General features: G+C 68.5%; 38 protein-coding genes and 2 pseudogenes. 31 read left to right on the forward strand and 9 right to left on the reverse strand.

Annotation, left to right across the window (positions count from 1 at the left end; all coding sequences use genetic code 11):
• The 12 genes from ACO1BR_RS37040 to ACO1BR_RS37095 all read left to right on the forward strand — a co-directional run.
• Positions 1-728 (forward strand): bile acid:sodium symporter family protein (locus ACO1BR_RS37040; RefSeq protein ID WP_426799505.1); only part of this gene is annotated, 728 nt, incomplete at its 5' end.
• 625 nt (positions 729-1,353) lie between these two features.
• Entirely contained in the window at positions 1,354-2,226 is an 873-nt protein-coding gene (locus ACO1BR_RS37045) for an isocitrate lyase/PEP mutase family protein (protein ID WP_426799506.1), read from the forward strand.
• A 310-nt stretch (positions 2,227-2,536) separates the two neighbouring features.
• Complete coding sequence (locus tag ACO1BR_RS37050; RefSeq protein ID WP_426799507.1) at positions 2,537-2,791, forward strand: hypothetical protein; 255 nt, start codon at positions 2,537-2,539, stop codon at positions 2,789-2,791.
• A 642-nt stretch (positions 2,792-3,433) separates the two neighbouring features.
• Positions 3,434-3,664, forward strand: coding sequence for a hypothetical protein (locus ACO1BR_RS37055; protein WP_426799508.1), 231 nt, complete (start codon positions 3,434-3,436; stop codon positions 3,662-3,664).
• A 95-nt stretch (positions 3,665-3,759) separates the two neighbouring features.
• Positions 3,760-4,419, forward strand: a complete 660-nt coding sequence (locus tag ACO1BR_RS37060; protein ID WP_426799509.1) for a response regulator — start codon at positions 3,760-3,762, stop codon at positions 4,417-4,419.
• A gap of 291 nt (positions 4,420-4,710) precedes the next feature.
• Positions 4,711-5,214, forward strand: a complete 504-nt coding sequence (locus ACO1BR_RS37065; protein WP_426799510.1) for a hypothetical protein — start codon at positions 4,711-4,713, stop codon at positions 5,212-5,214.
• Positions 5,211-8,702 (forward strand): M48 family metalloprotease, encoded by a 3,492-nt coding sequence (locus ACO1BR_RS37070; RefSeq protein ID WP_426799511.1) that lies wholly within the window; start codon positions 5,211-5,213, stop codon positions 8,700-8,702. The genes ACO1BR_RS37065 and ACO1BR_RS37070 overlap by 4 nt, the downstream gene beginning before the upstream one ends.
• Positions 8,703-9,678: 976 nt before the next feature.
• Complete coding sequence (locus ACO1BR_RS37075) at positions 9,679-10,332, forward strand: DUF6875 domain-containing protein (protein WP_426799512.1); 654 nt, start codon at positions 9,679-9,681, stop codon at positions 10,330-10,332.
• A gap of 58 nt (positions 10,333-10,390) precedes the next feature.
• Positions 10,391-11,497: a histidinol-phosphate transaminase gene (gene hisC, locus ACO1BR_RS37080; RefSeq protein WP_426799513.1), complete on the forward strand. Its 1,107-nt coding sequence runs from the start codon at positions 10,391-10,393 to the stop codon at positions 11,495-11,497.
• Between the two features lie 107 nt (positions 11,498-11,604).
• Positions 11,605-12,984: an aldehyde dehydrogenase family protein gene (locus ACO1BR_RS37085; RefSeq protein ID WP_426799539.1), complete on the forward strand. Its 1,380-nt coding sequence runs from the start codon at positions 11,605-11,607 to the stop codon at positions 12,982-12,984.
• 25 nt (positions 12,985-13,009) lie between these two features.
• On the forward strand, positions 13,010-14,614 hold the full coding sequence (locus ACO1BR_RS37090) for a thiamine pyrophosphate-dependent enzyme (protein WP_426799514.1): 1,605 nt from the start codon (positions 13,010-13,012) through the stop codon (positions 14,612-14,614).
• Between the two features lie 30 nt (positions 14,615-14,644).
• The gene (locus ACO1BR_RS37095; protein WP_426799515.1) at positions 14,645-15,535 is read left to right on the forward strand and encodes a hypothetical protein; all 891 of its coding nucleotides are present in this window, start codon (positions 14,645-14,647) and stop codon (positions 15,533-15,535) included.
• A 128-nt stretch (positions 15,536-15,663) separates the two neighbouring features.
• On the opposite strand, the gene ACO1BR_RS37100 is transcribed toward ACO1BR_RS37095, so the two are convergent.
• Positions 15,664-16,056: an ArsR/SmtB family transcription factor gene (locus ACO1BR_RS37100; RefSeq protein WP_426799516.1), complete on the reverse strand. Its 393-nt coding sequence runs from the start codon at positions 16,054-16,056 to the stop codon at positions 15,664-15,666.
• A gap of 93 nt (positions 16,057-16,149) precedes the next feature.
• Here ACO1BR_RS37100 and ACO1BR_RS37105 point away from each other — a divergent pair, with 93 nt between their 5' ends.
• From ACO1BR_RS37105 to ACO1BR_RS37125, 5 genes and pseudogenes are all read left to right on the forward strand, one after another.
• Positions 16,150-17,652, forward strand: a complete 1,503-nt coding sequence (locus tag ACO1BR_RS37105; RefSeq protein WP_426799517.1) for an MDR family MFS transporter — start codon at positions 16,150-16,152, stop codon at positions 17,650-17,652.
• A 100-nt stretch (positions 17,653-17,752) separates the two neighbouring features.
• Positions 17,753-18,817 carry an LLM class flavin-dependent oxidoreductase gene (locus tag ACO1BR_RS37110; RefSeq protein ID WP_426799518.1) on the forward strand — a complete coding sequence of 355 codons (1,065 nt, stop codon included), beginning with the start codon at positions 17,753-17,755 and terminating at the stop codon, positions 18,815-18,817.
• A 14-nt stretch (positions 18,818-18,831) separates the two neighbouring features.
• Positions 18,832-19,419, forward strand: coding sequence for a flavin reductase family protein (locus ACO1BR_RS37115; RefSeq protein WP_426799519.1), 588 nt, complete (start codon positions 18,832-18,834; stop codon positions 19,417-19,419).
• A gap of 629 nt (positions 19,420-20,048) precedes the next feature.
• A pseudogene (locus ACO1BR_RS37120) lies at positions 20,049-20,711 on the forward strand (MAB_1171c family putative transporter).
• Positions 20,712-20,759: 48 nt separating this feature from the next.
• Entirely contained in the window at positions 20,760-21,311 is a 552-nt protein-coding gene (locus ACO1BR_RS37125) for a phosphatase PAP2 family protein (protein WP_426799520.1), read from the forward strand.
• On the opposite strand, the gene ACO1BR_RS37130 is transcribed toward ACO1BR_RS37125, so the two are convergent.
• Positions 21,220-21,495 carry a transposase gene (locus ACO1BR_RS37130; protein WP_426799521.1) on the reverse strand — a complete coding sequence of 92 codons (276 nt, stop codon included), beginning with the start codon at positions 21,493-21,495 and terminating at the stop codon, positions 21,220-21,222. The genes ACO1BR_RS37125 and ACO1BR_RS37130 overlap by 92 nt on opposite strands.
• A gap of 649 nt (positions 21,496-22,144) precedes the next feature.
• Here ACO1BR_RS37130 and ACO1BR_RS37135 point away from each other — a divergent pair.
• Positions 22,145-23,275: an LAETG motif-containing sortase-dependent surface protein gene (locus ACO1BR_RS37135; protein WP_426799522.1), complete on the forward strand. Its 1,131-nt coding sequence runs from the start codon at positions 22,145-22,147 to the stop codon at positions 23,273-23,275.
• A 157-nt stretch (positions 23,276-23,432) separates the two neighbouring features.
• Here ACO1BR_RS37135 and ACO1BR_RS37140 read toward each other — a convergent pair whose 3' ends face one another.
• Positions 23,433-23,897 carry an SUKH-3 domain-containing protein gene (locus ACO1BR_RS37140; protein WP_426799523.1) on the reverse strand — a complete coding sequence of 155 codons (465 nt, stop codon included), beginning with the start codon at positions 23,895-23,897 and terminating at the stop codon, positions 23,433-23,435.
• Positions 23,894-24,097, reverse strand: coding sequence for a hypothetical protein (locus ACO1BR_RS37145; RefSeq protein WP_426799524.1), 204 nt, complete (start codon positions 24,095-24,097; stop codon positions 23,894-23,896). Before ACO1BR_RS37145 ends, ACO1BR_RS37140 begins: the two co-directional genes overlap by 4 nt.
• Before the next feature lie 364 nt (positions 24,098-24,461).
• On the opposite strand from ACO1BR_RS37145, the gene ACO1BR_RS37150 reads away from it, so the two are divergent.
• Both ACO1BR_RS37150 and ACO1BR_RS37155 read left to right on the forward strand, forming a co-directional pair.
• A complete protein-coding gene (locus ACO1BR_RS37150) occupies positions 24,462-25,733 on the forward strand; it encodes a hypothetical protein (protein WP_426799525.1) in 1,272 nt (423 codons plus the stop codon).
• A complete protein-coding gene (locus ACO1BR_RS37155; protein WP_426799526.1) occupies positions 25,730-26,368 on the forward strand; it encodes a hypothetical protein in 639 nt (212 codons plus the stop codon). Before ACO1BR_RS37150 ends, ACO1BR_RS37155 begins: the two co-directional genes overlap by 4 nt.
• Before the next feature lie 154 nt (positions 26,369-26,522).
• Here the strand turns inward: ACO1BR_RS37155 and ACO1BR_RS37160 are convergent, their stop codons facing one another.
• Positions 26,523-28,673 (reverse strand): tetratricopeptide repeat protein, encoded by a 2,151-nt coding sequence (locus ACO1BR_RS37160; RefSeq protein ID WP_426799527.1) that lies wholly within the window; start codon positions 28,671-28,673, stop codon positions 26,523-26,525.
• Positions 28,674-28,932: 259 nt separating this feature from the next.
• On the opposite strand from ACO1BR_RS37160, the gene ACO1BR_RS37165 reads away from it, so the two are divergent.
• Positions 28,933-32,211, forward strand: a complete 3,279-nt coding sequence (locus tag ACO1BR_RS37165; RefSeq protein ID WP_426799528.1) for an AfsR/SARP family transcriptional regulator — start codon at positions 28,933-28,935, stop codon at positions 32,209-32,211.
• Positions 32,212-32,761: 550 nt separating this feature from the next.
• Here ACO1BR_RS37165 and ACO1BR_RS37170 read toward each other — a convergent pair.
• Positions 32,762-33,894: pseudogene (locus tag ACO1BR_RS37170) on the reverse strand (IS630 family transposase).
• A gap of 1,641 nt (positions 33,895-35,535) precedes the next feature.
• Between ACO1BR_RS37170 and ACO1BR_RS37175 the strand changes: the two are divergent.
• The 5 genes from ACO1BR_RS37175 (at position 35,536) to lysA (ending at position 39,086) form a co-directional block, all read left to right on the forward strand.
• Entirely contained in the window at positions 35,536-36,204 is a 669-nt protein-coding gene (locus ACO1BR_RS37175) for a metalloprotease (protein ID WP_426799529.1), read from the forward strand.
• A 176-nt stretch (positions 36,205-36,380) separates the two neighbouring features.
• Positions 36,381-36,524 (forward strand): hypothetical protein, encoded by a 144-nt coding sequence (locus ACO1BR_RS37180; RefSeq protein WP_426799530.1) that lies wholly within the window; start codon positions 36,381-36,383, stop codon positions 36,522-36,524.
• Positions 36,525-36,813: 289 nt separating this feature from the next.
• Positions 36,814-37,392 carry an ATP-grasp domain-containing protein gene (locus tag ACO1BR_RS37185; RefSeq protein WP_426799531.1) on the forward strand — a complete coding sequence of 193 codons (579 nt, stop codon included), beginning with the start codon at positions 36,814-36,816 and terminating at the stop codon, positions 37,390-37,392.
• 3 nt (positions 37,393-37,395) lie between these two features.
• Positions 37,396-37,785: a hypothetical protein gene (locus ACO1BR_RS37190; protein ID WP_426799532.1), complete on the forward strand. Its 390-nt coding sequence runs from the start codon at positions 37,396-37,398 to the stop codon at positions 37,783-37,785.
• Positions 37,786-37,787: 2 nt separating this feature from the next.
• A complete protein-coding gene (gene lysA / locus ACO1BR_RS37195; protein WP_426799533.1) occupies positions 37,788-39,086 on the forward strand; it encodes a diaminopimelate decarboxylase in 1,299 nt (432 codons plus the stop codon).
• Between the two features lie 399 nt (positions 39,087-39,485).
• Here lysA and ACO1BR_RS37200 read toward each other — a convergent pair whose 3' ends face one another.
• Positions 39,486-39,878, reverse strand: coding sequence for a nuclear transport factor 2 family protein (locus ACO1BR_RS37200; protein ID WP_159507173.1), 393 nt, complete (start codon positions 39,876-39,878; stop codon positions 39,486-39,488).
• 232 nt (positions 39,879-40,110) lie between these two features.
• On the opposite strand from ACO1BR_RS37200, the gene ACO1BR_RS37205 reads away from it, so the two are divergent.
• The 3 genes from ACO1BR_RS37205 (at position 40,111) to ACO1BR_RS37215 (ending at position 42,032) form a co-directional block, all read left to right on the forward strand.
• Positions 40,111-40,554 (forward strand): MarR family winged helix-turn-helix transcriptional regulator, encoded by a 444-nt coding sequence (locus tag ACO1BR_RS37205; RefSeq protein ID WP_426799540.1) that lies wholly within the window; start codon positions 40,111-40,113, stop codon positions 40,552-40,554.
• Between the two features lie 857 nt (positions 40,555-41,411).
• Positions 41,412-41,696: a hypothetical protein gene (locus ACO1BR_RS37210; RefSeq protein ID WP_426799534.1), complete on the forward strand. Its 285-nt coding sequence runs from the start codon at positions 41,412-41,414 to the stop codon at positions 41,694-41,696.
• Positions 41,697-41,714: 18 nt separating this feature from the next.
• The gene (locus ACO1BR_RS37215; RefSeq protein WP_426799535.1) at positions 41,715-42,032 is read left to right on the forward strand and encodes a hypothetical protein; all 318 of its coding nucleotides are present in this window, start codon (positions 41,715-41,717) and stop codon (positions 42,030-42,032) included.
• On the opposite strand, the gene ACO1BR_RS37220 is transcribed toward ACO1BR_RS37215, so the two are convergent.
• On the reverse strand, positions 42,004-43,476 hold the full coding sequence (locus ACO1BR_RS37220) for an FAD-dependent monooxygenase (protein ID WP_426799536.1): 1,473 nt from the start codon (positions 43,474-43,476) through the stop codon (positions 42,004-42,006). The two genes, ACO1BR_RS37215 and ACO1BR_RS37220, sit on opposite strands and share 29 nt — an antisense overlap.
• Positions 43,477-43,594: 118 nt before the next feature.
• On the opposite strand from ACO1BR_RS37220, the gene ACO1BR_RS37225 reads away from it, so the two are divergent.
• Positions 43,595-44,191 (forward strand): TetR/AcrR family transcriptional regulator C-terminal domain-containing protein, encoded by a 597-nt coding sequence (locus ACO1BR_RS37225; RefSeq protein ID WP_426799537.1) that lies wholly within the window; start codon positions 43,595-43,597, stop codon positions 44,189-44,191.
• 183 nt (positions 44,192-44,374) lie between these two features.
• Here ACO1BR_RS37225 and ACO1BR_RS37230 read toward each other — a convergent pair whose 3' ends face one another.
• Positions 44,375-44,617, reverse strand: coding sequence for an SDR family oxidoreductase (locus ACO1BR_RS37230; protein ID WP_426799538.1), 243 nt, complete (start codon positions 44,615-44,617; stop codon positions 44,375-44,377).
• Between ACO1BR_RS37230 and ACO1BR_RS37235 the strand changes: the two genes are divergently transcribed.
• Positions 44,508-44,773, forward strand: a 266-nt coding sequence (locus ACO1BR_RS37235) for a hypothetical protein (RefSeq protein WP_426799541.1), incomplete at its 3' end; no start/stop codon positions are given. The two genes, ACO1BR_RS37230 and ACO1BR_RS37235, sit on opposite strands and share 110 nt — an antisense overlap.

The raw sequence follows: 44,773 nt of genomic DNA on the forward strand, positions 1-44,773 counted from the left end.
GCTCGTTCTCCAGCCTCGTGGGCATCGTCCTCACACCGCTGCTGGCCGGACTGGTGCTGCACGGCGCCGGCGCCGGTTTTTCGGCGCACTCCCTGGTCTCGGTCGCCTGCCAGCTCCTTCTCCCGTTCGTGGCCGGGCAGTTGCTGCGGCGATGGATAACGGGGTTCCTCGCGCGACACCGGAAGGTCCTCGGCCGTGTGGACCGCGGCTCGATCCTGCTGGTCGTCTACGCCGCGTTCAGCGCCGGGATGGTCCAGGGCATCTGGCACCAGGTCTCCCCGCTGCGGCTGCTGTGCCTCCTGGGCGTGGAGGCGGTGCTGCTGACGGCGATGCTGACCGTCACCTCGTACGGTTCGAGGCTGCTGGGCTTCCCGCGGGCGGACCGGATCGCGATCACCTTCGCCGGTTCGAAGAAGAGCCTGGCCGCCGGGCTCCCGATGGCCGGCGTCCTCTTCGGCGCCCAGGCCGGGCTGGCGGTGCTGCCGCTGATGCTGTTCCACCAGATGCAGTTGATGGTGTGCGCGGTCCTCGCGAAGCGGTACGCGGCACAGGCGAACGCGGAGGAGCACGTGAAGGACGCCAAGGACGCACAGGACGTGACGGCCAACAGGACCGCGAACGGGACGCAGACCGAGCCGGGGAACGGCGTAGAAGGAGAAAGCGAGGAGAGGAACGGCACGACCGACGAGACGGCGAACGAGGCGGACGCCGTCCCCCACTTCCGGTAAGCGCGCTCAGCCCGGTTCGCCACTGCCCCCAGCTCCCACGCCGTGCAGTCGTTGCGGTCGCCAGGCTCCACGGCCGGCCCTGGCGAACCGGGTCCGCACCCTCCCTTCGCAGCGCAGTGGTCGACTTACTGAACCGACGCGAGCCCGGCCGGTGAACAGGACCACCCAGGACGGCTGCGATGCCGTGGTCCCGCCGGATACAACGAAATCGGCTCACCCGCGACCGGCGGTTACGGGACAGTCTTAGTTCCACGAATACGACCAGCTGGTCCCCGGCGGGCCTGCGCAGCAACTCGCCAACAAGCACACCGGCCTCAAGCACCGCGTTCAGCAGCTGACGATCCTTTCGGCAATCGACAAAGTCGACGACCGTCGTGCATCGCGGCCTCGGCGCCAGGACACTGGCAGCGCTCAATCTCCGGTACGGTCGACCCCGTTCAGGCTATATGGCCTTCACGCGATTCTCTCCAGTTCTCCCGGAATTAACATGGGATTCATGAATTCCGATGCGATGGCACATCAGTTGCGTTAAGTCTGTCCTAAAGTCGACCCGAGAAATACTCATGGACGACGATTCCAGACGTGTGCGTGTGCCATGGTGGGGATTCCTCAACAAGGAGGTTTCATGAAGTACGGACATCGACTCCGCGAGGAAATCACGCAGGACGGCACTACTCCGTTGATCGGCGTCTTCGACATGTTCTCCGCCTCAGTCGCGGCCCAGCACTACGACGGCATGTTCGTCTCCGGCTTCGGCTTCGCCGCCTCACACTACGGCCTGCCGGACATCGGATTCATCGCCTGGCCGGACATCGTCGCCTTCGTACAGCGGCTCCGGCTGGCTTTCCCCGAGCAGCATCTGCTCGTCGACATCGACGACGGTTACGTCGACCCTGAGACGGCCTGCCATGTCGTCCAGCAGCTGGAGGCGATCGGCGCATCGGGGGTCATCCTCGAAGACCAGCAAAGACCCCGACGCTGCGGCCATGTCGACGGCAAACAGGTGCTGCCGCTGGACACCTATCTGGAAAAGCTCGACATGGTCCTCGCCGCCCGCCGCGACCTGGTCGTCGTCGCGCGGACCGACGCCACAGAGGAGGCCGAGATCCTGCGCCGCGCCGAGGCGCTGGCGGCCTCGGACGCTGACGTCATTCTCGTCGACGGGGTCCGCAGCGTGGACTGGATACGCAAGGTCCGTAACGTCATCGGGGACAAACCACTCCTGTTCAACCAGATAGCGGGCGGCAAGTCGCCGCGACTGTCGCTGCCGGAGCTCGGCGAACTCGGTGTGAATGTGGCGATCTACAGCACTCCGTGCCTGTTCGCCGCCCAGACCGCGATTGACCGGGCGCTGGTGGACCTGAGGAAGGCAGACGGCCGACTCCCCGAATTCACCGCGGAGAGCGTGGGGGTGGCCGAGTCCCTGGCCCTGCTGGAGAAGAACATCAGCAGACACCACAAACCGGCGGACACCACTGCCGAATTGGCCGTCGGCTGACGGCAGAGGCATCGGCGCAGGGGCTCCGGGCGTGCCCGGGGCCCCTGTGTCATCACCACGACGAGCGGCCCGGTCGACAGCACCTGCCAGGAACCACGGCCTGGGAAGTCTTCGCGGGGACCACCGCCGGGCGCCGCGCACTCCGAGGGCCGCCTGAGCAGACCGAACGAGTCCGGCACTCGCGGTCCGGCCTGCTCGCACGCCCGATCTGCTGACAACTTCGCCCGCTGCCAGTCCGCTTGGAGGAGTTCGTCAGGAACACCTCTCGCCGTCACAGCATCCGGTGCGCATGCTCCAGCACGCACAACGCTTGCGCCAGCGAGTCAACCGTGCCGAGATCGCCGCCAGCTCCTCCGTGGCCACCAGCTGCTCGATCCCCGCCCCCATCGCGGCGAGCGTCTCCACCCTCGGCAGCGTCTTCAACTTCCCCTTCGCACCCTCCCCTTCCCGCTCCCCGCGGGCCGGCAGCTCCGTCGCCACCAGGACCTCCAGCAGGCCCGTCGCGTCCTCCACCGCCCGCGTCGTCGGCTACGCCACGGTGGCCGGCACCGTCGGCAGCCGCTAGGGGTGGCCGTGCCGGCGAATCAGCGCTTCGCCCGCCGCTGGCAGTGTCCGGCACATCTCCGCCCTTCTAGGTGGGATTGGTTCGGTGTACGGTGAAAGCGAAGCCATCATGACCGAATCGCGTGAATCCCCCGAGACTCACTCGGCCGTGCTGGCCTTCCCGTGAGCTGCCCCACAGGGGGCGATTCAGCGAGCCAGGAACCCTGGAGCGATGTTGCACACGATCGTTACGTGCGCGTTCGAGCTTGAGGTCCGGCGTGCGCGGCAGAGCGCCCTACTCCAGCGCAGCATGCGCCACGCAGCAGCTCTGCGGCCAGCGCGAGCGGTTGGTCCGGGAGACATCACGATGGCGATGGTTATCGGGTCCCGGTGATGATGCTCCGGACAAGTTCCCTCACCCTCAGCAGAGACGCCGCCGAGCCGATCAATCAGCGGTGCCGAATTACGCTGTCGAGAACACGGGGCCGGTGCTTTCCGATTCAACAGCACCGCCGGCAGCGATGTACCGCGGTGCGGGCGTCAAGGTCGGGTGGGATCTCCCACTCGCGCCCTCCCGCCCGGACCGGTCCGTACAGCGGCTCGCCTCCAAGGTAATTGCACAGAGGTCATATCCCACGCGACGGGCCACGCTCCCGGTGCGGCTGTGACCATCAAGATCACGCAGCCCGACGGCGACTTGAGCGTTACGGTGCGCAACGCCCCGCCGACCGAACCAGGCATATCTCAGTCCGACAGCGGCCACGGGCTCGGGTGGCTGCGGCGGAAAAACCGGGAAAGTGAGGAAGGCGGGAGGGATATCCATGCCGGTTCGGACACCCAGGGTGACTTCACTCTCACAGTCACTTTTCCGGACGGAAACCGCGAGGACAAATGAGGCAGATATGTGCGGTGTGAGCATCTGTGGTGACGACCAACGAGGACAGGACACCGTTTCTTCAACGACAGGCGCAGCGAGCACGAGGGGGGCAGATGATCGAAGTAGTGATTGCCGACGACGAAGACCTGATACTCAGCGGGATTCGCGCCATCCTGGAAGCATCCGATGGGATCAAGGTAGTCGGGGAGGCCCGAGACGGCAGGGAAGCCGTGTCACTGTGCGAGCAATTGCGTCCGCACGTCGCGCTCCTGGACGCACACATGCCCGGCTGCGACGGCTTCGCCGCGACCCGACGCCTCATGGCGGAGCAGGACCCGCCGCGCATCATCATCCTGACAGCATTCGGCAAGGACGAGAACTTTTTTCAGGCCATGGAAGCCGGAGCCTCCGGTTTTCTCTTGAAGGATCTGAATCCGGCGCAACTGGTGCAAGCGGTCTTCACCACCGCGGTCGGTGACACGGTCCTGTCCTCGGGCATCGCGAAGAAGGTCTTCTCCAGGTCGATCGTGGGCCGAGGGATGCCTTCCGAGGATTCGCGGAACGCCCTGTCGAAGTTCGGTCGTCGCGAGCGGGAAGTGCTGGCGCTGCTGGGGCAGGGAATGAGCAACCTCAGAATTTCCAGAGAACTCCACATGAGTGAATCCAGCGTCAAGACGTACGTCTCCCGCATACTGACCAAACTCCAACTGGAAAACCGGACCCAGGCCGCGCTTCTGGCAGTTGAGCTCAGACTCTCCAACGGCATGAGGTGAGCCCTGTCCCGTCCTCCAGCCGTCGAGAGGTGGCCTCATGCCCCCACACCCGTGACGACCACACGACGTCAGCCTCCCATCGAAGCCTCTGCGCCGGCAGCCGACGCGGGAATCATCCTCGCCCTCTCCGCCCGCTCTTCCCGAAGCCGCGCCACGGCCAAGGGACCCACCACATGACGCAAAGCAGCCCTTGCGTCATCCTCCCCACGCCCACCGGCCACTACCATCGGATCGTTGCCCGGTATCGGGCAACGGACCGGGAACGGCCGGCAGTTCGGAGGGGGCGATGCCGTGCCGACGGCATTACGCGACGTTGTCAGGTACGCCGTTGAGCACGCGGCGCCCGAGGAACTGCCGCTGCTCGACGGTCTGGCCGAACTCGACGACGTCCACGCGGAGCGCGCGCTGACGACCCGCAGTCGGGCTCGTGAACGGCTCGGGTTCGGCCTCACCGAAGCGGTCGCGCTGGTCACTCCCGTGCTGTGGACGGTGCTGTCGGAGGCCGGTCGCCACGCCGTGGGACTGGCCGTCGACGGTGCCGTGGACCGGCTGCGGAACCGGCTGCGTCGGCGGCGCGCCGACCCGGCGGGCGCCGCTCGGTTGACGCTCCCGCCGATGCCGCCGGAGCGCATCGAGGAAATCCGGCACACGGTCCGCGAACGGTGCCTGGCCGCGGGGGTGAACCGGGCCCGGGCGGTGGCGGTCGCCGATGCCGTCGCGGTGCGCCTGGCGATGGACGAACTGCGCGGCAGCCGGGAAGACGGGGGTCCGGAGCAACCGGGTCCGGCGCGATGAGCGGCGCCGCCGACGCCAGTGCCGTGGTCGGCGGCCACGCCGTCGCCGGCCCCGATCGCCGGGTGCTCGTATCGGGCACCACACTCCGCTTCGGCCTGCTCGCCCTGCTGGTGGCCACCAGCAGCATCCAACTCCTCTGGCTGGCGGCGCCCCAGCCCCCCGTGCACGGCGCGGCCAACGCCACGTACACCTGCCTGTACGCCGTCGGCGAGAATCCGCCCCCGGGCCACTTCACCTCCATCCGCATCGTGGCGAACGAGGCCCGCTGGCAGGCGTACAGCGCCTGTGTCCAGCGGTTCTCCGCCTCGCCGTGGCCGTGGGTGGTCGGCGGCACCGTCCTGGTGTTCGCCGCGGCCTTGCTCGTCCACTGGTGGACCCCGGCCTGGAAGATCCGGCGCGGCCGCCTCGTCCCGATTCGGGACGGCAGCGAACTGGCCGGTGACGTGGCCTCGTTGGCACGGCGCGCGGGGCTGGCCGGACGGGTCACCTTCGTGATCCGGCCCGCGGCCGTCACGGCGAGCGGCGTCGCCTTCGGACGCTGGGGCCGGTCGACCGTCTGTCTGAACGCCGGGCTCATCGCCCTCCGCCGGCAGGATCCGGCCGTCTTCCGCACCGTGGTGCTCCACGAATTGGCACACGTCCGCAACCGCGACGTCGACATCGCCTACGCCACCGAGGCACTGTGGCGCGCCTTCGCAGTGCTGATACTGGTGCCGTACACCGTGCTGTGCCTGGTTCCGGCCCCACTGCTGGGCAGGCCGGCCAGCGCGGTGACGCTCTGGCAGCAGCAGTGGGACGTGGGGCTGCGCGGCTTGGTGCGGCCGGCCGTCCTCCTGGCGCTGGTCCTGCTCGCGCGGGCCGATGTGCTACGGACCCGTGAGCTGTACGCCGACCTCGACGCGGCCCGTTGGGGAGGGGAGCTGCCACAACCCGGAGCGGGGAGCCGGCCGGCGCGGGGCCCGCGTGCCGTACTGCGGAGCGCGGCGTCGCTGTGGCGCTCCCACCCGACGTGGGCGCAGCGGGCGAGCGCTCTGCACGACCCCGCCCCGTTGTTCGGCGCCCAGCCCGTCATGCTGTTCCTCAACGCGCTGGCCGCGATGGAAGTCGTGACGGCGCTGTACCCGCTGAGCAACGGCACGACGGGGCCGGGCTCTTGGCGCTCCGCCCCCGCCTGGCTCGTCGCGGCCGTGATCACCGGCATCACCGGCGTCGCCCTGTGGCGGTCGGTGACGCACGCGGTGCTGACCGGGCGGCACGGCCCCTCGGGGCTGGGCGCCGGTTGTTGGCTGGGCGCCGGGCTGGTGGCGGGCGAGTTGCTGACCTTCCGTTCGTCGGCGGACGGCTGGCTGCCGGCCCGGCCCTGGCTGCTGTTGCTGCTGGTCGCGGCGGGCGCCGTACTGTGCTGGTGGGCGAGCCTGTGCGCCGAGTTGTGGCTGGTCCGCTGCCGGGGCCGAACACCGCGCTGGACGCTGCTGGGCGGACTTGCCGCGTTCCTGCTGGTCTTCGGTGCCTGGTTCACGTTGTGGAACCAGATCGGTTCGCTGTATCTGCTCGGCCTGTCCACGCTCGGCGACGCCGCCGCACGCCTGGAGCACTCACTGGGCACCACCCCGGACAGTCTCGGCATCGGTCAACTCCATGCGATCTTCCCGGTCTTCGACGTCGCCCTCCAACTCGTCGCCAGCGCGCCCCTGGCGGCGCTCGGCGGTGCCGTGCTGTGGCTGTACCCCCTGCTTGCCTGGGCGCGCCGCCCTGTCACCGGCGTCCCGGCCTGGGTGAGTTCGGCCCTGGGTGGGGCGGCGGCGGTGGACGCCTGGCCGCCCGCCCCCGAACTCCCCCCTCTGCGAGGGGTGTTGGCCCGCGGCGTGGCGGGCGGGGCGCTCACCGTGTGCGCACTGGCGGTCCTGGCCTGGTGGCTGCACCCGGACCATCCGCGGTCGGGCGGGGCGACGTGGGTCGTGGTCGTCTCCCTGTTGATCGCCTTCACCATCAGCGCCGCGGCCGCGTTGCATGCCGCCCTGGTGTACGGGGGTGCGCCCGCGCACCGTCTGCCCGTCGCACTGGTGGCCGCGGGGATCAGCACCCTGGTCGGACTGTGCGGCGCGTTCGTGCTGCTCAGCACCGATGGGTGCGTACGGCAGCGGTCGCTGTTCGTCGAGAACTGCGGTTGGGCGACGGCCCCGGCGTGGGGGCTGACCCACTCGATCACCGCCCCGCTCGTCCTGGGCATCGGCTTCTATCCCACGCTGTTCGCGGCGTTGGCCGGTGCGGGACCATGGCATCGATGGCTGGAGCCGTGGCGGGCCCGCAGGAAGGCGTCGGGAAGGCCGCCCGCCACCACTCCCCACCTCCCCAACCCGCTTGCCGCGGCTCCCCACTTCCCCACTCCCCCGCCCGCCCCTCCCCCACCGACGCGAACACGGGGCCGCGCCGCCGCTCACCTCCTCGGAAGTGGCGTGCTGTGCCTGTTGGGTGTGCTGGTGGCACGCGGCATACTGCATGCCACTCGCCCCGACCACCCGCCGTTCTCCTGGATCCAGCACACCCAGGAAGTCGTCGCGCTCGGGCTGCTGGTGCCCTTCCTGCTGGCGTGGTGGACGGCAACCCGCCGATACCGCCCGGCAGCCGCCGTGGCCGTTGCCGCCGGTGGGCTGCTGCTCGGCCTCGCCGCGGCCTTCGTTCTCCAGGCAGCGGACGGCTGCGCCGGCAATCCCCACACCCTCACCCGCACCTGCCGATGGTCGCCCGGCACCAGCTGGTTCCTCACCAGCGCGGTCCTGCTCCCCACCCTCGTAGCGCTGATCACCTGGGCACTGGCGCTCGTCGGCCTGCTGCGCACCTGCCTGGTCCGGTGGCGACGGCGGCGTACGGGAAGGCCGGCTCCCTCCCCGTCCCCTGGCCCGTTGTGGCGGCACCGCACGGCGATCGCGGCGCTCTGCGCGGTCTCGATGACGGCGCTCAGCGGAATGTACCCGGTCGCCGATTCACCTACGTACCAGAGCACCACGGCCCCAGCGCCCCTCCCCCCTGCGCTCTCCGCCGCCGGCCCCCGCCCCGACGACGTGGACGTCGCTGTGTGGTGGGTGACCGTCGGCAGCCCGCTGACCCATTCCCTCGACGTCGACCGCGTGGGCGTGGTCGCCGCCCTGCGGGAGTTCGGCCGGCGGGTCGATCCGGCCTCGCTGAAGGCATTGGGCAGCGCCTGTGACCGGTGGGCCGCGGACGCCCGCCACGCGCTCTCGGCCCGTCCCGCTCCGAATCCCCCGATGGCGAACGCCTGGCAACAGGCAGCCCGGTCGGCCCGGGACGGCGGAACCCTCTGCCGCCGAAGCGTCGACCGTCTCGACACGAACGCCCTCCGCACGGCCCTGGCTGACATGGTCCAGCAGGTCGGCCACACCGACACCTTCTACCGCCTGCTGGCGCCCTTCCTCCGACGCATGACCTGGACGTCCCCGCCCGGAGACGAGCACCGGGGAAGCCGTTAGGCGTGGTGGAGAACCGCGCTCGCCGCAGGATGCGCGTGCCGACAGCAGAACTCTGCCGCTGCCGCACGGCAGTTCGGCTCACGCACACGGTCGTACAGCCCGCTTGCCCGTTGTAGACGACCTCCGGGTGCGAGAAGGCGCCAGGGGAGGAGGCGGAGTTCGGCTGCGGACGCTGCCGGCTATGCCGGGCCACGGGCGCCGTCCGAGCCACCAGGGAATCACAGCCCCGAGGAGGGCACGCTCCGACTCCCTGGGGATCTACGGTCGCAGGTTCACTTCGGCTCCCTTGACGAGATCGCGCCGCACCTGCCACTCGGCAGCGTCGTGGCCAGCCCACCTTCGCTCGCGAGGAGAGCCCCAGCGAGCCGGAGGCGGCAACTGGATGACGGCGTATCACCTCCGCCTGCGCGGAGAAGGGGTTCTTGCCCAGGCTGACGCTGCCCCTGTCACCGCGCACACCCAAGGATTCACCAAGAACGCCCGGCGAGTGGCCAAGTCTGCGGGAGCCTCGGCGCGGGAATCAGTCACGGTGCGGGAAAGGCGTAGTGGCTGGATCTATCGGTGGCCGGTTCGGTGGTGTGGCGTGGAGCGGACGCCCGGCGGGGCTGGCGGGGGACGAAGGCGGGTGTACTCCCGCCGGGCCAACCGGCCGCCCGCGCCTTTACTGCGATTTTCCGGTCGAGCGAGTCGGTTTTATTGCGGCCATCGACGGACTCATTACAAGCCATTTCGCGATGGCGCAGGGCGAGGCGGTCCACGGTCGATATCGCGCCGCATCCGGGTAAAATCACGAGATGGATACGGGCTCGCGGCTGTGTCGTAGATCACCATTGACCCCTCGAAGTGGCGTGTGCGACCGTCTCCATTGCCGAGTGCCATCACACGCCATTTCTCGGCACCCGCAAGCGGGTTCATGGTTTGGTAATCGTTGAACTGTCTGCATCTTGCTGGATCTTTCAGAATTCACGGGGGAGTCATGATCACGCGCTCTGGCCTTTCTCTCTACTCTCTTTCGGACATCGTTGCCGAACAAAGCGATGTGCCCAGCGAAATTCGGGATTCCCTGACGTTGGTCGCGAACTGGAGTTGCGAATTCCTGATACCGGGCCACCAGGAGTTAGGTCGTACGGGTCCCGTCTGCCCGTACACCAAACCGTCGATGAACAAGGGACACTTCTGGTACGCCTGCCCGGACGTCGGCGCGGAACCGTCCGCCGTCGCGGATACCGTGCTCAAGTACCTGGAATGGCATCAGAAGATGGCGTCCGGGATCGATGAGCACGAACGGCAGTTCCTCACCTTTCTCATTGTGCTGCCAGCCGTCGACACGGATTCCCCCGACGCCCTGGACGACATTCAGCTCCGCCTCAAAGGGGAATTCGTCAAACAGGGCATCATGGTGGGCCAGTTCCATCCGAAGTGCGACCAACCCGGTCTGTGGAACGAGGATTTCCGACCGCTCCGCTCACCGGTTCCGCTACTGGCGATCCGGTACATGGTCCCCTTCGACCTGCCGTTCCTCGTGGGACAGCAGCAGCACCTGGAAGCGTACCTGAGCAACTTCGCGCCGGAGATTCCGGCGCGCGTACGTGCCTATCTCGCGGAATTGGCTGCTGCGACGCCGGCGTGAATCGAGTTCGGGACGCCTCTGTGGGGGATCGGACAGCTCTGTGAGAGATGAGGCCGGTATGGGTGTGAATTTTCGGGCGGCTCTGGGGGACGTTTCCCCCTATCAGGCCGGAAGCAATGGTGAAGGAGAGGCCCGCCGGGGGCGGGTGGAAAAGGTCCTGCTCGCACAGAACGAAGACGCCTACGGGCCGGTGCCAGCGGCGCAGCGTGCCATCCAGGAAGAGGCCGCGCGTGGTCACCGGTATCCGGAAGCGGGGTTCGCGGTCCTGAAGCGGCAGATCGCCGCTCACCATCGGATATCGGAGGACAACATCTTCCCGGCGGCCGGGAGTTGCGCGGTGTTCCACTACCTGTCGCTGTGTCTGCTGGACCCCGGCGACGAGGTTGTCTTCTGCTCTCCCACGTTCAGTGCCTACCGGCTGGAAGCGCTGAAAATGGGCGCGGTCCCGGTATCCGTTCCGCTGGACGCCGAGGGCGCCTACGACCCGGCGGGCCTCCTTGCGGCCATCACGGACCGCACGAAGATCGTCTACGTGGCGAATCCCAACAATCCCACCGGTGGTCTCGTCACCCGTGCCTCCCTTTCCGCTTTCCTGGACGCCGTACCCGGACATGTCCTCACGGTCATCGACGAGGCGTACTTCGACTACGTGGACGATCCCGCATACCCCGACTCCATCGTCGAGTTCTTCTCCGAGGAACGGCCGGTCGTGGTGACCCGCACCTTCTCGAAGATCTTCGGGCTGGCCGGTCTCCGGGTCGGCTACGGCGTGCTGCCGGCGGATATCGCGCGGAAGCTGTCGAAGGTCCAAATGCCCTTTGAGATCAACAGGTTCGCGGTGGCGGCTGCCACCGCCACCCTCCAGGCGGATCCGGCAGAAATCCGGCGCCGGCGTGAGGCTACGGCGGAAGGCCGGCTGCGGCTGGTCGGGGAACTCACCGCCGCGGGGTATCCGCCCCTCCCCGCCAGCGCCAACTTCCTCCAGGTTCCGGTCGGGGACGCGGCCGCGGTGGCGCATGATCTGGCGGAGCTGGGAGTCCTGGTCCGTCCCCTGGGATCGTGGGGGCAGCCGGACGCCATACGGGTCACCGTCGGAACGGCCGAGGAGACAACCCGTTTCCTCGATGCCTTCCGGTCGGTCATGGCGACCGGCCGTACGTCGTGACGGCGGCCACCACACCCCCGGAGGGGACGCAAGGCACCGGACCGGCTCGGCTGACTTACCCCAAAGCGCATTACATCGGCGGGAGTTGGTGCCCACCAGACGACAGCCTGCAGACCCTGACGCTGGTGAATCCGGCGGACGGAACGGCCCTGGGCGGCATTCCCGCATGCTCGGTGGTCGAGGTCGACCGTGCCGTGGACGCCGCCGCTGAGGCGCTGCGATCCTGGTCGGACACGGCCTGGGACGAGCGCGCCCGGTTGCTGCTACGGATGGCCGACGAACTCGATGCCCGCGCCGACCGGATGGCACGGGACATCACACACGAGATGGGGGCGCCCCTCACGGAGAGCCGCCGCATCCAGGTCCCGCTGGGTATCCGGACCTTCCGGCGCACCGCGGAGATCCTGAGCGGGATCTCCCCGCGGGAGGAGTTGGACTCCACCGTGGTGCATCGCACCGGGGTCGGCGTGGTCGGCTGCCTCACCCCATGGAACTACCCCCTCTACCTCGTGGCGACCAAGGTCGCCCCCGCACTCGCCGCCGGCTGCACCGTAGTGATCAAACCCAGCGAGCTGGCGCCGGGCAGCGCCCTCCACCTGGCCGAGGTGGCTCACCGGGCCGGTCTCCCCCCGGGCGTGGTCAACGTCGTCCTGGGCGACGGCCCGACCACCGGCCGGGCGCTGGCGGAACACCGCCGCCTGGACGCCCTGTCGTTCACGGGCTCCGCCGCCGTCGGCCGGCAGGTCGCGGCCTGGGCCGGCGCCGCCCTGACACGCGTCACCCTGGAACTGGGCGGCAAGTCCCCCAGCGTGCTGCTGCCCGACGCCGACCTGGAGCCCGCGGTGACCGCCACCGTACAAAAGGCATTCCAGAACGCCGGGCAGACCTGTGCTGCGCTGACCCGCCTCCTGGTGCCGCGCGTACGGCTCGGGGACGTGGCGGACCTCGCGAGCGGCTGCGCCCGGCGCTACGTACCCGGCCTGCCGGCCGATCCCGGCACGGTACTGGGGCCACTCGCCTCGGAAACCCAACGCGCCAGGGTCGTCGGCTACATCCGCAGCGGCACGGAACAGGGCGCCCGGCTGGTCACGGGCGGGCCGGACAGGGTCGACGGCCTGGAAGCGGGGGCTTACGTCCGCCCCACGGTGTTCACCGACGTCCCCCCGGACGCGGCCATAGCGACTGAGGAGATCTTCGGTCCCGTGCTGTCCCTGATCCCGTACGACACCGAGGACGAGGCCGCACGGATCGCCGATGGTGTCGGATCCGGCCTCTCGGCCGCCGTCTGGTCCCGCGACGAGGAACGCGCGCAGCGGCTGGCCCGGGGGCTGCGGGTCGGCAGCGTCTCGCTCAACGGGGCGCCCACCCACCCCGACGCGCCGTTCGGCGGCTTCAAGGAGTCGGGGTTCGGGCGGGAGCGGGGCCGGGCAGGAATCGAGGAATTCTGGACCACGCAGGCAGTGCACCGAACGACCCAGCGTGACTAGGACGAGCGAAAGGAAGCACAGCCTCGTGCCCAGGATCACCGGCGGCCAGGCCGTCGTGGACGCCCTGCTGACCCATGGTTTCGACACGCTCTTCGGCCTGCCCGGAGTGCAGAACGACTGGCTGTACAACGCCCTTTATGACGCGGACGGCGCGATCCGCGTCATTCACACCCGCCATGAGCAGGGGGCGATGTACATGGCCCTGGGGCAGGCACTGGCCACCGGGAAACCGGCTGTGGCCAATGTGGTGCCCGGCCCCGGTGTGCTGAACGCCGGGGCGGGCCTGGCGACGGCCTACGCCCTCAACGCTCCTGTGCTGCTGCTCGCCGGCCAGATACCACTGCCGGCCATCGGCCGCTCGCTGGGCGTACTGCACGAGTTGCCCGACCAGTTGGGGCTGCTGCGCTCGCTGACCAAATGGGCGGCACGGATCGATGATCCCGCCCAGGCGCCGTGGCAAGTGGCGCTCGGCGTACAGCAGTTGCTGTCCGGCAGACCGGGGCCGATCGCCCTGGAGATGCCGATGGACGTCCTGGAGCGCCGCACCGAGGTGCCGCTGCCGAGTCCGTCGCTGCCGCTGGCGCCCACGCCCGTCGACACCGAGGCCGTGGAACGAGCGGCCGAACTCCTGGGCAGGGCCGAGCGGCCCATGGTCATCGTAGGCGGCGGGGCCCAGAGCAGCGCGCCCGACGTGCGCCGGCTGGCGGCCCTGCTGGAAGCCCCGGTCGTCGGCTACCGCAACGGCCGGGGCATCGTGGACAGCCGCGACTATCACAGCCTCACCCAGCCGGCGGCGCGCGGCCTGTGGGACGCAGCGGATGTCGTCCTGCTGCTCGGCACGCATGCCAGGGTGCCGGTCCAGAAGTGGCCGCAGAGCCGGGATCGCACCATCGTCAGGGTCGATGTGGACGCCGCCGCTCTCGCCCGGAACCACCGCCCCGACCTCGGGATCACCGGTCGACTCCAAGACGTGTTGCCGCTGTTGCTGGATCGCCTTGAACGCCACAACCGCCATCGCGCCTCACGCGAGGAAGAACTGCGCACCGCGCGCGCCGAGTGGGAGCGCAAAAGCGCCGTTCTCGAACCGCAGATTTCCTATCTCCGGGTGATCCGCGAGGCACTCGGCGAGGACGGAATTCTCGTCGACGAGCTGACCCAGGTGGGTTTTGCCAGCCGTATCACATATCCGGTGTACCATCCGCGCACTTTCATCTCCACCGGCTACATGGGAACTCTGGGATACGGTTTTCCAACCGCTCTGGGCGTGAAGGTGGCACGTCCGGATGTGCCGGTCATATCGATCACGGGCGACGGCGGATTCATGTTCGCCTTCGCCGAACTCTCCACCGCCGTGCAGCAGAACATCGGCCTGGTGACGCTGGTGTTCAACAACAACAAGTACGGCAACGTGGAACAGATGCAGCGCTCCCGGTATGGTGGCCGGGTCATCGCCACCGAACTCGTGAACCCCGACTTCGTGGTGATGGCCGAATCTTTCGGCGCCGAGGCGTACAGGGTCTCCTCGCCTGCCGAGTTGGCTGCCTGTCTGCCCAAGGCCATCGACAGCGGCAGGCCCGTCGTCATCGAGATATCCGTGGCGGACATGCCGAGCGTCGACCAGTTCCGGTAGCAGAGGCAGCAGAAAGGCGAGGGACCGACCGTGTCGCAATTACTTCTCGATCCGGAATCTCCGGCCATGGCGGCTTTCCAGGAAGCCGCCCGTCATCGGAAATGCGTCTTCTTCTCGGGTCTCCCCGGTATGGGTAAGACGCTGATGATGCAGCAGTTCATCCTCATCGCGGCAGCGGAAGGCCGGTCCATTCAGCTGCTCCAATGGGACGTGGTACGCGAGAAATTCGAAGTAGGCCGGGCCGCCGCCCGCTATCCGGAAGTGGACGGTGTCACACACCCCGGAATCCGTAAAGCGGTTGGCCATTGGGCGCGAGGCCGCATCGCCCGCTGGCACCGGGATTTCCCGGGCGTCGCCGACCTTCTGGTGGGCGAGGCGCCACTGATCGGGAACCGCTTGGCCGATCTGGCGAAGGAGGCCGCCGACGAGGCGGAGGCGCTGCTCGGCAGTGAGCGCGCCACATTCTTCGTCCCGGCCCCGTCAGCGGAGGTCCGCCGTGAGATCGCGCGGAGCCGTGAGCGGGAGACCCGGCAGCCAAGGCACGAGCGCGAGCGGGCTAACGCCGCCCCCGCGCTGCTCGACGGGCTGTGGACGGAGATCGAGGAACTGGCCGAGCATTTCGAGCTCTCCCACGACCGGGAGCCGGGCTCCCGGGGATATCAGCAGTCGCTGTACGGAGCGGTGTACGAGCGGGTGCTGAGGCATCGGAATTCCGTGGTACTGCCGGTGGACGACATTCTCCCGGTCGTCGTTTCCCCACATGAGCTCCATCCCCACGCCCAAGAGATCGTCCCGACGCCGGCGGAGATCAAAGAGGCTTTCGCCATGGTGGACTCGCTTTCCCTTGACGAACTGCACCAGGAGACCGCGGACTGGTATCGCTTTCGTACCGCGGAACCGCACTCTACGGCCGAAAAATGATCCACCGTCCGGAACCACTCTCTGGTGACGCCACCCCGAACTCAGCCAGGCGCTCAGTCAGCAGCGCCACCCGTCACCCAGCCCACCACATAACCCATCACGGCACCGATCGCATCATTCATGCGGCGTTACTCGGCGACAATGTCCTCTTGCTTTTCTGCAGTGAACGCCTTCTTATCGGCCAGGATGTCGCGCTTATCGGCATGCAGCAGCGCCCCGAGCAGGCCGGGAAACCGCGTGTTGAGATCCCGTACCCGCAGCGAGATGTAGCGCTCCCGTCCCATTACCCGGGTCCGTGTCCAGCCGGCCTGCCGCAGGATGCGGTAGTGGTGGGAACCGGTGGCCCGGGTGACCGGGAGTTCGATATCGCCGCAGGCCGACTCTCCGGCGTCCGCGAGATGCCGCACGATCCTCCGGCGCAGCGGATCGGCGAAAGCATGGATCACGTCGTCGAGGCGGATATCGCCAGTAAGGGGTTCATCCGGAAGCGATGCAGAAGCGGGCGACATCTTCGGGGACATCAGTTCGTTACACCTCTGACTGTTAGACGATCATCTAAGTGTCTGATATGGTCCTGCCTGGCAATCGGAAATACTTCTCCAGGCGGTGACTCCATGCAGGATACCCAGCCGACATCCCCTGAGGGGCCGGTCTTACGTCGAGCGATCGGGCAGCGGGCCGCCGTTTCGGTCGTGTTCGTCACGTCGATGTTCGTCACCATTCTCGACACCACGATCGTCAATGTCGCCCTCGCCTCGATGACCCGGAGCTTCGACACCTCGGCCGCGGCCATGAGCAGCGTGTCCGTCGCGTATCTGGTGGCATTGGCCGTGGTCATTCCGACGTCGGGCTGGCTGGGCGACCGATTCGGCACCAAGCAGACCCTCCTGGTCGCCCTGGCCCTGTTCACCCTCGCCTCGGTACTGTGCGGGCTGGCGCAGAACCTCCCCGAACTCGTCGCCTTCCGCGTGCTCCAGGGGGTGGGCGGCGGCATCCTCACCCCGATCGGGATGACGATGCTGTTCCATGTCTACCCGCCCAAGGACCGCATCCTGGCGGCCAGAGTCCTGACCGTGCCGACCACCCTCGCGCCCGCGCTCGGCCCGGTGCTGGGTGGACTGCTGGTCGACGGGCCGGGCTGGCGCTGGGTGTTCTTCGTCAACATCCCCGTCGGTGTTTTCGCAATCGTCTTCGGCCTGCTGTTCGTCGCGAAGATCGACGGCCCGGACGCGGCCGGGCGCCTCGACGTGCCGGGCGTGCTGTTGTCGGCGGGCGGCTTCGCCGGCGTCATGTACGCGGTCAGCGCGGGTGGCACCCTGGGGTGGTCGTCGCCGCCCATCCTGGCCGCCGCGGCGGCCGGTGTGGTGCTGGTCGCGGGCCTGGTGGTCTGGCAACTGCGCGCCCCGAGGCCCCTGTTGGACCTCCGACTGTTCGGAAATCGACTGTTCCGCACGGTCAACGTCGCCTCCCTGCTGTACTCGGTCTCCTTCCTCGGTGCTCTGTTCGTCTTCCCGCTGATGCTCCAGGAGGTGTTCGGCCGTTCCGCGATCGCCGCCGGACTGAACACCTTCCCGGAGGCCGTGGGCGTCGTGTCCGGGGCCTGGCTGGTCGGCCGGCTCTACCCGCTCATCGGGCCCAGGCGGCTGATGACGTCGGGGATGCTGGGGGTGGCACTGGCCGCCGGACTCCTTGCCGTGGTCGAGGCGGACACCGCGCCATGGCTGGTGTGGTCGGTCATGTTCGTGCTCGGGGTGGCGATGGCCCATCTGTTCGTCCCGGCGCAGACCGCCGCGTTCGCCACCGTCCCCCCGAGCCGTACGGGATCGGCGTCCGCGCTCTACAACGCGCAGCGCCAGTTCGGCATGGCACTCGGCGTCGCCGTCATGGGCACGGTGCTCGCCGCCGTCGGCAGCATCCGGCACACGCCCGACGGTCCGCGCGCCAACCTGGCCGCCTATCACACGGCTTTCCTGGTGGCCGCCTGCATCGCACTGGCCGGTGCCATCGCCGCCACGCTCGTGCCGGACAAGGAGGCCGCCGTCACCATGACCCGGAAGCCGACGGCGGACCAGCAGGACGAGGAGCAGCAGGATCCCCTCCCCGACGGCAGTCGTTGACGGGCCGTCACACCGCGGCGCCGCTCGGATCCCACCCCCCTACCCCCATGAATCCCTCTACCCCTACCCCGGAAGCACACTCAACGGAGGAAACGAAACAATGGAATACGGAATCAGCTTCTTCCCGTCCGTAGGGCCCGACGACAAGCCCGCACCGCAGTATTATGACGAGGCATTCCAGCTCGCCGAAAAGGCCGACGAACTGGGTTTCGCGTATGCCCGTGCCATCGAGCACTACTTCTGCGCCTACGGCGGCTACAGCCCGGATCCGATCACATTCCTGACGGCGATCGCGGCACGGACGAAGAACATCCGACTGATCACCGCGGCGACCATCCCGGCGTTCACGCACCCGATCAAACTCGCGGGCAAGCTCGCCATGCTGGACAACATATCGCACGGCCGACTGGACGTCGGATTCGGTCGGGCCTTCCTGCCGCAAGAGTTCGAGGCATTCGAAATTCCCCTGGAGGAGAGCCGCCGGCGCTTCGACGAGGGAGTCCGGGCGTGCCGGCTGCTTCTTTCGCAGGATGAGGTGGAATTCTCCGGAGAGTTCCATAGGTTCGGGCCGGTGCGGCTGCTCCCCAAGCCGGTGCAGCAGCCTTGTCCGCCTTTCTATGTCGCGGCCGCGAGCAGCGCCGAATCCTATGAGAAGGCCGGCCGGGACGGCTACTTTCTGCAGACTGCACTGGCCGTTTCCAGCCTGGAGAAGACGCAGGAGATGCTGCGCGTCTACCGCCAGGCATGGGCCGATGGGGGCCACCGCCCTGGTGCAGAACGCATCCAGATCAGCATGCCGTTCTTCCTCGCCGACGACGATGAAACGGCACGCAAGGCAGGCGAGTACGACCACCACAAGACCAGCAGCAACATGCTGGAGGCGGTCTCCGAGTGGCAGCGTGTAAGCAGTACGCAGTACGTCGGATACGACAAGATCGCGGAAAGCGTCAGGCGGACCAGCTTTGACGATCTGGTGGCGCAGAACAAGATTCTTGCGGGCGGACCGGACACCGTGCGCAAGCAGCTGGAGATTCTCGCGGAAACCCTTGGCGACGATCTCTCGATTGCTCTGGTGCCGCACTCCGGAAATCTCGACCCCGCGGTTCCGACCCGGGCCCTGGAGCTGTTCTCGGAAAGCGTGCTGCCCAAGCTGAGCCATTCGTGAACGGAAGCCGGATCGTGAACGGAAGCCCGACGGTAAATGACCACACGGTGGTAAATGAAATGCCGTCGGTAGACAGAACCGTGACGGTGAACGGAACCCGGACCGCAGTCGCGGAGTCCGCGATTCGCCCGGAGCATTTCCGCGATGTGCTGGGCCGCTTCGCCACGGGCATCGTGGTGGTCACCGGCGTATCGACGGCCGGCGGGCTGCCGGTCGGCCTCGCGGTTAATTCGTTCACCTCCGTTTCGCTCACGCCGCCACTCGTACTGTTCTGCATCGGCCACGACAGTACGAGTTGGCCCGAGATGCGCGGCACCGGCCGTTTCAACGTCAATATCCTCGCCGAGGGCCAGCGGCACATCAGCGCACGGTTCGCTTCCAGAAGTGACAACAAGTTCCGGGGAATCGACTGGTCAAGTGCCGCGAACGGCATGCCGGTCATCGACGGCGTGCTGGGCCTGCTGGAATGCACCGTCGAGGCCGTGCATGCGGCGGGCGACCACGATGTGGTGGTCGCTCGCGTGCACCGCATGGAAGTTCGCGACGGCGGCCTTCCGTTGCTCTTCTATCGCGGTGGCTACGGGCGCTACACCGACCTCTGAGCGCGCGGCCCGAGCAGCCGGAGTTCCCTGAGCCGCCCACATCCACGCCCACACCGCGATGACCGCCGACGCACCGACCATGTCCTCCTCGACCCCGCCGACACCACCCTGGGCACCCGCGACATCGCACGCTGGAACAGGCCAGACGACTGGGCCGTCTCCGCCACCGCCGCCCACCCCGCGTTGATCAGCGAAGACGCCTTCATCGCCACGCAGAACATCCGGGCACTCCGGGAAACGGCACCAGGACGCACCTATCTGCTGGCAGGGCTGCTGCGCTGTGGTCTGTGTGGGCGTCGGGTGGACTCCTGCTGGGCCCGCCGCCCGGCACCTCGCTGCCGGCACAGCCACTCCAGCGCCACCCCACCCGACCCCCACCGGCCACCCCACGCATACGTACGCGAGCACCACATCCCGCCCCACCTGCCCGCCTTGATCATCCGGCTCACCATCACCCACTCCGGCGGGAAGCCCCCAGAGCCGGGCCATGAAGGGCCACCGACCGAAGCCGACGCCCTCAAGCACCTCCGCGCCAACGGCACCCCCCTGACCCGCCAACCAGTGGCCAAAACCCTGAGCTCTTCATTGGCTACAGCCGCCACGCCGGAGCCGCCTGGCTACGCGTCGGGCTGCGCCTCCTCGGTGTCGGCACCGCCGCCGGCGCGCTCTACACCGCCTTTCGCATGGCTCACATGCTCACCCGGCTCGTACACGATCGCTTCCTCACCGACGATCAAACGACCCAGGTCGTTGCCGACATCATCGAGTACACCGCCATCGCCTTCATCATCATCGGCAACTCGATCCCCGCCCTCGGAGTGCTGTTGCGCACCCTCAACGACTGGCACGCCCTGCGCAGACTCCGGCCCCTGTGGAGCTCTCTCACCAGCGCGGTGCCCGACATCATCCTGGACACCCCCATCCACCGCGGCCCGCGGATCCGACTCCACCGCCAGGTCATAGAGATCCGCGACGCCACACTGGTCCTCGCCTCCTAGGCGCCCCCACACCTTCGCGAACAGGCCAACCACCGTGCCGCGCAGGACATGCAGGCCCAGGAGCATCGCACCACGCTGGCCGAGGCCCTCTGGCTACGGGCCGCGTGCGAGGCCAAACGTGCCGGCGCCCGGCCGCTGACCGACTCCGCCGACGAGCCCACAGCACCACCGGAGCATCCCGACTTCGACTTCGATTTCGACATCGAGGTCGCACGTATCCAACAGCTGAGCGAGGCATTTCACTCCCCCGCTGCCGAAGCCTTTGCCATGGAACACCGGCTGGAGCACGCATGACCGGCACACACCCACACCAGCGCGGTCAGAGAATCCCGAATAGCGCGCTTGATCACCGACAGCCTTGAACCAAAGACGTGGATCATCGCCGTCACGGTGCTGATGGGCTGGCACGCCGACCGGCTCCCCGGGATCGGCTGGGGCCTGGTCGCCGCTCTGTTCGCTGCAGTGATCCCGGTCCTGTTCATCAAATGGGGCGAGAAGCACGGCCATTGGGGCGACCGTCACGTCAGGCGCCGCCAGGACCGCCTCGTCGTCATCCCCGGCGTCATGGCCTCCGTCACCGCCGGCATTGTTCTCATGGTGTTGCTCGGCGCACCGAGCGAGATGACGGCGCTGATCATCGCGATGCTCGTCGCCCTCATCGCGATACTCGTCATCACCCTCGCCTGGAAGGTATCGGTGCACACCGCCGTCTCCTCCGGAGCCATCACGATGCTCGCGCTCGCTTACGGCCCCTGGGCCCTCTTCGTCTACCCCTTGGTCGCGCTGGTCGGCTGGTCACGCGTCAGGCTGCAGGACCACACCCTCGCCCAGGTAGTCGTCGGCACGCTTCTCGGCTCGGCAGTCGCCGGCACCGTTTTCTCCCTCCTGCGATAGTGCGCCGCGTTGTGGCGAGTTCATCGGTGGCGGAGTCGGTGACCCTGCTGATCAGACCGGGCGAGACCTCGACACCGTACGTGTCGGCCAGGTAGGAGCAGATGTCACGCATGCTCATGCCGCAGGCGTACAGCGACGGGATCTGCTCGTTGAACCCAGCTGGGTGTCTGACGCGCTGGGACACCAACTTCGGCTCGAACTGCGCCCTCCCAGTCCGGTGGCACGGCCGGTGTCACCGCCCCGGCGTCGGTCAGCGCGGTCATGACCGAGGTGCCGTCGCAGCTGTTGCCCAACTCACTGCCTCCCGGTTCGCGCTTCTCACAGCCAAGATGCTCGGTCACCTCCACGTCGGCACCCTCCATCAACCGCCGGGCGGCTCTATCGTCGTGCACGCCGATCACGCCAGATAGCAAGGGCGGACCTCGGCTCGCGATCCCTGAAGCACCCATATGAACCCCCACGGCGTACGCCGACAACACCGCAGGTCGGGTCCTTGCCACCGCAGAGAAGCAATCCCCGAGCAGGCAATCTTCACGTGGGAGGACTTGGACCTTACGCACCTGCCGGTAATGCGGGGTGAGTTGCTGCTGCCGTAGCCGCCGGTTCAGGCCCCAGCGGGAGCCGCAGACAAGGGCTGGTCGTGCCGCACCCCCTGTGACCGCGGAGATTCGCTCGTCATGGCCCTGTCGATAAATCTACCGAAGACGCGTGTTGGCTGACGAGGCACGTACCCGCCGGTGGCTATCAGGGCCGCCCCGTGCCAGGGGTCCCTGACCAGGAAATTCCATATCCTCTATCCTTTACAGGACATTTACTACTTCTTTCCTGGGAAAGTGGGGGTACACGTGAAGCTGTCCCGTATTTCGTCCGTTGTCGCCGCTGCGGCGATCGCGCCTGCCGTCCTGTTCGCCTCTCCGGCTGTCGCCGCCGACGCCGCCACGGCGCCGGCCAACTCGGCCCCTGACACCGCACCGGATGCGAAGCCGGACACCCACGGCAACGCGAAGGCCGACGACGACAACCGCGTCGCCATCCTCAGGATCATCCACAAGTCCAAGCCCGGCAGCAGCGTCTACGAGGCCGCACAGGCGGCCATGAACGGCTCCCCCGAGGACCGCGTGCGCTACCTGAAGGAAGGCTACGAACTGGCCCAGTTCGCGGACGACAGGCTGCGCACCGTCCAGATTTCGAGCACCGCCGGCAAGGGGCTGCGGAGGGCGGCCCTGGAAGCGCTGAGGAAGGGCACCCACGAAGCTCTTCGCCAGTTCCTGGAGGTCGGCCAGTACGCAGCGCGCGACGAGGACAACTGCGTTGAAATCTCCCGCATCCTCCACACGGCCAAGCGCGGAAGCGTGCTCTACGAGTCCATACAAAAGGCCCTGGACGGCAGCCCCGAGGACCGCACCCGCTTCCTCGAAGTGGGCCAGTACGAAGCCCGCGAGACCGACGACCGCATCCTCGTCACCCGCATCTCCGGGAGCGGCGGCCGCCACCTCAAGGAAGCCGCCAGGAAGGCGCTGCTGGGCGACAAGGCCGAGGACATCCGCCACTTCCTCGACGTCGGCCAGTACGAGGCCCGCAAGCTGGACGACGCCGAGGCCGCCAAGGCCAAGGGCGGCAAGGACCGGGAGAACGCCAAGGAGGGCCAGGAGTCCAAGGACGTCAGGGCCACCAGCGGCGAGAAGCAGAAGCAGGGCGGCACCAAGGACGTCAAGGACGTCAAGGACGTCAAGGACGTCAAGGACGTCAAGGACGTCAAAGACATCAAGGGTGCCACGGAGTCCAACGGCACCACCGGCACCAACCCCGCCGTAGCCACCTCCGGCACCAGTTCCTCGGGCGCCCAGCTGGCCGCGACCGGCGCCGGCTCGGCCACCCCCTGGGCCGTCGGCGGCACCGCCGTCACCCTCACCGCCGGCGCCGGTCTGATCGTGGCCTCCCGCCGCCGCACCTCCCAGAGTTGACACCGCCCGCCGGCACCCATGCATGAAGCGGCCGGGGCAGCCGCCCGCACGCGGACAGCCGCCGGGGCCGCCCCTCGCCCGGCTGGTCGCCAGTGGCTTACCTACGCGGAGCCCGTGCCCGATGGCTCTGACGAGACCGCCGGGGACGGCTCCGGTCTCAGAAGAACGTCTTGTCCCAGTCCCCGGCGACCAGGGCCCGCACCGCGTCCTCAAAGCCGTTGGCCACCCGTTGGATTCCGGCGTCGCCGCCGAGCAGAATGTCGCCGTTGTCCGCCAACAGGATGCAGTCCTCGGTGCAGGAGGAGGCGGCGCCTACGGGGATGACGGAACGGCCGATGCGCTGGGTGAAGATGCGGGTGGTTCTGGGGGTGGCGTGCGGGGCCTCCAGGGTACGTTCGATCGATGTGGAGAGGTCCGTCTCTCCTGCTTTGAAGGTCCAGGTGACGGTGAGTTCGCCGTAGGCTTCCAGGAACACGCGGAGCCGGGGGGTAATGTCGAAGCCCTCCTCCGTGTATTGCCGGCAAGCGTCGGCGACATCGAGAGGGCCGGCTTCCAAGCGGGCCGAGCCGGCGAGGGCGGGCCGCAGTCCTTCGACGGCGGGACGCTCAGAGGTGTCGTTCATCCGGTCAGTGCCTCTCCTCCGAAGCCGGGTACCGATGTCTTGCAGTTGTCGCACATCTTGCATTTCCTGCCCTTGGGGTTGACGGTCACCAGGTCGATGTTCTTGGGATCCGCGCCGTCCTGGATCACCTTGGTGAACATCCGCGGTTCGCCGCGCACTCCGGGCGGGCGGCCGGGTGGATGCTGCGATTCGACGGGCATCGCGTCGGTCGCGGCCTTCTCGTGGCCGGGTGCGCCACGTGCTGGCCCTCGGCCCCGTGTGCCGCGAGGTGGGCCTGGCTGCGATAAGTGTCCGAGGAGGCTGCGGTGACTGCGGAGTGCTGAGGCCAGAAGGGAAGCAGCGGCTTCGCCAAGGGCTGGCCACCTTCGACAACAACACGCCCTGACCGGTGCAAACGCTCCAGGACCTGTCACTGTCGCCCGCGCCGCAAGCTTTCTGCAACCGCCCGGCAAGCCTTTCGCACACCCACCCGGGCACCTCCTCCATACCCCCGCGGATCGGCAGGGGGCAACGGGAGGCGGCCGTCACGACGACGGCGGCAGACAGCAGACATTGGGGGATGTCATGTCGGCAATCACCACGTCCTACGGACTGGGACGGGAGAGCCAGAAACCGGAGCACAAGCGCGAGTGGCTGACGCTGGTCGGCCGCAAACGCGTCCTGGTCATCGTGCACACCGTGCCCTACGGGAAGCGGCTGCAGGAGGTGTTCTCGCTGCTGGAGTCGGACTTCCGCGTCCAGGTGATGTTCACCGCGCCACCGCATGAGTTCAGCGACGGGGTAGCGCAGTTGCTCCGCCGGCTGGGCAGTGTGCAGCTCACCTGGCAGGAAGCGGTGCGGATGGAGTTCGATCTCGTACTGGCCGCCGGTCCGCGCGGCGTGGAGGAGATCCGGGGCCCGCTGATCACACTGCCTCATGGCGCCAACTACCTTAAGCGGGTGGGACCTTCTGACGGGCAGTGGGTGGCGGGACTGTCCCGGCGGGACATCGTCCCGGACGGCAGGCCGCTGCCGGCAGCCGTCGTACTGCCCCACGAAGACGATGCGGACGAACTGGCACGTCACTGCCCAGCGGCCCTTCCCGTGGCGGTCGTGGCCGGTGACCCGGCGCACGACCGGATGGCGATCAGCCTGCCGCAGCGCGATGCCTACCGTGGGGCGCTCGGCATCGGCTCCCGGGAGCGGCTGATCGGCGTGGTCTCCACCTGGGGTCCGCATTCGTCCTTCGGCTCGTTCGAGACGTTGTTGCCCCGGCTCCTGAGCGAGCTGAACGACGACTCAGTGCGGGTGGCGGTCCTCGTCCACCCCAATGTGTGGTCCGGGCACGGGGCCTGGCAGGTACGCGCCTGGTTGGCGCAATGCCGGACGCGGGGCATCGCGGTGGTGCCGCCCGAGGCGGACTGGCGTACGGTCCTGATAGCGGCCGACGGCATCATCGGGGACCACGGCTCGGTCACCCTCTACGGCACGCTCACCCACGCACCGATCCTGCTGGCGGCGTCACCGGAACGGGAGATCAACCCTGCCTCGCCGGCCGCCGCGCTCGCCCTGACCGCGCCGACGCTGTCGCCCGCCCATGGGCTGCTGGAGCAACTGGACTACGCGGCGGCCGAATACCGACGGCAGGACTACGCCGCCATTGCTGCGCGTATCACCTCCGAACCCGGGCGGTTCAGCCGGAATATGCGGCGACTGATGTACCGCGTCCTGGGCCTCGGCCAACCCGCGTTCCCAGCCCTCACCCGGCGCCTGCCACTTCCGCCGGCGCTGGAGACCTGGGTGGCGAGGGATGACGGGGACGCCTGGCACGCGGGAGAGTCGGAGGTCCCGGCATGACGGCGTTCACATCCGATGCGCCCCGATGGGTGCGGCGCGGCGGCCGGCTGGCGAGCGTCGAACCGGCCATGGCAGCGGGCGGCCGGTGGGCCCTGCCCAGCACCGGGGCGCCGACGCTGCGGATGGTCCTCGGCACGCCGGGGGGCGCGTATGTGGTGGAGGCCGTGACGGAAGGCGTGTACCTCGTCAATGCACAGAGCGACGGGACGGGCAAGGTCGCCGATGAACCCGTCGACGCAGGCCGGCTGCCCTGCCTGCACGACCACTTCGCGGTCGATATCGACCTCTGTGCCGAGGAACGCTGGCTCGGGTGCGCCGACCTGCTGCACGGCAGCGTCCCCCGCCCACGTGACCACGCCCTGCGCTGGGTGGCGGACGTACTCGCCGACCGGGTCGGCTGCCGGCTCGCCACGCTGCCCCTGGATGACGGGGGCTGGGCGGTGGCGGAACGCCCGGGCGGCCGGGGGCAGGTGCGACCGTGGATGGTGCCCGCGCCGTCCTGGTGCGGAAGTCCGCCCACGGCCGCGGACCGAGCGTTGCTCCCCTCTTGCCTGTACGGCTGGGCGGCAGCGGGGCAACCATTGGGCAAGCTGGCGTCGATGGTCGTACTGACGCGCGCTACGTACACAGCTTGAGAGCCTGGTACGTACCGAGGCACTATCGAGTCGATCACGCGCCGCGCAACCGGAAAACCGCCGCTGCCCGCCGCGTTGTGGGCCCGTAGGGGGTGCTCGCACCCCCTACGGGTTTTGTTCCAGCAGCCCTGGGGAACGTCCGCCCCCAGCAGGTTCACCCGCCCAGCTCGCCCAATCGCCCCGCCAGCCGCTCCGCCTCATCAGGGCTGTGCGGCAGGTGAGCCGCCCGGGAACGCTCGTAGAACTCCAGGGCGGCATCCGTATCGCCATTGTGCTGGGCACTCCGGCCGAGCAGTTCCAAGGCCCTGGCCCGCCAGTGAGCCGCTCCCGACGCCTCGAACACGGCCAGCGCCTCCCGGAGTTCACCGATGCCTCGCTCGTAGGCGTCGGCCCCGGCGTCTGCGGCCCGCTTCCCCGGGCTTGCGGCCAGTGCGTGCGCGTATCCGAGGAAGGCCAGCGCCCGCGCCGCGTCGTACGGGTCCCGTATCTCGGTCAGCAAGGTGTGCGCCTGGGAGAAGCAGCCGACGGCGCGTTCGATGTCATCGTCCTCCAGGGCGATCTCACCGACGATGATCCGGGACAGCGCGGCACCGCGCTGATAGCCGCAGCTCTCCCACACCGTGATGGCCTGGGAGAGGTACGAGACGGCCTGCCCGGTGCGGCCCGCCTCGCGATGGCACGTGCCCAGGCCGTGCAGCGCCTGTCCTTCGTCTCGCACGTCGCCGGCCTCGCGCGCGGCGATCAGGGACCGGTGGTACCAGTCGATGGCGTCGTCGATGCGATGCGCGCTGGTGAAGCCGATGGCGCCGGAGTTGAGCATCTGGCGCTCTGCGGCCCGGTCACCGGCGCGTTCCGCGGCGACAAGTCCCAGTTCATGGGCCTCGATCCACAGGCCGTAGTGTCTCAGCCGCAGAAACAGCGGCCACATCGCGTCGACGATCTGCCAGCCCGTGTCGTACCAGCCCTGACCGGTCGCGGTGCGGACGGCTTCCAGCAGGTCCAGCCGGCGCGCGGCCAACCACTCCAGCGCCCCGGTCTCATCGTCGAACGGGAGCGGGAGACCGTCGGGCCAGAAGGCGAAGTCCCGCCGTAGGGTGAGCTGAATGGGCGTCAGCAGCCGCTGGGCCTCAGTGGCGGTCGCCAGGTACCAGTCGCACGCACGGCGCAGGGTCTCCCTGCGGCCGCCGTCCGTCTCGTCCAGGAAACCGCGCTCGCGCGCATGGAGCCGCACCAGATCATGGAAGCGATAGGCGTCGAGCCCGGACTCCTCGATCAGATTGGCCTCAAGCAGCGCGTCGATCAGCCGCTCGGCCACCCGCATGGGCACCCCGCAGACCGCCGCCGCGCTGCGTACTTCGAATACCCGCACCGGCAGCAGGCCCCAGCGCCGGTACAGCCGCGCGGCGCCCTCCGACAGGACCGCATACGAGCCGTCCAGTCCGCTGCGTACCGCCTTTTCCCCTTCCACTGTCAGCTCCTCCAGGCGATCGCGGTCCTCGGCGAGCGCCTCGACCAGGGCGCGCAGCGGCTGCTTGGGCCGCGCTGCGAGACGCGCGGCGGCCAGGCATACGGCCAGGGGGAGGCCGGCGCACAGCAGAACCACCTCGCGAGCCGCCGCGGCCTCGTTCTGCACCCGTTCCCGACCCACCCCACGCGACAGGAGTTCCTCGGCCGCTGCCGGGTCCAAGACGCCCAGGTGGTACACCCGAGCGCCGTCCACGCCCAGTCCAGTCAGCCGGTTTCTGCTGGTCACGACGGTGAGGCCGCGTCTCCCGCCGGGCAGGATGGGCCGGACCTGGGCCGCGGACAGAACGTTGTCGATCACTATGCCGATCCGGAGGTCCGCGGTGACCGAGCGCCAGAGAGCGGCTTGTTCGGCCAGCTCGGCCGGGACCGGACCCACTCCGAGGGCCCGTAAGAACTGGCCGAGGACCTCTCCGGGCTCAGCGGGCCCCTCGGGGGAGTGCCCGCGCAGGTCGGCGTAGAGATGGCCGTCCGGATACGCCTCGTCGGTCTCGCGCAGCCACCGTGTCACCAACGCCGTCTTCCCGACGCCGGCAGGACCGCTGACCACTATCAGCGGCGGTGAGTGTCCATCGTGCCGGGAGCGCAGATCGTCCAGGGCCGCCAGGTCGTCGGAGCGTCCCATGAAATGGGCAGTGAGGGGCGGGAGTTGACGTGGGACCGGAAGGGGCGGCCGTTGCTCGGCGCCATGGAGATGGATGCCGCCGGTGACCTCTCTCGCCTGGATGACGGGGCCGTTGAGCTGTGCCTCGCCGCCGACCACGTTCCCGTCCCGACGCATCCGCCCCCCTGTTCCACCAACCCCCACTACCGATCACCTCTGCATCAAAAAGTGGATCGACTCGCTCACAGATCGCTCATGACTGGGTGATCGGTCGCACATTGACCGGAGGGGAACTACCCATCAAGTACGGCACAGAGACCGTGACATAGAGCGATGGCATAGGATTCGGCCATTGCGCCAGGCCCTCTGGCCCCTCTTTTGTGACCCCTGTCATAGTCGTCAACGGCGGGGTGTGCGCTGTCAGGGGGAGGCGCTGGTGGAAATCCAAGTGCTCGGCCCGGTCGGGCTCGTGGCACAAAGTCGCTGTTGCGGCCTCGGTTCGGACAAAGAACGTCTGATCCTGGCCTCACTCGCTCTGGAAGCCGGCCGTCCGGTCTCGCTGGATGCGCTCGTCGGCCGCCTCTGGGAGGGCGATCCGCCGGCCAACGACCGTAAGAACGTGCACGTTTACGTATCGCGGATCCGCAAGGCGCTGCGCGAGTACGGCGCCGGACCCGACGTACCGCATATCTCACATCACGCGCACACCTACGCGCTGCGCGTGGACGCGGGCTCGATCGACTGGCACCGCTTCCAGCACCTGACCTCCGAGGCTCACTCCACAGCGGACGGCGGGGACACCAAGGCCGCCATCGACCTCCTGCACCAGGCCGACGATCTCTGGCGTGGCGACGCGCTCGCCGGACTGCCCGGGCTGTGGCCCGAGCGCACACGAAGGAAGCTCGCCCAGCGGCGCCTTGGCGTCACGTCCTCTCGGATCGCCCTCGAACTGCGGCTGCACCGTTTCGCCGACGTCGTCGGGGACCTGGCCGACCTGGTGGACCAACACCCCGACGATGAAACGCTGATCGGCCACCTCATGGTCGCCTACTACGGATGTGGACGGCATGCCGACGCCCTCCGCGTCTACCAGGTCGCCTTACGCAGACTGCGCGCCGAATTAGGCACGGAGCCGGGTGAGGAACTGGCGCGGATCCATCAGCGCATCCTCCGGCGCGCGCCGGTGCAGGACCTGCTTCCCGGGAGCGCGCAGTCCACCGGGTCCACGGGGCCCGCAGGGCCCGCAGGGCCCGCCATGTCCCTCGCATCCGTCGCATCCGCCGGCGCCATCGCGGCCACCGGGTCCGTCGCGGCCACCTCCGGCGCCGTACCGCCCGTAGCGATGCCCGCACCGCACAATCTGCCCAGGCAATCCGCTCTCGTCGGACGGCAGGCGGAGCTACGGCGGCTGAGCAAGGCCGTCGAAGCGGTTGCCGACCACGGGTCGGTGGTCACCCTGGAATCAATCTCTGGGATGGCCGGGATCGGCAAGACGGCGCTAGCGATCAATGCCGCGCGACACATGGGCGACCGGTTCCCCGACGGGCAGCTCTATCTCGATCTCCGCGCCCACGCGCGCGTACAGGAACCGCTGGAAACCGGCCAGGCGCTCGCCATGCTGCTGCGCCTGCTGGGCGTTCCGGTCGACGCCATCCCTGCCGACATCGAGGAACGCACCGCACTGTGGCGCACCATCCTGGCCCGCCGGCGCGTGATCCTCGTCCTGGACGATGCCGCCTCGCCCTCCCAGGTCATCCCCCTCCTCCCCAGTGACTCCCCCAGCCTGGCGATCGTCACGAGCCGACGACACCTGGCCGGCCTGCCCGGCGCCCACTCGCTGGCTCTGGACGTACTGCCGTCACAGGACGCGATTGCGCTCTTCCTGCAGTTCGCCGGGGAACATCGCAGCCAGGACATCAGGGAAGTCGCGCAAATCGTCCATCTTTGCGGGCATTTGCCGCTGGCGATCGAGTTGGTCGCCAACCGCTTCAGCGCCCACCCATCATGGACGCTGGCCACCCTCCGCGAGCGCCTCACACGTGGTTCGGGACGGCTGGCAGAAATCCGGGACGGCTACCACGAAATAGGCCGCGCATTCGAAATCTCGTACCAAACGCTGACGCCCGGCCAGCGGTCCGCATTCCGCCTTCTCGGACTGCATTTGGGATCGGAGTTCGGACCATACGCGGCTGCCGCCCTGCTGAACCGGTCACTGGAGGCAACCGAGCGGCTTCTTGAAGCATTACTACAGTGCCATCTGCTGCAGGAACCCGCCCCTCACCGGTACCGGTTTCATGATCTTCTGGGTGAGTACGCGCGTGCCCTGGCCAACTCCAAGGACGGCGACGCTGAGCGGTGTAATGCCCTCAACCAATTGACCGATTTCTATCTGTGCACCGCGTCACGGGCCGATGCCCTGATCTACCCTCAGCGTCTGCGCTTGGTCCATGAACTCGCCCCAGGACCTTGGCCTTTGCCTCCCTTCAGGGATGTTGATGACGCCCGGTCATGGCTGAGCCTCGAACGCGCCAACCTCCTCACCACGGAGCACTACAACCGCGTTCACAGCTCCCCCGGGCACGCCGCCCAGCTCTGTCACGTACTGGCCGGCTTCCTCGACTCCGAATGCCACTGGACGCACGCCGACCGACTGCACGAACACGCCGTCAGCCACTGGCAGCGCACCGATGACCAGCGCGCACTCTGCCTCGCCCTGCTGGATCTAGGCGGCGCGCACGCACAGACCGGCCACTACCCGCAGGCCGAGGAAGCCTGTCACCGCGCACTGGAACTGGCCCGCGCCCTGGGCGACCCGGATGCGGAGAGCGAGGCGCTGCGCGCGCTCGGCGTGCTCGACTGGAATCGCGGAAAGTACCGGACGGCCCTGGACTTCTACTTGCAGGCGCTGGCCGTACAGAATGAATCCGGAAACTCCGCGAACCGCGCCAAGAACGTGAACAACATCGCCATCGCCCTGCTGCACCTGGGTGAGTACCAAAAGGCGCAGGAGCGTTTCCTGGAAGCCATTGACGAATCCCAGCGGGCGGGCGACACAAGGACCGTCGGCAAAACGAAGAATAACCTGGGCGACCTCCATGTACGCATGGGAAATATCTCATTCGCTCGACGGTACATCGAAGAAGCACTCGACATCGCCAAGGAAATCAGAAACCCGCATGACGAAGCGATAGCCCGGTTCAACCTCGCAGAGGTTATGGCGCTCGCCGGAAACGCCAAGGAAGCATCAAGGCTCTACCGGGACTGCCTCCTCGATTTTCAGCGACTCGGTGACCGCAAGAACGAGGCCAACGGACTCATCGGCCTCGGCACCGCCCAGCACAACCTGGGGCGCTTCCCCGAGGCCATGGACTACCACACCCGGGCGCTTGACCTCGCACGTAGCATCGGCGCCCGATACGAGGAGTGCCGCGCCCTGCGCCACCTGGGGAACGCGGAGGCCGCCATGCGACAGCTGCGGCCGGCCGCCGAGCACTTCGAGTCCGCGCTCCTCTTGGCTCGCTGCACCCAGGATCCCGAGGAAACCGGGCGAGCATTGGAAGCCCTGGCGGAAATCCGGCACGGTGAGGGCGCCCTCGATACAGCTCAAACGCTCTGGCAAGATGCGCTTGGCATATTCCGCGAGCTAGGCGACGAGGGCGCGGCCGCGCGCGTGAGCGGCCGGCTGCAGCAGACCTGGAATGGGACGACGGACTGAGCCTCAAAGGTTCTCCCCAGGACCTATACAACCCGGATTCGCAATGCCGTTCAGCCCGGTGTAGCGTCGCTCAAACATTCAGCAATTCTCCGCCCCCATTAGCCGTGGCTGCAAATGTACGCACGAGTACAGGGGCACAAATGAAGTAAGGCTAACCTCATGACGCGTGCTGCCTTTATCGGCCTGCTCGCCCTGATCCCGACGGTGGCGATGGCCGCCGCCCAAGTGCCCTCCACGACCCACCCATCTACAACCGTCATCCCTTCCACATCACACACCCGCGCCGCCGACGAAACTTCCACCGCTACTGCACCGACTATCTGCAACCCGTCCGTCAGGCAGGACGCCTAAAGAAATCATCGGCGCGGGGGGGGGGGGGGGGGGGGGGGGGGGGGGGGGGGGGGGGGGGGGGGGGGGGGGGGGGGGGGGGGGGGGGGGNCTGCACCGACTATCTGCAACCCGTCCGTCAGGCAGGACGCCTAAAGAAATCATCGGCGCGGGCCCCGCCAGGACCGAGGTCCTGGCGGGGCCCGCGCCCTCTAGTGCCACATCAGGCAACGTTCGCCCTGTCGACGACTTGGCGTAGGCGTTCGTCGGTGGCGTGGCGGTTTCGCCAGAGGATGTAGCGGCGGATCATGCTGCCCCGCCCCTTGTGGCTGGCGTGGTCGGTGCCATCCAGAGCGAAGTAACGCAGGGCGGTGAACTGGGCTTCGATGCGGTCGAGCCAGGAGTTGTTGGTCGGCGTGTAGGCGATCTCGACGTTGGTGGCCGCGGCCCAGTCACCGACTCGGGTGTCCATCTTCGTGGTCAAGTGCGGGGAGAAGTTGTCGAGCACGATCGCGATGCGGATCTCGGGCGGGCAGAGGCTGCGGAGGTAGCGGCAGAACTCCAAGAATCTCGTGCGGTTCTTCTTCGGCTTGATGTGCCCGTAATGCTTGTCTTTGCCCAGGTCGGAGGCGGCGCACAGGTGCCGGACCCCGTGCGGGCGGGCGTAGGTCGCCCGGCATCGGGGCCGGGGTTCCCGGTCGGGGTCCTTGTGCCGTCCTCCGCGCTCGGTCCACTGCCGTCCAGGGTGGGGCTGTAGGTTGGGCGGGCCGAACTCATCCATGCACAAGATGACTTCGGGCTCGCCTTGCTCGGGTATGACCTCGCCGTCGGCGAGCGCGTAGAGGTGCTCGACGCGGGCCTTCTTGGCCTCATAGTTGGGGTCGCGGGAGGTCTTCCAGGTCTTTATGCGTTGAGACGACACGCCCTCTTCGCGGAGCAGGGCCCGAAGGCCCTCGTGGCTGATGTCGTCGACCATCCCCTCAGCGACCAGGAAGTCGGCCAGCTTGGCCAGGCTCCAGGTCGAAAACGGCAAGCCGTGCTCGGACGGCTTCGACTTGGCGATCTTCTTGTCTCCCGGCGTTCCGGGAGGGTGAAGGTTTTCGGTCGGCCACCCTTGTACTTGGGATAGTGCGAGGCGAAGCCATCGGCGTTGAAGTTGTGGAGCACGTCCCGGACCCGGTCCGCACTGCTGAACGTCAGCTCGGCGGTCTTCGCCACCGGCATGCCCTGCGCGGATAACAGCACCATCTGGGCCCTCCGCCAGGTCACCACCGAACCGGTACCTCTGCGGATGATCCGCAGCAGCCGCCTGCCCTCGTCGTCATCGATCTGCCGGACACGCACGCGTTCAGCCACGTGATCATTCTGGCCCTCCGACACCACCCCGCGCAGCAACCGGGCGACATCTCACAACAGGGCGAACGTTGTCTGATGCGGCACTAGCGGGCATCACTGACCGCCAACAGGCCGTGCTGCAACGGCAGATCGCCTCAGCTCGCCGGCATCGACGCGCAGTAGTTGTCCGTACGTCGCGCTGCCGTCAGATGAGTCCGGTAACGGCCAGGCATCCGCCAACCCCCCGCTTCCCATGGCTCGTTCTCTTCTCCGATGGCAGTGACATGCGCAAGCCGTGGGGTATATGGTTCCGGCCACCTGTTACCCACGGTGCATCTAAGGCCAATGCTTGATGGCTGAAGTGATCCAGGGTCAGTTCCTTACCCCCCTCACGCTTTGTCGGCGTGCACCGAAGTCGGCTGTGCACGCCATAGGAAGGCACGCCCATGTCCCGAATACGGTCCCGGAAACGGGTTCCCAGATCTGCCGCTCTGATCGCGATGACAGGTGCAGGCGCCTGCCTGGCAGCCGTCGTCATGCCGTCCGCGTTCGCTGGCAGCTCCCCTCAGGCCCACGCCCCCACACCGGCCGGCACCTGCACGATCCGCCCTGCGGAGAAGAACTCCGAGGCGCCGCTGAGCTGTCTCGGCGTCACCGCATCCCTCGACCACCTCCCCGCCGTCGGCGAGCAGGCCACCCTCACCGTGGACGTCAAGGCGCAGACCGACGTCAAGCGCGCCGGCCTGTCCCTCCAACTGCCGCCCGCGCTCCGGATATCCGACGGCAAAGGCTCCGGCCTCGCCGCGCCCACCACGGACACCTTCGGCCAGCGCACCAGCCGCACCCTTGCCCTCACCCCCGGCACCCAGACCGTCAAGCTCAAGGTCAAGGCGGTCGCCGCCGGAGCCGCCCAGATCCAGGCGGACATCAGCGACATCGACCACCCCGACCCCCGCCGCGCCGGACACGACTCGGTCGAACTCACCGTCGGCAAGACCAACGGCTCCTCCGACAAGGGCATATCGGTCACCAAAGCCCGCCCGGCCCCGGTCCACCATCCCGCGCCCGGCGCTCGCAAGGAACGCCCGGTCACCCCCAAGGCACCTGCCCCCGCCCCGGCCCGCGCCTCGGCCGCCTCCGGCCCGGCCACCCCGCGCACAGGCAGCCCGGCCGGGGACTCCTCGCAGGTCTGCGTCACCGGCACCTTCCGCAACCGCTTCCAGTCCGCCGAGGGCGGCAGTTGGAACGGCAAGGCCAACCGGGACGAGCCGGTCCACAACGCCAACGTCACCCTGTGGGGCCAGCCCACCGCCAACAGCGGTACGCAGAAGCTCGCCACGGGAATGACCGGCAACAAAGACGGCAGCTTCAACCTCTGCTACACCCCCACCACCTCCGTCACCTCCAAGGTCTGGGCGGAGTTCCAGACCCAGGCAGGCCAGTCGTGGTCCGTGGTCGACGGCAACGGCCGCCTCTACACCACCGCCACCTACTCTCAGGGCAACGTCTCGGGCAGCACCAGCCTGGGCAACGTGTACGCCAACGAAGGGCAGGGCCGTGCCTGGCACGCCCTCGACACCCTCAACAAGCTGTGGTGGGACCGNCTACACCACCGCCACCTACTCTCAGGGCAACGTCTCGGGCAGCACCAGCCTGGGCAACGTGTACGCCAACGAAGGGCAGGGCCGTGCCTGGCACGCCCTCGACACCCTCAACAAGCTGTGGTGGAACCGCGGTTCCACCACCAACTGCTGGGCCAGCAGCCAGCAGGACGGCCACTGCACGCCGATCACCGTCCAGTGGTACCCCGGCTCCACCGACGGCACCTACTGGTCGCCCAACGAGGACAAGATCCACCTCGCGGACAACGACCCCGACGCCGAGCACACCGTCGTCCACGAGTCAGGCCACGCCCTCATGGGCAAGCTCTACAAGGGCTGGTGGCCGAACGTGAGCAACTGCTCGCCCCACTACGTCAGCCGCACCTCCTCCACCAGCTGCGGCTGGACCGAGGGCTTCGCCAACGCGGTGGCGTTCCACACGTTCAACGACACCACCTACTACTGGGGCAACGGCAGCTCCCAGAATCTCGCCAACGACCGCTCCACGACCGGCATCGACCCGGGCGACGCCTGTGAGGCCCGCGTCGCCACCGCGCTGGTCGACCTGTGGTCCCAGGTCGACGGCGGCTGGGCCAAGAGCAACACCATGATGACCAAGACCCAGCAGTCCAGCTTCCGCGAGTACTTCGTCAACGACCGACCCGACTACGGCCTGGACAGCGGCACCAAGGCCCGAAACATCCTCTACAACCACACCATCCAATACTGATCAACCAACACCTGCATGGCCCGGGCCGGTCGACGGCCCGGGCCATGCGCGTACGCCGCGACCTCGGTGAGGGCCACCAGCGCGTACCCCTGCCGCCTGAGGACCGGCCGCGAGTACTCCGATGGCGATGCCCACCAGTGCGCAGGTGAGCTGAGCTTCCAGGCCCAGGAGGAGCCGTGCCGTTTGCCGAGAGCGGCACCTTGATGGAGCGGCCTGAACTGATGACGACGATTGCCCGCTGCGGCGCGTCGTCCAAGCTCATCAGCGCGATGGTCAGCCACGTCGAGCCGACGAACAGGGCGCCGGCGGACGATGCGTAGGCGGGGGCCAGGGGCGCCCGCAAAGCGGGCACCGTGTGCGATAGGTGTGTTCGTGGGGACGTGAACCGTATGCACATGCCGGTGATGCGGGGTGAGTTGCGGCTGCTGTGACTGCGGGAACGCGTCCCGGGCACCTTCAGCCGCAGCGGCCCGCTGTCCGTCGCTGGGGCAGGCCGGCCAAGGGTGTCGTCCGCCGTCGACCGGTGGCCCCGGCTCTGCGGACGGGCGATGACCTAACAGGCGTCGGCAGTGGTCTCGGTGGTGGTGCTCTCCGTCATGGCTGGTGGCCATGGTCTGCCGGAAGCTCGGCCTGCGGGGCACGGCGACCGACGGCGTCCTCACCGCCCGGCGCAAGGACGAGTGCCGGGCGGCCCTGGAGCAGGCGGGGCTCGCCTCCGCGCGCTACGCGCCGGCCGAGACCGAGGAGACCGGGTATCCGGTGATCCTGAAGCCGCCGTCGGGCGCGGACCGTCTGCTCTCCTATGTGGTGGGGCGGGCCACCGAGGCCGCCGCCTGCTGCCAGGGGATGCTGACCGGTCTGGATGCGGTGCCCTCGCAGTGGCACGAACAGTTCCGGCGCGGAATCCTCGTTGAGGAGTACCTGGTCGGCACGCTGGTGTCGGTGGAACTGGGTTCCAGGGAAGGGGAGTTCTTCCCGTTCGCGGTGTCCGGCCGATTCCGCTGGGCCGAGGACGAGGTGGGGGAACTCGGCTCGTACATCCCCGCCCACCTCCCCGAGGAGCAGGCGGCCATCTGTGTGGCGTACGCGGTCGACGTGTGCCGAGCGATCGACCTGGACCTGGGCGTCTTCCATCTGGAGATCATGGTCACCGACCGCGGACCGGTTTTGGTCGAGGGCAACCCCTGAGTGATGGGAGGCACACTGCCCACCATCTACCAGCACGCCACCGGAACGGACATCTTCGCCGGCCTGCTGAGCACTCTGGAGCCCGGTGCCGAGGTGGCGCTGCCCGGCGCACTCACGGGCTGCGTCGGCGGGCGGAAGATGGCCCGCGACGGCGGCACGATCTCCGCCGGGGCGCCGCTGGAGTGGATCGCCGACGTTCCGGGCGTCCTTGAGGTCATCGGCTTCGACAACCACGGGACCGGGCCCGGTCAGCGGGTGTCCGCCGGGCAGATCGTGGCCCGCTTCATGCTGCGCGGCGCGGACCATCCGTCCGTGGTGCGGACAGCCGAGCAGATCCTGCGGCGTTTGGAAGAGAATCTCGGAATTGCCCTGATCATCGGCGAGAAGGACTGACCGTGCCCTCTGCTCCCGTCTCCTCCCCCGCTGCGTCCTCCCCCACGGGGGAGCTTCCCGGCTCCCTCGACGGGCCGCGGCTCGCCGGTGCGGCCGCGGAGTACGGCACCCCGCTGTGGGTGTACGACGCCGAAACGATCCGCGCGCAGATCGCCCGGCTGCGCCGGTTCGACGTGATCCGCTTCGCCCAGAAAGCCTGCTCGAACCTGCACATCCTGCGTTTGATGCGCGAGGAGGGCGTGCTGGTCGATGCGGTGTCGGAGGGCGAGATCGAGCGTGCGCTCGCGGCCGGCTACCAGGTCGAGGGAGCGAACGAGCCCATCGTCTTCACCGCCGACCTGCTGAACCGGTCCACGCTGCGCCGCGTCGTCGAACTGGGCATCCCGGTCAACGCCGGCTCGCCGCAGATGCTCGACCAGGTGGGCGCGGCCGCCCCCGGCCACCCGGTCTGGATCCGGGTCAACCCCGGCTTCGGCCATGGGCACAGCCGCAAGACCAACACCGGTGGCGAACACAGCAAGCACGGCATCTGGCACGAGCACCTGGAAGAGAGTCTCGCGCTGGTCGACCAGCACGGGCTCGACCTCGTCGGCCTGCACATGCACATCGGCTCGGGGGTGGACTACAGCCACCTGGAGTCGGTCTGCGAGACCATGGTCAAGCAGGTCAGGATGACCGGGCGGGACATCCAGGCCATCTCGGCCGGCGGCGGCCTCTCCGTGCCGTACACGCCGGGTGACCCGGAGATCGACACCGACCGCTACTTCAGGCTCTGGGACGCCGCCCGCCAGGAGCTGGCCTCCGAGTTGGGCCACCCGGTCCGGTTGGAGATCGAGCCCGGACGCTTCCTGGTCGCGGGCTCCGGCGTCCTGGCCGCCGAGGTGCGCGCACAGAAGCCCGTGGGGAGCAACTACTTCGTGCTGGTCGACGCCGGGTTCAACGACCTGATGCGGCCCGCGATGTACGGCAGCAACCATCGTGTCTCGGTCCTCGGGGCGGAGGGCGGGTTCCGTCGCGAGGAGGCCCGGGACACGGTTCTGGCCGGCCCGCTCTGCGAGTCGGGGGACGTGTTCACACAGGTCGAGGGCGGTGATGTGGAGCCCGTGCCGCTGCCCCACACCGAGATAGGTGACCTGGTGGTCTTCCACGACACCGGGGCGTACGGCGCCAGCATGTCGTCGAACTACAACTCCCGGCCGCTCATCCCGGAAGTCCTCGTCGACGGGGACGAGACCAGGCTGATCCGCCGCCGGCAGACGATCGACGAGCTGCTGGCACCGGAGCTCGATCCCGAGGTCTGACCCCGGGTGGCACCGTCAACGCCTGCGCAGGAACACCTACATGGAGATCACCACCGTAGGCAGCATCTGTCGTTGATACCCCTACCCGGGAGAGAGCCACGACGCAGGTCAATACGGGAAAGAAGCCTGTCGAGATCGAGCCTCTGGGGTGAGCATGTGGCACCCCGTGTTGCACGGCTGCCGTGTCCCCGGCGGTGTCACTGGCCGCCGGGAGCACGGCAGCCGTGATGGTGGGAACCGAAGAAACCCGGCTTCCTGCACGGAAACAGCGCCTCGGGCAGGTCGCCGGCCGCGGTCGGCTCCGTGACCGGTGCGGCCGCGGCAGCCTGGCCCTGGTCGGCCGGGACAACCTCCGACCAGGGCCAGGCCGCGTTCGCTACCGGACGGTGAGCGGAGAGCTCAGCGGGCGCTGCCGATGTTGCGGTCCGCTTCGGAGCCCTGGAGCATCAGGGTGGTCTCCTCTATGCGGCTGAAGCGGCCGTCGGATGCCAGGTCGGCGAACACGTAGACCTCGGTGAGCACGGTCGAGCCGTCCTTCTTCGTGATGTTGACCGTGTGGCGGTCGGCGTACTTGGTGCCGTCGTAGAGCTCGTCGTGGACCTCGACAGAGCCTTCGGCGACGAGCGTGCGCACGTGGGCGATGTGCTCGATGAAGCCGGCGCGGTCGGCCCACTGCCCGTCCGTGCGCTGCCGGTAGCCGGGGGCGAAGTGGCGGTCGGCGGCTTCTTCGACGGTGATGTCGGTGTTGAAGATCAGGTCGGTGAGGGCGGCGGCGACGCCAGTGGGGTTCATGGGGGATTCCTTTCACGGTGAACACCGGGTAAGTGCGTGCGCTGCGCACGCTTCTTTTGACTGTAGCACCACATGCGTGCGCAGCGCACGCTACTGTGGGGGTATGGAGAACGAGGTAGGACATGAGATCGCCGATGCGCTGGGCATCCTGCTCAAACGCACCACCCGCGCCCAGCTGCACAAGCACCTGACCGAGGGCATGGGGGAGGCAGTGGACGAGCTGACCTACCCGATCCTCAGCGCACTGGCCAGGACCGGCCCCNATGCGCTGGGCATCCTGCTCAAACGCACCACCCGCGCCCAGCTGCACAAGCACCTGACCGAGGGCATGGGGGAGGCAGTGGACGAGCTGACCTACCCGATCCTCAGCGCACTGGCCAGGACCGGCCCCCGCAGTGCCGCCGACCTGGCTCCGGACGCCGGACTCGACCGCTCCGGCGTCACCCGCCGCGCCTCCCGCCTGGAGGCTGCCGGACTCATCCGCCGCGAACCGGACCCCACCGACCGTCGCGCATCCCTGCTGGTCCTCACCGACGAGGGAGAACACACCGTGGCCGAACTACGCGAGCGCCTGGCCGCCCACATCGCGGCGAGTCTCAACTCCTGGCCCCCCGGGGACGCCCGGACCTTCGCCCGCCACCTCCGCCGTTTCATCACCGAAGGCCCCTTCGTATAGCCGCCTCACACCACCGGGCCTTCGCCGTCCAGTTGAGGCGCCGGCTCGATTCCGGCGTCGCGGTCGGAGTGTCCATGTGCGGCTCCGTCAACTGAAGCGCGCTACTGCGCCGACCCATGGGCTCACCCGCCGGCGTGTCCGGTTGATCACCCGAGCGGTTGGTCGGGTGCAGGAGGAGTTGCCCGCTGTGCGGGCAGTCCACGACCGTGACGGCGACGGTCAGGCCGTTGGCGCCGGGTGCGGGGACGCCGACGGGAACAGCGGCATTCGTCAAGGCAACATCAGGGAGCCGGGAAAGTCACCAACGCCCGCGCGAAGGGGCCGTTGGCCGGGCGGTGTTGGCCGGGCGGTGACGCGACCCGCCCGGCGCCGCGTCGTGCACGCCGGGAGAATCACCGCCGTGTCGTGCACGCCGGGAGAATGACCCTTGCTTGTGCGAGCCCGGAGTCTGGTTCGCCGTCGGTATCCTGGTCGTCGCCGCGTCGACGCCCTGGCACGCGAACACCGCGACCGCCAACAGCTTTCCACGGCCAGCAGAACGGTTCCCAGTCAGTCCTGCGCGGATCGCATCGTCTCTCCCGTCGTGAAGAAGTGCCGGGTTCCGTCTCCACGAAGCCGCGCCCCGCCGGTTCACCCGGTGACCGCTCAACACAGGTGCCGCTCCTCGCCTTTGACGTCACTGCACGTGCGGATTCCCCTCGGCCGGCGAGAACTTCGTTGATCACGCACAGGTCGATGGTGGCCAGTTCCGGAGCTGAGGGTCCGCGGCGGGTGAACGGCTTCCGGCCAAGGGGGAGCGGCGGTGCGGGGCCGGCAATAAACCTTCACAGCTCATGGCGTGCGGGAGGGATGGGGACGTGGCCACGGACCGCACGGAGCTCGTCGAACCACCAGAACCGGAGCGCCTCGCACTGCTCACCGACGTCACCGAGGGCATCGCCGTCGCACTGGCCAGCATCTCCTTGGGCCGGGGCGAGCGGATCCTCGATACCGACCATGGGTACGGCGTGGTCGCCGAAGCTGCTCGGCGGCACGCCGCCGAGCAGGGGCCGAACTGGCCGTGGCCCGGCTGGCGCTGCACGCCCCGACGAGGCGGCTGTGTCCGGGACACCGTACTGCCCGCTGTGGACGACCGCACTTGAGTCGCCGTCCTCGACCTGGTGGGCCCGCACACCGCCCGCCGGATCGCCGCGCCCGAAATACTCACCGAGCTCAACGCCCGTGGCGCGGTCACCCTCGTGGACGCCGCGCACGCTCCCGGCATGCCGGCGGCCGACATCGGCGGTGCCGACTTCTGGCTCGGAAACCTGCACAAGTGGGCCTTCGCACCGCGCGCAGCCGCGGTGCTGGCGGTCGGCCAGGAGTGGCTTCCCCGCGTCCGCCCACTCACCGTCTCCTGGGAGCACACGCGGGGCTTCCCCCCGGCGTCGAATGGCGTGGGACTTGCGACTAACGGCACAGGGTGCGCAGGGCGGTGAGGCAGTCCGCGGCCCGGCGCTGCGGGTCGGCGTCGGTGCTGGCCCAGGCGATCCGGGCGTCGGGCCGGATCAGGACTGCGGTGACGTCCCGCCAGATCGGGTCCGCCGCTTCGGTGTTGACGGTGGCTGCCCGCTGTTCCAGATCACTCGCGGGGCACGGCGTCCGCGTCCCGCCGAGGTCCAGCAGCAATGGCCGGCCGTGGTGCATCAAGGGGTGGGCGGTGGGTGCCTGTGCCGTGTCCAGGGCGAGGCCGGCCAGGCGGGTGCCGTTCAGCGGGTGCGCGCCGGGTGCGGTGTCGGCGGGGAGCGGGTCGTCGAAGCCGGCGATCCGGCGGGCCCACTGGCGGTTGGTCTGCGGTTCGGCCAGCGCAGCGGACCAGACCTCGCGCAGCGCGATCTGCTCCGGGCTCGCCGCGGCGAACAGGGCAAGCTGCGCGCGGGTGTTGTTGATGACGGCGCGGGCGGCCGGCCGGCGCTCCGTGTCGTAGCTGTCGAGCAGTCCGTCGGGCGCCCGGCCCTGGAGGGTTGCGGCGAGCTTCCAGCCCAGGTTGGTGGCGTCCTGGATGCCGAGGTTCATGCCCTGGCCACCGGCCGGGAAGAACATGTGCGCCGCGTCCCCGGCCACCAGCACCCGTCCGGCCCGGTACCGCGCGGCCTGGCGAGTGGCGTTGCCATAGCGCGACAGCCAGCGGGGATTGCGGATGCCCAGGTCCCGCCCCAGTAGCGTGCGGGTCTGCTCGCGCACCTCCTCCAGAGTCAGCGGTTCGCCGGTGCCGTGGTGCATGGTGGCCGTCGACAGGCCCGCCAGCCGGTGGACGCCGTCGCCGATCGGGGCCGCCAGGAACGAACCGGCCGGCCCGGTGGCGGCGAGCGGCGCGGTGGGCGGATCGTCGAGTTCGACGTCGGCGAGCCACCCCGTCAGCGTGGTGTCCTGACCGGGAAAGTCGATGCCGGCCGCCTGGCGCACCGCACTGCGGGTGCCATCGCAGCCCACCACCCAGCGGGCCCGCACGGTCCGGTGGGTACCGCCGGCCCGGATCACCACCTCGACGGCGTCCGGCCCCTGGGTGAGCGAGACAACCTCCTCCCCGCGCAGCACCTGGGCGCCCACGGCAACCGCGTGCTCCTCCAGGAGCTGTTCGGTGACGGACTGACCGAGCGCCAGCATGAACGGGTGCACCGCCCCGACCGTGGAGAAGTCCAGCCGGGTGGTCGCCGCCCCGAAGTGGCCGGTCGGCACGGGGGTGCCGCGTACGATGAACCGCTCCGCGAGTCCGCGGGTGGCGAAGGTGTCCAGCGTGCCGGCCTGCATGCCGACCGCGCGCGACCGTCCGTCCGGTGCCGCCCGGCGTTCCACGACGGTCACCTCCACCCCATGCAGGCGCAACTCCGCGGCCAGCCAGAGCCCCACCGGGCCGGCCCCGGCGATGAGCACATCGAGCATGACAACCACTCCCTCTCACTCTTGTCCGTTGGACAAGAGTGAGCATGCCCTAGAATTGTCCATTGGACAACAGGGGTTGGACAACAGGGTGCGGAAGCCGACCGGAGAGGCGCATCGGATGGGTACGACACAGGACGAGATCGTCGCCGCCACGCTGGCAGTCCTCGACGAGCACGGGCTGGACGGCCTGACCATGCGCGCCGTCGCCGCCCGGCTCGGCGTGCAGCACAACACTGTGCGCTGGCACGCCTCCAGCAAGGGCCGCCTGCTCGAACTCGCCTCCGACGAACTCCTCGCGCACTGTCTCGACGAGCCGCTGCCCGAGGCGTTCCCCGACCGCCTCAAAGAGCTGAGCCGCCGCTGCCGCGCGGCGCTGCTCTCCCACCGCGACGCCGCCAGGATGGTCGCGGGCGTCTTCGCCGCCGAGCCCCACACGCTGCGCTACGCCGATACCGTGATCGCCACCCTGCTGGCGGCCGGCCACCCGCCACGCACAGCCGCGTGGACCCACTGGTCGATCTTCTACCTGACCCTGGGCCTCACCCAGGAACAGCAAGCCGCCCAAGAGACCGCACCGGCCCTCCCCCCGGACCAAGTCCCGGCCGACACCTACGCAGCCCTGGCCGCGGTCCTGCCGTACGTCGGCCCCGACAACTTCGACCAGCGCTTCGAATTCGCCCTCGACCTGATCATCGCCGGCCTTCCCCGAACCTAGAGACCAGCCGGCCAAAGCCCTACTTCCACACCAGCAGGCGTACCGGACGAAGACACTCGCGATGCGCAGTCCGGACCTGTCGGGACCGGCTGAGCTGCCCCGAGCCTGACGGACACGGCCCCCAGTACGGCGCCCCCGTGTCCGTGCCGGAATTCTGGCTCGTGAGTCAGGCCAAGGTGGGGCTCAGGGGAACTCATGGGATGTCACAATTCCCGGCGAGACGGCGTTCACCGTGATCCCCCGCGGCCCGAGTTCCCGTGACAGCGACCGGACGAACTTCTCCGCCGCGCCCTTGCTGCTCAGGTACAGCGGCGTGGTGGGCAGGCGCAGCCGGGTCCCGACCGTCGACACCGCGATGATCCGCCCACCGTCCGGGAGCCGACGACCGGCCTCGCACAGGGCCCTCTCCTCAATCGCCAGGACCACCGCACAAGCCCGCGAGATCACCCGCACCCTGCCCCAGCAGTACTCCGACGGCGTCCTGGTCGAGGATTACGGGCTGACCGCGATTGATCTTGAGGCGTGCTGGTCTGGGCGTTCGGCGGGCTGGTGGTTCAGCAATCGCTGGTCGGCCTGCTATTC

The organism is Streptomyces sp. YGL11-2 (assembly GCF_050054615.1).
Classification (GTDB): Bacteria; Actinomycetota; Actinomycetes; order Streptomycetales; family Streptomycetaceae; genus Streptomyces.

Coding starts and splice junctions, on each gene's coding strand:
- ACO1BR_RS37155 (WP_426799526.1), top strand. CDS start 25,730: ATGACGGCGTTCACATCCGATGCGCCCCGATGGGTGCGGCGCGGCGGC.
- ACO1BR_RS37225 (WP_426799537.1), top strand. CDS start 43,595: ATGGGTACGACACAGGACGAGATCGTCGCCGCCACGCTGGCAGTCCTC.
- ACO1BR_RS37185 (WP_426799531.1), top strand. CDS start 36,814: ATGGTCTGCCGGAAGCTCGGCCTGCGGGGCACGGCGACCGACGGCGTC.
- ACO1BR_RS37190 (WP_426799532.1), top strand. CDS start 37,396: ATGGGAGGCACACTGCCCACCATCTACCAGCACGCCACCGGAACGGAC.
- ACO1BR_RS37100 (WP_426799516.1), bottom strand. CDS start 16,056: ATGTCCCCGAAGATGTCGCCCGCTTCTGCATCGCTTCCGGATGAACCC.
- ACO1BR_RS37060 (WP_426799509.1), top strand. CDS start 3,760: ATGATCGAAGTAGTGATTGCCGACGACGAAGACCTGATACTCAGCGGG.
- ACO1BR_RS37220 (WP_426799536.1), bottom strand. CDS start 43,476: ATGCTCGATGTGCTCATCGCCGGGGCCGGCCCGGTGGGGCTCTGGCTG.
- ACO1BR_RS37150 (WP_426799525.1), top strand. CDS start 24,462: ATGTCGGCAATCACCACGTCCTACGGACTGGGACGGGAGAGCCAGAAA.
- ACO1BR_RS37105 (WP_426799517.1), top strand. CDS start 16,150: ATGCAGGATACCCAGCCGACATCCCCTGAGGGGCCGGTCTTACGTCGA.
- ACO1BR_RS37200 (WP_159507173.1), bottom strand. CDS start 39,878: ATGAACCCCACTGGCGTCGCCGCCGCCCTCACCGACCTGATCTTCAAC.
- ACO1BR_RS37145 (WP_426799524.1), bottom strand. CDS start 24,097: ATGCCCGTCGAATCGCAGCATCCACCCGGCCGCCCGCCCGGAGTGCGC.
- ACO1BR_RS37075 (WP_426799512.1), top strand. CDS start 9,679: ATGATCACGCGCTCTGGCCTTTCTCTCTACTCTCTTTCGGACATCGTT.
- ACO1BR_RS37140 (WP_426799523.1), bottom strand. CDS start 23,897: ATGAACGACACCTCTGAGCGTCCCGCCGTCGAAGGACTGCGGCCCGCC.
- ACO1BR_RS37110 (WP_426799518.1), top strand. CDS start 17,753: ATGGAATACGGAATCAGCTTCTTCCCGTCCGTAGGGCCCGACGACAAG.
- ACO1BR_RS37070 (WP_426799511.1), top strand. CDS start 5,211: ATGAGCGGCGCCGCCGACGCCAGTGCCGTGGTCGGCGGCCACGCCGTC.
- ACO1BR_RS37160 (WP_426799527.1), bottom strand. CDS start 28,673: ATGCGTCGGGACGGGAACGTGGTCGGCGGCGAGGCACAGCTCAACGGC.
- ACO1BR_RS37045 (WP_426799506.1), top strand. CDS start 1,354: ATGAAGTACGGACATCGACTCCGCGAGGAAATCACGCAGGACGGCACT.
- hisC (WP_426799513.1), top strand. CDS start 10,391: ATGGGTGTGAATTTTCGGGCGGCTCTGGGGGACGTTTCCCCCTATCAG.